This window comes from Sphingobacterium sp. UBA5996 (genome assembly GCF_002429765.1).
Classification (GTDB): domain Bacteria; phylum Bacteroidota; class Bacteroidia; order Sphingobacteriales; family Sphingobacteriaceae; genus Sphingobacterium.
The window spans coordinates 57,672-115,342 of record NZ_DJAS01000001.1 but is presented as its reverse complement, the minus strand read 5'-3'; the positions used below and the strand labels follow the sequence as shown (position 1 = coordinate 115,342).

Below are 57,671 nucleotides of genomic sequence, written 5' to 3'. Positions count from 1 at the left end.
TGAGGTAACCATGCATTTTGCCACTACCCGAATACAGGTTGGCCAACGCCAGATTCGGATCGGCCAGTTGCCTGTTTCCATTTTTACCATAGGAAACGCGCAACTTACCATAATCCATTACATCGCCCCATTTAAAGAATTTTTCTTTGGTAAAGTTCCAGGCTAAGGCCACGGAAGGAAAAGTTGCATAGGGGTTGGAAGTACCGAAAGCCGAATAACCATCCCGTCGGATAGACGTCGTGAGCATATAGCGGTCATCGTAGGCATAAAATAAACGGGCCAATAAGGCATCTGCTGTCTGATGGGTATCGTAGCTATCAAAGCTGCTGTTTTCTTTCGAGCCATTTTTGGTATTGTGAAAGCCGAGGGCATCCGACGGTAAGATATTGCGTGCCTCAATGCGATCTTTCCAGGACTGCTGTTCTTCTGCTTCCTGCACCAAAGTTACCATCAGGCGATGCCTATCCGCAAAGGTCTGTTCCCAGCTGATGGTGTTATTGAGCGACCAGTCGAACCGTTTGGTTTGTTCGCGGTTTGCACCTCGATCGGCCGGATTGGATCCGGGTAGTTCGGCCGACATAAAGTAACGGTCATGGAAATACTGCAAGCGTGGCGACGCATTAAATGAATACGTAATATTAAAGGGCAGTTTAATTTTCGCATTGAAAATGGAGTTAACCACCGAATACCCTTTGTCCAGCTCAAGGTATTTCTTCTGAAAATCATAATTGTACCCCCGCTGGCTGAACTGTTCGCTGAGCGGATATTGCAGCGGATTGCCGTTGGCATCAGCGTAATCTGCGTACGGGCTGTTGCGCAGGATTTGATCCATATCGATATCAATATTTCCGTCCGAACGGTCCTGGAAATTTACGTTTGCCCCCAGCTCCAGCCAGTTGGTCACCTTTGCATTGATTTTCATATTGGCCCGCACAGCCTTGTAGGTATCGCTCACGACAGCGCCCTCATTTTTGAGGTAGCCCATAGACAGGTAATAGTTTACCCGGTCGCTTGCTCCGCTGATGCTAGCATTATAATCCTGATTAAGACCAGTACGAAAGGTATGATCGGCCCAGTCGACCGTTTTTCCATCCAGAAAGTTCTGCAGGGCATTCCCTTGCAGACCCAAACGGCGGCCCCAGATGCTCCGGTCAGACTCGCCACTTTCATTGGTCGACTGCGCGCGCCAAGCATCGAGCGACAACGAGCCCGGTAGCTGTCCAGGATTGAGATAAAAGCCATAAGGCACCGTGAGGTTACCGTTAGCATCCCGCGTCTGATAAGCCTCATATAAGCCCGTCGTGGGGTTAATGCCGTAGGTATTTTTGGTATACCAGTCTTCACGGTGCTGCAAGTAAGCATCGGGACTGAATCTTTTGCGGTATTCGCTCAACTGTGTTGCACCGGCATTCATCGTCATATTGATGGTCGGTTTGCCCTGCTTCCCTTTTTTTGTGCTGATGATAATTACGCCACTAGCCGCTTTTGAGCCGTAGATAGCTGCAGCGGAAGCATCCTTCAGGACATCAATCTGCTCAATGTCATCCGGATTGATTTCAGAAAGTTCACCATAGAAAATCATCCCATCAAGCACCAGCAGAGGGTTGTTGTGACCGCTGTTGCTATCGTATACCGACCGCTTACCCCTTACCTCAATGGAACCGCCCCCTTTTGCCGAAGCGTCATAGCCAATATTCAGTCCTGCCGAGCCACGCAGAATATCCTGTACGGTTTTGGGGTTTTCATTGGCGATGCGATCCGGATGGATTTGTGTAACCGAGCCCGTCAGGTCTTTTTTGCGCATGGTACCATACCCCACCACCACGACTTCATCCAGCTCGCCCGTGGTAGATGTCAGCTCCACATTGACGACCTTGGTTGCTGTTAGGTCAATTTCCTGGCTCTTGTATCCCAACCGCGTAAAAACTAACTTTTTGCTTCCGACAGGTATGGTAATGGTATAGGTTCCATCCGCCTTTGAGGCAGTACTTACGTTGCTACCAGCCACGTTGACGGTCACGGCAGCTAGCGGCTGGCCGGTATCATCTGTTATTTTACCTGTAATCTCACGATTTTGGATAGCTCCGTCCAAGGTCTTTAAAACGGGGACATTCGCCCTTAATATTGCAGCAGGACTCGTGAAAGCGAAAAGACACCACAGGCAGGAACAGGATATCCATTTGCTGGTGGCAAAACCATAAAATGGATTTTGTTTTAGTTTACAATTGTTTCCCATAAAGAAATACTCACTTTAGATGATTCAGTAATTTTATAATTGGCTCCCTTTATTCAAGGAATCTTAATTGTAAAAGTGAAGATTAGGAATTAGAAAAACAGGACGATATTGTATCAAAAAATTGCGACTTTGTCTCAATAACAGACATTTCGATCAAAAACGTGCTTGGCGCTATACTCCCCACCGTTAGCAATGCGTGAAAAAACATCTGACTTTGAAGTTATCAATATTTAACTACAACGTTTTCGTTCTTTAACTATAACGTTTTCGTATTTTTAGTATGACAAAATGCTTTCTCCAAAATCGATAATGCTGCGCCAGCACAAAACAATTGACGTGTATTTTAAATAAAACCCTAGTTTTCGTGGATTGATTTAAAATCATCAAGCGTGTAATTTTGGATTATACTAAAAGAAAAGAACGATGAAAAAGTTATTTTGCATAGCCGTACAGCTATTTACTTTATTGATTGTCAGCTCTTGCTCAAAGGATAGTGTGGACAATGGTAGCGGATCGAGCACTTACCCCGCTGCATTGAAGGGAACGATTTATTACGATTGGGCGACTGAAGGGGTGCTGAAGATGAGCTTACCCGATGGCATCGGTGGATCTTTCATACCAGATGATTCAAAGCTCAATAATTTTGATATTTCGCGCGATGGGAAATGGAAACTAACCGCAGTAAATGCCAGTACATTCGGCCAATACGATGTGAAGTTTACGATCAGTGATATGAACAGTGGAAACATCGTTGAAGAATTTATTTATAACAGTCCTGCTGGAAACTCCTACTGCAAAGGCTACCTATCCCCCGACAATAGCTTGATCATGGTTACGTCAAACGACTTTCAGGACGGGGTGACCATTTTAAAACGAAACGGCGAATTTGTCGCACGTATTGTAGACATCAATGGTGAACGGCTGGGTTTCAACGAATCCCGGCTATGGCTACCAGGAAATAACATTGTCTTGACACATGGAAAGTATATTATAAAGATCGCGCCCCCTTATAACTCCGGAGCATTGGTAAAGGAAATGAACTATCAGGACTGGGGCAAGCTGACGGTCAACCAGGCGGGAACCCAATTTGCACTCAACATTGGTAATCATATCTACACCATGGATGTAGACGGAAATAACCTAAAGCAGGTCACTTCAAGCAATTTTAAAGAATCGATGCCAGAATTCTCACCCGATGGAAAATACCTATTGATTGGCACCAACTATCGGTCCACGGGAACACTTGGATACCTATGGGACCTGAAAATTATTCCGAATGATGGTAAGCAACACGATGTTGGTTTAGAAACCAATAGTGCTTCCGAAGTTCTTCCTGTCATCTGGAAAGGAAAAGACAGAATTGAAAGCGCTGATGGACAGATGATTTGGCGGTAATAAGAATTATTTTGTATTTTGAGAAATCAATATTCTGTTTCGCGTGCATGCATAAAATTTTACTATTTGTCGCAGTGCTCTGTACACTGCCCCGCTTCAATGCCCTTGGCCAGCAAAAGAATCAACTTGAGCACTATAGCGATAGCCTATATCAACAACTGCTGCGTGTGGACGATCAGGCGAGCAAGGCCCAAGCTCTGTATGAATTGAGCTTTTTTTGGTGCGATTACGATAGTACCCAAGCGCTCAAGTATATCGCAGAAGCCGAACAGGTATTAGGGCCCATGCGAAAATCCAGCTACTATAGGGGGTTATCTTATTTCTACCGCGCTGCAGTCTACTTTGACTCAGCACCTTTACAGGCGAAACAGCTTTACTTACAGGCCGAAGATCAGCTTAAAAAGATCGATCAGAAAAATAATGTCTCCGCCCAAAAGCACCGTGCAAGGCTTTGGGGAAGTTATGGCGCATTACTTCAGCGCGAGGGAAAGTCGGATGAATATGTACATGTGCTGCTCAATAAAGTGATACCGATAGCGGAACAGCTTCAGGATAATATCCTGCTGGGCAATAATTACCAGAATGTTGCCATGGTGCTGATGAACCTCCAGGCATATGGCAAGGCCGAACAATACTATGAGAAGGCTTTTCATCTGCTACAGGGGAGAAAAGATTCCGATGAACAGCTTTTGACATTATACGTCAATGCTGCCCGTAATGCGTTGTTTCGGCAGGATGTTAGAGAAGCCAAAAAACGACTCGATAAGGCTGAGAAAATAAGCCTCCGTATTCCCAATTCATCCTATATACCCATTTACCACACTGTTACAGGAAGCTATTGGGCAGCAAAAAAGAACATGTCCAAGGCTAACATCCATTTTGAGCATGGTCTTGCTGCTGCTAAAAGACAGCAAAATAAGGATATGACGGCATCCATTATTTTTGATCAATTCACTGCCTTACAGGAAGCGGGACAATATCAGGCTGCGTTGGACAAGCTGTTGGCCGTACTTCCTTATGTACGAAACAAAGAGTCCCTCAGAAACAAGCAAATGGTGTATGATAACCTCGCGACCACTGCCGTTAAATTGGGACGATGGCGAGAAGCTACCCACTGGTACGAAGCGCACAAAAAACTATCCGATACCCTTTATCAGGATAAGGGCAATGCGCGAATCATGGAACTGGAAAAAATATATCAGACGGCAGAAAAAGAAAAGGAACTATTGCGCATAAAAACAGAGAACCAAGGGCATCAGCTCGCCCTTCAAAAGACGCGCATGTGGGTCGGTGTTCTTGCTTTCGCTATGCTTATTCTATCCTTTTTATCTTTCACCTGGTACACCGCCTTCCTCAACAAGAAAAAGTTGGCCACCCACAAAGAGATGCTCTTAGAGGAGGAAATTAAAAATCGTAAGCAACAAGAAAAATTGAATCTTTATAATGCGATGTTACAGGGACAGGAAAGAGAGCGAAGCCGCATCGCACGGGATCTGCACGACGGATTGGGCGGAATACTGGCGAGCACCAAACTAAAACTTTCGGCGGTTGCGGCAAATGCCAACCCTCAGCAAGAAGCTGCAAAAACGACGGATCTCCATGTAATCATTGAACAACTGGATCATTCCGTTGATGAACTCCGGCGGATAGCGCGCAATATGATGCCAGAGTCTTTGCTATACATGGGTCTGGAAGTCGCCCTCAGGGATCTTTGCAATGCCATGTCACATCCCGACCTTCAGGTCGATTTTCAGGCTTCAAATCTACGAGAACACTACCCGCAAGATTTTCTGATCGCGGCGTACCGGATTCTGCAGGAATTACTGACCAATGCCATAAAGCATAGCGGAGCTTCGCAGGTGTGGGTACAATGTAGTCAGGTGGCGGATAAATTCCACATGAACGTCGAGGACAACGGCAAGGGTTTTGATCCCCAGCATGCAACAATGACCAAGGAAGGGATTGGTATTTCCAACATTCGCAACCGGGTCGACATCTTAAATGGACAATTAGAGATTGATGCAGCAGTAGGAAACGGCGCATCATTCCATATTCAACTTAATATACATGGATAAGGTTATTTCAGTCATTATCGTAGACGATCATCCACTCGTACTGAATGGATTTGAATTTATTTTAAAGAACAGCGCAGACATCGTTTTACTGGGCACATTTACCTCCTCGGCTGATGCTTTAGCTTTTCTTCAAACCCAACCTGTCGATATTGTTTTGGTCGACATCAACATGCCCGGCATGAATGGTATCGATACCACTGCAATCATAAAAAAGGATTTTCCCAACACACAGGTTATTGCGATCAGCAACCTAAATGAAGGCAGCATCGCCCTTCGTATGCTGCAGGCGGGCGCCTTGGGTTATCTTCTCAAAAATGTATCTGCCGAAGACTTAATTCAAGGTATACATTCCGTTCATCAGGGTGAACAGGTGCTCAGCCGAGAAATGAACTTCATATTAAAAGGTAATCAGCAAGATTCTGTTCCAAAGATTACAGAAAGAGAGCGCGAGGTACTCAAATGGATGGCGCAAGGTTATACCACGCCCAAAATTGGCGAATTGATGTTTATCAGCCCATTGACTGTCGAAAGTCACCGTCGAAATCTGCTACAAAAATTTTCCGTCAGCAATTCGGCTTCCTTGATCCACAAGGCTACTGAAATGAAGTTTATCTAATAAGCAACGCGCTGTCTTTGGACAGCGCAACCATCAGTGGCACACCGGCACATAAATCAGGTCTACACCGCCTTCATAGACATTGAATACCGGTCGTGATTCCCATACAATGGTGCAGCCCTGTTGCCCATTGCCCTCCTGTCGGCCGCCCGATCTAAGAAGCTCAAAATGTGTATTTAAGATAGATTCTGCAGGTACACCGCCACCGGATTTAAGATATTTAATTTTGACGTCCAGCATCAGCTTGTCGTCAAAAAGTCGTCCCTTCCACGTGATCTCCTTAGCACTGGCGGTCAGCGATCCATTGACTTCTCCGTTGTCTGCGACGGATAACTCGCCCGATTCAGCGGTAAACCGCCACGAGCGCCCGGTTTGCTTCCCTGGAATAGCAAAAGAGAATCCCTCTTGGCCAGACAGTTCCATGACAAGTACCAAGGTGGAGCTATCGCCTTTTATTTTATCGATGCTGAAAGACCCTTTTCCCTTTACCGGTGCTAAGCGATCGTATCCATGTAAATACATGGTCGACTCGGTACTGCCCAGATAGGCCTGTCTATTCATGCGTTCATTGAACGTCTGCTGATACGAACCAGAATCTTGGGATTTACCACAGGCTATCGTTGTAAACAATAGCGGAAGGACTAACGCTTTTGTGCTGTATTTCATATCTAAATATTTCATAAAACTTTCGTTCGTTGTAAGCTGATGTGCGAAGAAAATTCTCTGCATTACTCAGCTCTATTACAAAATTAACCGTTAGTCCATTTGAAGACAATCCACGAAAACCATGAAAATTAAATCATGAATACGGGCACATCAATATGCAAGTTGGCTTGCAAAAGCTTTCTAAAATTTGGGACTTCGTTAGATAAACTTCTTAATGCTCATCATATAGCCCAGGTGGAGCCCTTCATGAAAATTATTCCATTCGAAGGCATCGTATATTGAAGTGACATGGAAGCCCGTCCCCGTGGTACGGGCGTTATAATGGAGAAATATTTTTTTGTTAAAATCCAGGATAGTCGGCTCAATCTGTTCAACAAGCAAACTTTTAAGCAGATCCGCTTCCTGTTGGGATACCGGTACTGTGGGTTTTGTACCCGACTGGTAATTCAAAAAAACTTCTTGTGGAATATGCCCTTTTACATCCGATCCGATATAAATTAATTTATGCTGTGTGGCAATGATGTGACCGATGTTCCAGATCAGGTTGTTGCCAAAGCCAGCAGGAATGCGATTGAGCTCTTCTAGGGAATAATGCTCAAAAAATTTGAGGTATGCCATACGGCTCGTTTTCCAGGCATTAAAGAGTGATTCCATGTTGTAAAGCTATTTGTCGTACATTTAAAAGATGATTGTAGCACATTTATACGAGATCAATCCGGCCAAACCGTGCGAGTTTATCTGCCCATTTCGAACTGTATGAGTTGTTCAGCTGATGCAGTTCGCCCATGGCGGATGTTCGCACAGGCGAAATATGACAGCGTTCGAAGACATCCTTCTTCACGCTCATAAAGTTTGTCTTTTTGTAAAGGTTATATTCAGCAAAGAGATCTTGATCCAATATACTTACTATTCGGGCAGATTTACCATAGAAATTGTTATCAATTCGGTTAACATCGAGACTGCTTTGATAGGGCAAGAACAGGCGATCAAAGAAGCCTTTGATTTTCGAGGGGATATACGAACGGTAAACGGGACAGAACAATACGATATGTTTAGCCCAATGGAGACGACGCAAAGCAAACTGCAGGTCGGCTTCCAAAGAAGTCGAATGCAACGAAGGAAGTCTGATATTGTAATTAAAGAGCAGATCTGCGATCCGTAGATCATGCACAATGCCGTCCGCCTGCTTTACACCTGTTCGATAAGCATCCATCAGGAAGTCAGTAGACGCTATTTTAAAAAGATCCCCATTGATTAATAAAACGTTCTTCATCTTTTGCTAACATAAGCAAAAAAAATGAATCGCAAACTGATCTCACCCAATAAATCTGCTAATCCAGCAAAGACCAGGTTCGCTTGGTCTGCACCTCCTGCACAACCTTTTGCTCAGCAACGACTATATTTTCCCGTCGTTGACCAATATATTCCAACGTCGCCAATTTACCCCATAACGAAACCATTACCTGCATAAAATCAGCCACACATTCCATCGCTTCTGCAATTTCCAGATGATCGTAACGCAATTCAATAAGGTTTGATAAACGTTCCTCAAAATTTCCGGGTGTCACATCTTTCCACTCATAGAAATATTTTAGCATTTCCTCCCGTTCAGCAGATTCGATCAGCCGTACAGCATTAAAAAATACATGCGCAAAATCCGAAAAATATTTTAAAAGATAAATGGGTGCCTTTTGCGGAAGGATAGATCGGTATTCAAAAAATGAAGTTGCCATATACGCTAAGATACGTTCAGTAATAAAGCGGATATTAAGCCCCAGCTCGGTGATCTTAGGTTTATTCACCGTTTTATCCATGATGCGATATGCGGCTGACTGAAACTCATTCAATGCTCGGTAAAAGCGGTTGTGAAAATCCATCAATTGCGGATGGCTTTCGATATAAACGCAAGGCATAACGTATTGCGAAACCAATAAAGTTTCCTGTCCGTCGTTTACAAGCTTGCCGATAGGCAGAAAAGAACCACTCACCTGCCGTTGCTGTACTGCGGACTTCGTCACAATGTCGATCGTATATTCTTTTTTTACAAACGGGTAACGAAGGGGTGATTCCTCCGGATTAGGTTCGCCAAAAGCCGATTTTCTAAATGAATGTACATATAAAACTACATAATGCTCTCCGATAGCAATTTTCGATACATCCATAAAGGCGCTAAAATTTGCCTCTACCGCACCTTGCTGATAGGCTATATTGATTCGGCTCCCATCGCTGGTGACCGCATTGCAGAACCGAACTTCAACCTCCAGATAATTCGTGTTTTTTTTCAGCAGCGAAATATCAAAAGAACGATCGTACCCCGCAAAGGCCGGCAACAATCCAAAATTCGCATGATGAAGCCCCACTGATATGCCGTCGCGGACGAGATCTTGGGTATATAGATCCGTATGAACAAAATCACCACTGGAGAGTTTCATCCCATCCACCCAATTGATGCCTTCGTAATTTAATGGTTTTTGCATAAGCTTAATGTTATCCTATCGTTTCTGAAACACGCTTGGCGTGAATAGTCATTTTTTCTGTAATCTGATTGCCTGAAATGTCTGCATTTGGGTCTATATATACATTTCTTCTGAAAATAGACCTTTTCACAACAAATATCCAACGCTGGTATTCCCCCTGATCATCCACGTAGCGTACCGGGGCACTTGGAAATTTGGCATTATAATCTTCAATAAATTTTTGGAACCACAGTCCGAAGTTCATCTTCTCTGGCGCTTTCACCTTCACGCGCAACGGCTCCACGTCTTTGCTATCCTTATAGAGTTCCAGTTCCAATACCAATAGCTTATCAAAATCCAAATGATCCAGACTGATTTCTTCTGGAAACCGTGGGTATTCCCATACCCGATGAATTTCCATAGGGATAGATAACAGCGCAATGTAGGTCCACCAAAAGAACATAGGAACCATAAAAATGGAGATACTGGTGGCTGCCCACCATCCCAATCGGAATGGGCTCATCCAATCGAAAAACAGTTTATATATATATATTGCCAGCAACAGCATGACAAACATGACGAAAAACACAAATACCTTTTTGTTCTCCAACGTGTTGAGATCCCATTTACTCAGCAGATACACCCAAAGCACCCCTAGTCCCAACGCATACATCATGGTCATAAAATAGCCCCACGGCATATAGCCAAAGCCCAAAAACCCGAAAAAACCGGGCAATGCCAGAGCTACTCCTCCTAGAAGGATCGAAATAATTAACTTCTTATTGCTAAGAAGAGAATTCTTCTTATTCCAGACCGACAATACAATTGTCGAAATAAATACTAATAAAGGCGCAAGTATGTACCTCAAAAAAACTGTTTGTACTTCCATTTCAGCTGTTGCAGTATTCACAAACTAATATACTATCTTTAAATAAACAATTTATAATTAAAATCCCCGGTCAGAGTGAAAACAATCTACTGGGTTAAAACAATCTATTGGGCTTATATGTTCAAGGAAAAATGATTTCTATGAAAAAAAAGGACGGTTTATTCACCAGCAATAGCATGACATCAGATATCAAGGCCAGCCAAAAGGCGGCGGATCTTATTCAGCACGGCGTAGATCCAGATCATATTATCTTTACTTGTGATGGTTCAAGCCGTCGCCCCTTCTCTACAGAAATTCAATCTGTCAACCCTTATATCTCCGAGACGAGCAATGAAGAATTTGTACGCATCCATATGAACCGTGAGGGCTTTTATGATATGCTCCCCGAAGGCCTCTTTCATACCCTACATGCTGGCAGTGAAATTCTTGACGAAGATGTTATGATCCAAGATGTTAGAAACAAGCGTCGCCAGGAGCAAAATGCCCGTAAGTTTTTCGCCCCATTTGAAAACGAATTGTTCTATTTACGGACGCAACTGGATCAATATGAAAGCCGTCTTGATATGCAAACAACTTATCAGGATATGAGCAACCTACTGCTCTCCAATTTTCCCGAACTACACCGCCTGAGCCCCCGCCAACGTGTTATCTGGATGCACTTTATTCCTGAAATCCACAACCACAAAAACGATATCGCTTATGCCCAACAACTGTTGCGCAACCTGCTCAACATTCCCATTGAAATCCATCGTGCAACACATGACCGCAAAATCGACTGGCAAGAAATCGGGCTTCCACCCAGTACATTGGGCTATTGCCAGCTCGGAGTCGACAGTTTGACCACGATGAACTTTGAACGCAATGAGAGCTATCTTAACATCACGATAGGACCGTCCTATCCCCAACTTTTAAAGAACTATCTCCCCAACGCCAAAGACGAATATATCATTCATCTGGTGCTGGACAACCTTTTCCCGGCTCATCTAAACCGACACTTGCGCTATGACCTTCTTCCAGAGGTGAAACATAGCTATTTAAGCGATGAGCAGGGTAACAACCCCACTGTATTGGGACACACCTCATACCTGTAGTCTACTTCACTCTAGTCCACATATCTGTAGTCTACTTAATAGTAGTATACGCGACAGACCAGCCTACTTGCTATACAACAACTTATAGCGTCTTCAGTAGCAGACGATAGTGCACTTCCATGCTGCTGCGCACCTGTAGCTTACTCATCACCTGTTCCAATAACTCATTCCACTCGGAGTCTTCCAGATCAAAGCTTCCATCAGGCTCCACGTAGATATCAGTGGTTTTCTGAAACCCTTTTCTTGGATCGGCATCCATCATTACTCCAGACTTAATTTCAATACGTTTAACCACCTGTCCGAGTTCCAGTTTAATGAAATTGATAATATCATTCTTACTAACGATGCGATCTCCGGTGGTCACATTGTATTTAAAAGCTTGCAAACTATCCCTTCGGTTGAGACGCGAACGTCCGCCTCTACTTGTGGTAAGAAAGACAAGCTGTTCATAATTTTTTACCGCACCCAGCTGGATCTGCAAAGGCGTACCGACAGCAATGCCGTTCGCTAGCTCTGCTTGGGTCATCCACATCTTCGTAAAAAGGAGGTCGCCATCATTTTTTGGATTCATTACAATGTACTGCTTGAAATCATTTTTTCGGAGTTGTAAGGCCTTTCCCTTCTGCTGTATCATCGCTAAGTTTTTGTCCAACTCACGCAATATAGCATTCAAGAAATCAGCATTATAAGACACAAAAGCAGCCTTCTCATCCCGTATCAGTTCAAACAGGTAATCCAGCAAATCTTTGGCAGTACGATTATCAAGTCTTTCGACTCCACCCTGTCGCACGGTGTAAAAGCCTGCTTCGGCGTGTACACCGGATCTGTTGTAAGGCACTTCACTATATTTTTCCCCCTCCTGATCCAATACCTCTTCCACCGTCAGTAGTTGTTCAAGCTGCGCGGTTTCGATACCAACAATGTTTTTAAGGGCTTTCACCCGATGCTTACCTTCGACCAAGCGCTTATTGACAACAGGAAATGCATTTATTTGTACATGTAGTTCATCAAGCAGCTGCACCGGCATGGAAGTCGGCATGTCAATACGAATCCAATCCAGATCCTGCTCGAGGCGATCCGTCATCTGCTGTTCAAAATGCGCTACAATTTCCTCCGGTAGCGAACTAGTTTTCCCAAAACAAGCCGCATCCGGCTCATCGTCCAAGGTCAGAAAATGCTGCTGATAATAGCCCTCTATGTCCTGGCTTAAGTTAAAGAGGTAATTTTTACGGTCAAACAGTTCGTCCACTAAGCGATCCGAGCGCTTTAAAAACCTATTTTGATGGTGTTTTATGGGAATTCCATTCAGGTGCCATTTTCCAAGGTTTAGAACTTTGTAGATCTCCCGGTTGACCTGATAATTGCCCCAGTCGAAATAGAAATTTAAACCCGCAAAGGATTTCCTACGGTCGTACTCCAAACATTTTATACCCAGAAAGACAGAATGCCCAGTATTGATATGCAGCGATTTTCCTAGCGAACGTTTTACATTGGGCTGTATTTCAAACAGCTGCCTGGGGGTAGCCATATAACGGATCTTTCCATGAAATAGATGCACTTCTTCCAAACTGGAAAAATTCATTTCCACCATTTTTTCCTCTTTTGAAGCGCCGACAGAAACAATTTTTTTCTTCATGTTCATATGCAGGTAAGGACTTATACGCACCTCATCTTCAATGGGTTGGTACAGCAAGATCGCATGAGCTGGCAGTGGCGCTACCAGATAGTCCGGTGCCAAGAGACGACCGATCTTATCAAAGATCCGATTCTCAAAATCGCGCACATCATTCGACACCTGAAAGATCTCACTGCTCAGCACTTCCATCAATAAAAGGACCACCGGATCAAAGTCAAAGACCTTTTGGATTCCCCAAAGCTCCTGGGCCTTCTTAATGATCCTATTGCGAATCTCTTCCTTACTGGAGTAAAAAATATCGTTCATCTGCTCTTTGCTCACTACTTAGCTAATGGACTTAAAAATAATGAAGTACTGAATGCATAGCGCTCCCCAGTCTCCACCATCTTACCCTCCACATAAATCATTACTTTCTTTTTGATCTCCGCGACCTTCCGCTTGGGAAAGAATGTTTCCACTTCAGAAATATTAACCTTGACCACCACCTGTGCGATGCGCCACTCATAACGCGTAATGGAATCGAGCAGTGATTTTCTAAACTTTTCTTCCCATAGACTCTCGCTGACGATCAATTCAAAATCCAGGTCCCAAATGGCACATCCAAAATCGGCGTTAAAGCGGTGCTCTCCCTTTCGAGTAAATATGATCAGCTCCAGATAGTTTGAAATGGATTTACCCAGATCCGACTCTTTCAACCGGTGATTCTCCACAGGGAGGTTTAACTGTAAGGGTTTATCCAGGTAAAATTCCATATAAACTCATTTATTGCTGATTGTACTCACTGGCCCATGTCGTGCTTTCATCTTCCCCTTTGTAGCCATCCAATTTGACCATAAAACTTTTGGCTGGAAAGAATGGAGTAATATGGATATCAAGATGAATTTTATCTTTTTGCTGATCATCGCGTTCAAATCGCATGATTTTAAAGCGCTCAATCAGTCTATCTGGCCCTTGAATACTGTCCAAAAACTTTACAATCTGCGCACGCAAATCTTTTTCCGTCTTGGTCGTCCAGTTTTCAAACGCTCTGCGGTTCAGAAAATCAAAGAGGACTTTGGTCACATAATCAAATACACGCACCACAGAGTAAGTCTGCAAGCCAATATTATCACCATTAAATAACGTTTTGGCGGAGAATGCCATCACCTTTCCATATTCATTCACCATTGGAACCAATCCAATACGCTCGAGATGCGAAATTTCACTTTTCTTAAGGTCAAACTTTACCCCATCAACCTCATTGATTGTACCGTGTTTCTTTCCTGCTGTTACCTGCGACATCAATGTATAATACATTTTTCCCGCCAGGGCGGCAGAGCCCGGTACAGTAAGATCTTCCTCCTCGCCTACAGTGGTATTTTTCTCCCGTCCAATCAACCAGTTGGTCGTCATGATGACGTTGGATTTATACGCTTCCGCGCTGGTGTAATTACCAGATGTGAAGAGGTCAATCACGTCATCCGGCTGTTCGAGATCTGCAAAATCGGTAACGAGCATCGCTTTATTCGCATTGGCAATTTTCGCCCAGCGATCCAATACCTTGTTAGATCCTAGATAGCCTGGCAACACCAATAGCGAATAGTTGTCGCGAAGGTCGAGCCTATCATAATTCTGTTTGAACTCTTCAGACACATATTCGATAAAACGCGGGTTGTCCAGGTCTGTCAGCTGGTCCATACTGGCATTCATGAGGACCACATTGTCCACTTTATCAGCTTCTGTGTTCTTATAGAACAGGTGGACAGAGCGATAAGCCTGCTCCAGCTCACGGGTTGCTTCCAAAGCCGTTCCCAAATTGCGGTTCAATGTCTCTTCGGCTACCTTCAGCTTTTCAGCGCTTTTATCTACCATAGAAGCAACTGAATCCGAATTTTCCAACAGATCTACCCAAAGTTCCATCTTCTTTTTAAGTTGTTCACGTTCCTTCTTTTTTTGGTCATCGCTCAAAAAAATCTGCTTGCGTGCTTTACGTTCCGGATTTAAATTTTGGATACCATCCACCGACGCTTCCAATAGATCAAAGCCCCCCACACGCACCAGCTTATCCAAACTTTCTTGCAAGCTTTCGGTAGCTGAACGATCCTTTACCTCTTTATATCCGGCAGCGCTACCCGCTTGTGCCGCTTTTTCTTCTTGTGTATTTGCCATAGGTCCTATTTATTAGCTTCTAATTCAGCGATAAAATTTTTCAGCACATTGATGAATGCAGCCTTTGTTTCGGCATTTTCAATGGCAGATTTCAAAGTCTTATTCGATTTCAGCTGTTTAATCACACTTGCAGAAAGATCTTTTTGAACACTTAGATTAGACAAAAAATCACTTTGCATCGTTAGATTCTTGGCTGAAAAATCCCCCAGATTTTGAAATTTCAGCTCTTCATGAACGCTGCTACCGTCTTCATCCTCAAAGGATACGCCCACACTCGGCTTGAAATGCGCAAATACATCCTCCACTTTCTTTAGTCCTTCTACTTTCTCTGGACGCAAAGGCTCATTATCGGTCAATTTCTGAATAAACATCGTTTTATTGAACGAGATGTCCACAATGGATTCCGAAGTCTCAACTTTCCTTTCGTTTCCACCAATTTCGTACTCAAACATATATCTAAAAATTAAGTTTATACTCTAATTAATTTGTCCTATTCTAACTACAATATACTAAAATATTAACAGAATACCGCCAGCCAACGCGTTAGCACACTGTATTAAAACAACATACAGCTATTTCTGTTTTATTTGCCATGTGAGAATTTCCTGACTTGCATCCCAGCCGACCGTCAATATATCCCCTTTATTCAACTCGCCTGCAATAAGCATTTTTGAAATCGGACGCCGCAGTTCATTGCGAATACCTGCGGCAAGCTGCCTTGCACCGTATTTGGGCGTAAAGCCCTTCATCGCAATAGCTTGTTTGGTTTCGGCAGTTACGAGCAGATCAACCCCCTGCTTGTCGAGCAGCTGAATGAGCTGTTGGAGTTGAATATCAAAGATTTTAACGACATTATCTTTAGATATTGGCGCAAAAGGCACAATTTCAGCAATACGCGCCAAAAACTCAGGCCTGAAATGGGCGGTCATGATTTCCATCAACTGATTATGCGTTGGGAAGCCCTTACCCGCATCGATTTGTCCAGCAATCCACTCACTCCCAATGTTAGAGGTAAATAAAATCAGGGAATTGCTAAAATCACCAACTTTTCCTAAGCGGTCGTGCATCATGCCTTCGTCCAGGATCTGTAAGAATGTATCAAATACCGAAGGATGTGCTTTTTCGATTTCGTCAAAAAGCAAAACCGAATAAGGTTGCTGTCTGATTTTGTTGACCAGCAACCCACCTTCCTCATACCCTACATAACCCGGCGGAGCTCCATAGAGCAATGCCGCACTATGTTCCTCTTTAAATTCTGACATATCAAAACGGATCATTGCTTTCTCATCATTGAAAAGAAACTCGGCTATAGATTTTGCAAGTTCTGTTTTCCCGGTACCTGTAGGTCCCAAAAGGAAGAAAGAGCCAATGGGCTGGCCTTTTTTATTCAAACCACTTCTCGACTCCAGTATGGCCTCCGACACTGCTTTGATAGCCTGATCTTGCCCTACGACACGCTTCTGTAGGTAACTTTCAATCTGCAGCAGCTTTTCTTTTTCTCCGGCCTGTAGTTTTCCCATCGGAATTCCAGTTTTATGCGCCATCACCGCAACAATATCCTGCTTGGTGAGCGTATCGGACAACTGTTGCGCATGCATTTTCAATTGTGGTATAATGTGTACAAGAAAGTCAGCATAGTGTTGAGCAGACTCCAAGTCTTCATAACGTTCCTCTTCATTTAACATCCCCAAGAGAATGGGGCTCAACCTATTAAACAGCGCATCTGTAAGCCACTTATATGCATCAAACTGCTCCCGCTCACTTTTCTGTTGCAGTTCAGTTCTGAGATGCTGAAATTCTTCGTCTATCTGCTCAAGGATGCTGAGCGAACCACTTTTCGCAAGCTTTAGTGCCGCCATACTGCGGTCCATAAGATCAAATGCCGAATCAGGCAGATGACGGTCCTTTAAGTATCTTTTTGCTAGCGAGACTGTTACGGGAAGTGCGGCGCTATCTACCTTCAATTCATGGTGCTGTTCGTACCTATCCAACACCTTTTCAATCATTTTAATGGCTTTCTCTTCCGTTGGCTCGGCAATTTGCAGCAATTCAAAACGTCTACTGAAGGCCTGTTCGGGTTCAATAATCTTTCGATACTCTTCTAGCGTGGTGGCTCCGATTACGGTAATCTCACCACGGGCCAATTCAGGTTTCAGCAAATTTCCCGCCCCAGAACCGATGGGTCCCTTGCTATCTAAAAGCGTATGTATTTCATCAATAAATAAGATCGCCTTATCGAATCGCTTAATTTCTGCGATAATTCTCTTCAGTCGGTCTTCTATTTCACCCTTGTAACTTGCCCCTGCGATGAGGGCACCAAGATCAAGTTCAAAAAGTTGTGCTGCCTTGAGCTGTTCCGGCACATGGCCATTTACGATATCGATGGCAAAGCCGTCCACAAGCGCTGTTTTACCCACGCCTGCTTCCCCAGCAATAATTACGTTGGGTTTGTTGCGTCGGCAGAGGATTTCGAGCATCATGCGTATCTCGCGATCGCGACCCACAATCGGATCCGATTTCCCTTCGCGCACCAGCTGCAGACGATCGATACAATACTGATGCAACGCATTATGCAAGCCGCTTGGCTCGCCGCTCTGCGTGCTACTGCTTCCAGCAGCACCCGATACCGCCTGTGTTAGCTGATTTTGATCAATATATAGATCATATATCTCCTTTTCTTTGATCGGAAAAGATTTCAACTGATTGACATCAAACGCAATACCCGCTTTGGAGATGGCGGCCAATGCACATATAGGTGTGATAAGATCTAGTCCCAGTTTAATGCGCACCAGGTCGGCTTCGTCCAATAACCGCACCACTGCTTCATTCCCTCTGATTTCCTCGGCAGGTGGCACGTTGCTGGATCGCTCCAGTTCGTCCATACGCACTTCGGCCCATTCGGAGATGTACTGGTCGTCTTTGTCAATCGATTGTACAAATTGTCTTAAGCCGACATCTTTGTGCATTAAAGCTTTTAACAGATGCGCTGGGCCGAACTTGTTTTGATGGTATTCTTCCGCCAAGGCCTGTGCAATATGAATTGCTAATTTTACAGATTCACTAAAATTACTAATCGTCATTAATTTGCCGTTTGAATGGTGTTCATATTAAAAAAGCTGCCACGTACCCGGTAATATTGCTCGCCGTTGGAGAAAAATTTACCTTGATTTTGAGCATAAGTACGCGTCATGGACATCACCTTCTGTAAATAGACGATATACTCTTCGAATGACGGTAGCGACATCTCCTTCTTGTTCTTTAATGCTTCCACTTTCATGTCGGTAAATGTATTGTGGAGCAACGGAATTCCCAACATCACGGAGAAGTACTTTCCTAATGTCCATTTGTCTACATCACGGGCAGAATACATTGGCCATTTTTTCTTATATTCGTCGATATAGTTATCATATAGTTTTTTTCGGAAAGAATTGTCATCCTTCACTAAGTTATCTCCACTCATAACCGACAGCATACTGCTGAATTCGTTGAACTCGCCTGCGTTCAGGATCAAATCAAAATCGAGCCCTTTGGTAAGCTGATATTGTAAATCCGGACTGAATTTCAGGGTAGACGCAAATTTGAATGCATTGTGCGGCATCCCTTCACCCACATCCCTATTGAATTTTCCTCCTAATAATTTGGCCACGGTCGGATTAACATTAGCATTTTCAATACCTGTCAGTCTAAAAGCACTATCTAAGCTATGGATATGCGAGCGTATATCCTGCCGGGTTTCGTCCATAAAACGATAGAATGCTACATTGAAACTTTTATTATTTAATGCCGAACCTCTTGTAGGGAACACCACGCCACCCTGAATAAGGCTATTTTTCGGAAAATCAAGGTAGTAGGAAATCGAATCTGTCAAGTTAAAATCATAAGACTGATTACCGAAAGCTTCTCCACGTACCAATTGAAATTTTCGCCTTTCAGCCGCATAATAGGCTTCACTGGAGACCAGCTTTCGAGATTGAACAATAAAATCGTTAAACGTTGTTGGTGTGCTATTGTAAGCTTGTAAGATCACCATTCGACCCTCTACATCGGCTACACGGCGTGCTATTGAAGACAGTTGACTGTTGTTTGCACCACCCAAATTACCTGTAGCACCAACAATCACGAAAAGATTTGTTTGTTGCGCCACATCCTTAACCAAGTTAGTGGCCTGTGCGATCCCCTCAAAAAGGGGCTGCTCCGCATTTCCACGATCACATTCACTGGTTATTTTGGATTGGTCACGTAAAAATCCTACCAGCTTGCGAAAATCATCGGTCAGCTCCAACGAGGCGCTTCGTCCACCACATGACGATGGGTTGCGGAACACCACACTTCCGTATTTTACATTTTGCTTATTAAAGACCTGTTCGACACTATTTTCAAACCCCTGAATGGTATTGGTAAGACTGGCAAAATGGTTACGCATCGCGTTTCCACCATCGATTACAAAAATAATATTGACTTTCGACCTGTTTTTGATCAGGTTGATCAATCCAGGATAAGTCAGTTCAGCCCCATTAATGGTGAGCACCTTATTATTCGATTTATTAAACACATCAACCGCATAATGCGTAGCGATGCCCGAATCATCAACGGTACGCACAGGCAAACCGAGCATGGTGATATTCGCTGTATCTATCAATGGGTCCACCATAAAAGGTTCGAATCCATCGATACGATTTTTATTGATCTTTGCCACCACGGTATCGGCCTGCGGTGATTCAAATGTATAGGGCGCAAAATACAGGCGATGACCCCAATTTTGTACGACCGATGCTGACACCCAGCCTTTGATATATTTTGATGCCTCACGCGGAACAAACTGATCCGTCGATCCAATCAGAAACTGCTTGCCGTCATCCGACTTCTTGAAGATATACACGTAATTATGCAGGGCCACCTTAGATTTCCCATTTTTAAGATCAGGTCCGTCAAAAACAAAAATAGAATCTTTTTTATCGAAATAATACTGTCCATTCAGTAAAGGCTCTACATCATTGATAATGGTTAGCGCTTTATTGGGGAATCGGGTTGCTACATCGACAAAAGAACGCTGCCAAAGCAACAACTTATCCTTTGCTATCCAACCCACACTTTCCACACGTTTTTTATCTTTCAGCTTAAGGCCGCGTACCATATTATCGCTAAACCGCAGGAGTTTAAGATAGCCGTCCTTTTCTTCCGACACATAAAAAGGCTGCATAAACGAAAGTTTTTCCATCATGAGCGTACCACCCGGCGAAGTGCTGGTATGATTATCATTTCTATCCGAAAAAACAATCCAAGGGAGGTTAGACTTATCGAAAGATTCTTTGGTCGATGTCGAAGCATTAGGTTCGAGGTATGGAATAGGCAGTCCCACCACAGATCCGCCAAATGAGGTCGCAGACTGTGCGAGGAGGTCATTTGCGCTAAGGGCACTCCACAGCAGGCCCAGGCATAAGGTACAAAACCGAAAAGAGTTAACTAAGTTCATACAGCGCTTGGCTTTATTTTGATTGTTTAACTTTAATTAAAGTAGGACATTCTTTTGTGGCGTTTGGCGTCGAAGCGCTTTCCACTGTGACTTCATTGATGGTAACCCCTTTTGAAAAAGTAAGTCCCATGAGATACGCGTAAATATCCATCTGTTTTTTCTTACCATCCATTTCGACGTTCACTTTCACTTTTTCGTCCCCACAGAGGTATTTCGATAAGATGTAACTATATTTTGAGTTAAAATCGGCTCCATTAGCGATATCCTGAATTTTTTCTTTCAGATCGTTTAAGGCATCCTGCGCTCCTTTGCCCGGCGTGACCAGCTGATTAATGTCTGCTGCCGGGTCAACAATACGGATGTTGTGTGTAGCAAATTTTGAACTTTTATCCGAGCGCAGCCGCACCTGATAAACACCGGGCTTCGTATAGGTATATAAAGCCGATTTACCGATTGCATCCACCTTTCCGGTTTCACCAAACCACCATTCGAATATTTCACCAGGGCCATTTGCTTCCAAACGGATCTCTTCGAGCACGATACCGTTTGTAGAACCGCTGATAAACAATGTGGTATCCTGTGCTATCGAATGGACCACACTGTCTTTCACAGAAACGAAGAACTGTTCACGCAGATTCTCATTCACGGTGAGTCTGACCACATAAGACCCAACCTTATTAAAGCGGTAAGTACCTTGCTGTTTTGTCGACTTATCGCCGTTTCCAAATTCCCAAAGCCATTTTTTAGCGCCATTGGTGTTGTCGGCATAAATCAGATCTTCATTTAGGTAGATTTCAGTTTTATTAATTTTGGCGCTAATCTTCTCTTCCGATCGCGTATAGACCTTGAAAAAATAAATCAACCCTGCTAAAAGAGCGACGACCAAAAAGATAATGATAAACAAGTAAATACGAGGGTTGCTTTTTGAGACATTCCGTTCGTCGCCCTCTTCGATAAAATTCCTATCCATTTAGTTACAATTGATTAATTAAAAAATGATTTTCAAAATTTGCAATTAGCGTGAATTCATCATATTGATCGTTTGCTGCAATTGTTTCCGGTTCACAATGCAGTCGTCGAGGTTTTTGGAAATGCGCTCAATATCATTGAGATTACCTTTCAACTCCCGCCTGTCGACGTAATAATTCTCGTAAAACAATGCACCTTGCGCAAAAATACTATATCGACTATCGAAACTATTTTGTGCGTATAAAGCATTAATGTCCGAGAAGGTCTTTTTAATATCATTTTCAATAAAAACGGCCTGTACGGTCGGATCAAATCTTTTGATCTGCGCCGAAGCGCTATCAACATATTTCAAAGCCAAATTAGCCGATTCCTCAAACTTTTGATCGTCACGTATACGCAGGGCAAGATCTTCTTTAGAGATGGCAAATCGCGGACCGTCGCTGTAAAATAAAACGTACCCCAATAATGTCATTGCCAATACAAATGCGGCCAGCAGCAGCAAAAAATGTTCACGTCGTTCGACTAAGCTTAGTTTAATCATACCTTATCTCCCTACTATAGAACCTTGGTTTACAACTTTGTTAATTTGATTATTCATGGTAATACAACTCTGAAGCTGCATTCGTTTGCTTTCAATTACGTTTTTAGTGGAAAATAAAGAATCCTGTAGGCGCGATACCAATAGGATATCCTTATTCAATCTGCGATAAAGCTTTAAGCTTGCCCTACTGCTATCCACTTTCAGCCCATCGATGACCCTTCCGATATGTCCCGACCCTTTTGCAATTTCATTCTGGAGCACCCGCTTTCGTGCTACCGCAGACATATCGACATCGCCTTGCCCAATATCTTTGAAATATTGATTGATCTGCGCAAATTGTCTATTGATATCCGTGCGGGCGTTCATTAAATTTTCCACTTCTTCATATTGCTCTTTTAAGATCACGTATTCTTTTTCAGAAGCTTTTAAATAGAGGAATAAGCTGGATAATGCTATCAGTAGTAGAAAGGTGAATGAAATGATAAATTTGCGGTATGCCGCATTTATCTCTTTTTGGTTTATAGGCTTCATAGATCACAATTTATTCTAAAATCACATTACTTCACAATTTGGATAATTAATAAAACTATACGAGGATAAGGTAACCTTAATGACAAGACTATTCTTTCCACAGGGATATTCAAACTAGCACGATAGTTAAATTACCCCTGATCATAAAAAGCAAAAAACAGGCCACAAATCCTTAAACTATTGGGTTTAATCGGCTTATCGTGATAGTGCTAGGGTTTACTTTCCGTTTCATCAAGCGTGACGCTGTACGCATTCTATATGAGATAATGGAAAAAATACGCAATAAAACACTCATTTTCAACAATCTATTTATAATAAGATTTTACATTTGCTATCAGTTATCTTTATAACTCTCTGACCGGCAATTCCTCTTAATTCAATATTAAGTCTATATTAATTAGATAACGTATTAACTGCCTTAATAGTTTTCATTGCCTCTTTAGTAAAGTGTTTTAAAAGGGTTACGGCTAAATATTTTTCTTTACCAAATTTCAAATGAGTCTTTTCCTTTAGGGATGTATAAATACAGGCTTAAAAAACGCGCAAAGGTACCACCTGTATCTCCTTTATACTTACCCCAAATTGCAGAACCACCCCGGAGGCGTAAGTCCAAAGAACTATGCTCCAGGCAAACGAGCTTCCCATCTCCATAAAGTTTTAAGGTAAAATCCTTTATAGGCTCGACTTTAAAAGTAGGATTGTCAAAATAAAACATATCTTCATTCCCACCTTCACGGACATCATTTTCATCCTGATATAAGCTTACAATCTGCCTCACATCACTATTAAAAACTAGTGCACTATATACATCTTTATTTTTATTTGCTATCAAATCCCTAAAATAGTTATAAGCTTCAAGTGTTTTCTCTTCAAGCACATCTTTCGGTAATTTGCTTAAATCCGTTGCGTTAGCTAGCGCAGGGACTTCATACGGTACTGAAGCGTCGAAAGTAACTGTATACTCATAGTACGGTAAACCTGCTCCTATAAAGGTCTTACCATCTTCTTTTTTTAAATTAGCATGTTCTAGTAACTGAACTTGATGATCGAAACCAGCAACTGTATCCATATTATCTCTCGAGAAAAGTGTCAAATTAAATCGGGTAAACGGTGTCAATTCTTGAAACCCTTCGCCATGTTCACGTTCCGTCTGCGGGTAAAGACGATAAGTTATTTTCTGTTTTCCGGATTTAGCTATATAATTATTCAAAGTTATGGGCGACATAATACCACCATCCTGAAAATATTGAAATGCGGGGATATCATTCACAAGGATCTCGAAAAAACACTGCTCGTGATCGATGTAAATATAATACAACGGTTCCTTTGCATAACGTTTTACGAACTTCAATTGAGACTCTACTGCATTTGCTGCATTAACTGTTTTTCCAACGGTGCTAGTAATAGGAGGATTATTCATTCTGTTAATATTATTTTGACATGATACAATTGAAACCGCTAATAATAAAAAGATGATATTTCTCATAAATCATAATAATTGAATTTTCGGCATTTTAAATGTGTGCTCACCAAATAGATTAAATTCCGTATCGATTAAACTAATTTTCTTAGCTTCATCATCCCAAGTTCTATTTTGAGTTCTATCTTTCTTAAAATCTAACTGTACTTTTCCTTTAATGCCCGAAAAGTAAATCGTGTCTTGATAATAAAGCCCTTCACGATCCCCAGCACTCCAGGTGCGTGTATGGTTAAAATGAGATTCCATGCTTGCAGAAAGAAAAGCATCAATACGCGTAGCGAAATTCCCAAAATAACGCTGGGCAGAAAAAGGATCTATAGGTACGCAGCCTACTAAGTGAACTCTACCTTTTGCTTCTAATCTCGCGCTCATTTTAATGGAAGATTCGCCGATAGACTTACCGGCACTGTTATTAAAACCAGAAACGAGCTGATTTTTCACCTCGACCTTGCCATCATATTGCTCGTAGCTAGCAGGTGCGGACACTTTTAGCTGGTATTCCTGTTTAATTTCTCCTGAAAAGAAAATACTGATTTTAGCGTCTACACCTGCCTCATCTAATAATGTCTGAAATCCTTCACCTATACCATCCGTTAGTTTACCAGCTAATTTATTTCGAGCAGTTTTTTTCAAATTATCTTTTAACAAATCATCGCGATTTATTTTTTCTTTTTCTAAAGAATCGGCTAGATCTTTATCATTTTGTATAAAGGAGTTTGCCAATAAATCTTTTAATTCCAATTTCTTAGCAAACTTTATTCCGATCACAGGGTCTGCTTTGATATTAAACTGTGTGACAAAATGAACAATTTTGTTCACTTTTTCGAGGTATGAGCCATAGGTAAATGCAACTTTCGGAAATATAAAATCAAATCCGAGGTCGGTGACTTTCTTTCCAGCATCTTGCACCTTCTTAATTCCCTTAGCCAATTTTTTAAGCTTTGGAAGTTTTGTCGCTGCAGATTCCCCCATTGTCAATACCGCTATAATGATTTCGACAATCATAACCAAAATGGTGAGTGTCAATATCCCTTTTTCAACCAGATCCTGATTACCTTGTGCATAGCTTTCTTCTTTTCCAAATTTACCTCCGCTAAAATTCCATTTTTTTCCATAGCCTAAACCGTACATCTCAGCCTCGGACTTAAAGTACTCGATCACCAATTTCAAAAGTTCACCATGCAGAGGTCCCATCATTGGAAAATACGCCAGCACCTTAAGATAGAGATCGATATACGGCTGTGCCTTTTCCATCAACCCCGCTATACCACGAACAATCGGCGTATCCACTGCGGTCCCGCGGCAGTTCAAAGGATATTTCCCGGTATAATCATACACTGCGTGTATAATCCATACCGCGTCCGTAAATGCATTTACGACAACAGTAGTCTGCGATTTGTCTGGGAAATAAGCACAGGAATTGATGCGTAATTCATACCGATTTGGAGTCAATGCGATCTGAGTCGGAAACATACCTGCTTCAAACGAAAACACTTTTATATTCAGCTTTTCACCGGAGATACTGATATCCTTAACCGCTTCGCGGCTTTGATTAACGTTGACTAATTCAAGGTATTTGGCTTTATTCTTATCATGCTTTTTATCGCCTTTAAATAAGCATCCCGCCGTATCGAAGCCTTTTATATAAATAGACAGATCGGTCTGCTGTTCGATATTAGGGAGAATGGTATTATAAAAAATACGTTTGAGATTTTTCAGATCAAAGGAAATCGCCGTCTTACGATTAATTTGATGGATCGGGCGGTCTTCATTCGTCAAATACTGAAACTGTTTGGCTTTTGATTCACCATATGAACCTACTGTCAGACGATTGCTTACTCCATTGGTATACAGGTAGCTCAAGATTCGGTTAGCACGCTTATCGGTTAAGTTTTGATTATATTCATGGGTATTACGTATATCAGCAAAGGATTCAACCTTGGCGGATATCTGGGGATTATTTTTTAAGAATTTTACAATATTATTCAATATAGCCTTTGATTCCTGCGGCACTTCATACTGATCCGTTCCGTAAAAAAGGTCAAATGAAAAGCGATAATTCTTTTCCGCTACAGCGAAGGTCTTAGGGTCTTTCTCGTTAAATAAAATCGTTACCTTTTCGCGATCATGAACACTGATTGTCTGAAATTTACAGTGGTCATTCTTCTGCGGCTTGGCTTCATTCTCATTTACTGTGACGACTTTATTGGTCGTTGGCATCACGGGTTCTAGCCAAACGCCGACCTGGTTGAGAATATACAGATGTACTGCATGGCGTATATCTTCTTTAGGTGTGGTATCTTTGATATATCCCTTCTGCCCTTTAACCCTGATCATAATGTAAAAGCGCTCTTTGGGTTTCTTAAATCCCATTTTTGTTTTCCATCGCATGGTTTCCGAAGCAGCAATCTCCAGATTTAATTCGCCATTTTTTACAGTTCGTGTGTACGTACCTACGAGCTGATCATCGGTCGCTGAAAACAGGTTTGCCTCACAATTATAAATCTCCACGATACATTCATAATCATTGACACCTTCCAAAACAAGATTGAGCAGTAGTGGACGGTTGAATTGTGTGGGGTTGCCATTATGAATCTGTAGGTTGTTGTTCGGTGTATTTTCTTTCCAATAGGATTTCACCACGCGATAAGGCGCGTAAGCGCGAACAAATACCCCAGTAATTTCCTTATCTTTAAAGCCGGTTAAACTGGCTTCCAAATAAAACCGCGTACCCCCTGCCAAGCTCTTTGGAATTGATAAACTATAGTCGTTGAATTTTTTCTTTTGCTTAAAGTAATCCACACCTCTATTTTCCGATTGCCTGATCCAGAATACTTCACCTTTTTTTTCGGCTTCGGATGTTCCCGGAAACCATTCCGCTACCTGAAACTTGACAGCTGTAGCGGCAGGTATCACAATGACCGAACTGTTCTTGCTTATTAGCGGAGTTCCGGGGAGTACATCAATTCTTTTTACACCTTTCTTTGCCATAAATACGAATTAAGCATCAATAACCTCTTCTTGACTTGTTGTAGAAAGCTCATCAGGTATATCCATTGGATTTAACTGACTCTGTACATTTTCGTCTGCATTTTTTTTGTTCTCATCAGACGGTTCGGCCTTCTGTCCATGTTGCACAATGGATATACAATCTTTTCCACCTATAGGGCAAGTCCCTTTGGAATCTTCCAAAAGTATCTTTCCTCCATTTTTTAAAATAATATCTTGGTAATAATTGGACCATTCGGATACCACTGCATTGCAAGGTTTGTTATTAAGCTTGGAACAAGATCCAAACATATTCTTTTCAAACGTGGCACCTAGATCTACCGTACTCGCGATACTCTTTTTTGTGGCATTTTTATCGTTTACAAATTCCTTGGAATTCTTCAATACTTTTAATTTATCAGGGCTGGTACCGAATTTACACATACATTCGGCACCTTGTACGACTACATGTTTTTCTGCCATAGTTAATCAAATAATTTCTTTAAAAAACTCGCTTGTCTTTCCTTTTCAGGTTCCGCCGCCTGAGATTGATTTGCTATAGTCCAATTATTTTTTGAAAAAAGAGCTGGATTGTCCAATTCAAAATATTTTATTTCTACAGTCATATCTTTATCGCGCTCTCTAAACTGCCACTGCCCTTTGTAAGCCACTATATGATTATGAAAAGGGTTTAATCTGATGAGCGCTTCATAATTACCTTTGTATTTCTGAATTGTTAAACCTTCGTCTTCTTTTAGCTCGCCTTGGTGGATTAACTCAATTGCTCCTTGATCGGTTGTGTGTTCGACAATAGTCTGTTGGGTAAAAAATCCCGGATTTGCGAAGCTTGCAGGCAATGGAAATTTAAAATAATCCCACCGTGTTTTGTCTTCGCCATAGTTTTTAAAAATCGGAAGAAAATAGCTTTGCATAAACCAGTCCCGATAGAGCACAGCAAAAGTAAAACGGTCGAGATCGAATAAGACAGCTTCAGTTTTGACAATATACTTGTCAAAAAATTCACCTTCAAAATAACTCGATAGATTCTTTTTCGTCGCTGTCCAGCGTTTAACTATCGCTGGGTGATTTTCTATAGCTATCGCTTCCCCAAGAGCGTTCACCCTTAGCTGAAGTGGGTAAATCACCTTTCCGGTTTCGTGTGCCAATTTGTCCATCACCAAATCGGGTTCCTTTTCATTGATCCATATATCCTCAGAACGGTTGATCTCAACGACACGATCGCCCGTAGAATGGTCTTCCAAACGCGTAATTACCGTTTCAAATTTAATTTCGTTTTTTTCATCTCCCTCCGAGAAATCTATTTGCACGCCATATTTTCGCCAACTATTGATCGGCCATTGTAGGTTCAGTTGCTGGAATTTGATTTGCTTCAATATTGGAATACTGTTCTGCTCATTATTAGCTTCCAGCAAAGGCGATTGGTAACCAACGCCCTGGGAATCATCATCAACCAACAAACTGAATCTCTTTGTCATATTTCGCCCTCCTTGTTTCCACGACCATGCACCCTTTTATTACTCGCCAATATCAAATTTCCTTCACGCGCTTCCGCATTGAGCTTATCAGCAAGCTTCTGTACCTTCCCAGTAACCTGTAAGCTATATTTTGCTTGCACATTTATTTTAATATTCGTTGCTTGTTTTAAAATTGCCATATTACCTCCTGTCCCGGATTTCAAAAAATGATATAACGTTTCTATTTTAACTCCACCCGTTGCCAGTTGTTATTTGGATCCATTCCGATACCCTCTCTACGCGCCGATCGATGAAAATAACCATAACGCAGAGCTTTTAGTTCATTCAAATTAGCACTTGTTAACTGTTTGCCACCGTACGGATAAGCTGCGCCGTTAAAGACATAAGCACTCAATTTGGACTTTGTGCTCTGCAGTACCGCATGTCCGCTGATCGAATATTTAGCCTCCATTTTGCCGCGGTCCAACGCTGCATTGTTGTCTTTACCAAACTGTCCCATAAAATGTAGCGGTATAAAGCTATATTCTTTGTGAACCATACGTTTCTCACCCCGCAATGCCCAGTACCAGCCATCGGTAATAGTCAATTCACCGGGCTTATACCAACCGTCGGCAATCAATCTATCGCGCAGTCGCTCCAATGTACCTCTTAACATGGCCGTCTCAATTTCCTGTTTGATTTCTGGCCCACTGAGGTAGCTTCCACCGATATCGGAGTGCACTCCTGGCAGATCCTTTTCAATTCCTTTCGGCGTACGCGTAAGCGAGAAGTTCTCCCGCATCTCATCGCGGGCCGTAAAATGCACCACATGTTGTGCCTTTCCGAGCGTATTCAGATTGAGTTCTGCGATATCGTTAGAAAAGCGCGGTATGGGAAGTTCAGAATAGGAAGCAACCGTATCAAAAATGCCAAGGAAATTAACAATCACATGAGCAGGGTTTAAATTAATCCCTTTAAGCTTCAAGGCATAGCCAAGGTGCCCTCCTGCAGGCATTTCCTCGCGGGCAGGCATATTATCACCGTCGTAATAAGCCGTTATTCCCTCGGCCTCTACCTTTCGGCCCTTATAGGCTGCCTTGCCGATCTCGTAGACAAAATTGCGGGCTGCCGCCGCACCGCGGCTAAAGCCGTACACATTAAAAATAATCTGCCGAAGCACTTTACCCGCATTTTCTTCGAACACTCTTTTGATGATATCAGCGGACTGTTCACAACCTTTACGCACCTTAAAACGGATACCCGTAAAACCCGAACCAAACGCATAGCCCATAGTCGAATCCTTTTGGCGGTCGGTGGTTCCTATTCCCTCAATATAGAGGCGGTTGGTATTGGTACAATTCTCCCAAAGCCGCGCTACATTAGACCAGTCATTCTGGTAGCTGGATTCATCGTCTGACTTTCCAAATTTGGCGAAGGAACTATGCCCCGTCCGGCGCGCATCCGTATTGTTTTTGTTATTTTTTGTGCCGTCAAAAAATATATCAATCGTCACGCTGTATTGCTTAGGCGTATTCCTTGGCGGTGGATTATATTCCTTAAATTCAACGTTTGCCATACGATCTAATTATCGACCCGGACCAATGCCGGTTCGTAGCCTACAATTTTTATCTTTTTAGAAGATGAGCGCAAATAGGTATTCAATACATTAGCCGAAGGATCTATCTCAAACAGCAAGTCGATCTTTTCCGTTGGCTCAAATTCCTCAAATGCTTTTTTGAGGATCTCATACTTAAATTTTACGTCAGCCACCCCATACTGCTTATCCCCATCTGCCCATTTCACATACACATGCTCCGGAATGGCTTTCGGCAGATTCGTATTCGCACTGTCGGTGTTCAAAGGCATATCCCTTTCTCCATTGAAGCACTGATAAAAAAAATAATCTTTAGGGCCTATTTTAATGCCCTCTATAGCAAATTTCCATGCATATTTTTTATTGTACTCCATATACAGCTGTGGCTTTGGCCAACCCTGGCCTTCCAAAGTAGCATACAGTTCGTCACCATATAATTTTTGAGGTTGATAGGCTGCGTCGCGATATTCCTTCCGAAAGAAGTGTTCGAAATCCTCATGTGCCGTTTCTGGCGTTATGGTGGTGTCATGCGCCTGAAAGGTAGCTAACAGTACCTGCCGCTGTCCATCCGCCCAAAGAGCCAGTCTCCCTTCTGGAGCAAGGCCAACAATCAAAGTTTTAAAATCATCTTTTTTTTGTGTGCGGACATCTATCGCTCCTTCTTCCCAGATGGTGGTAATCTGCTGTTTATCCAGTTTCCACTTTCCAGTATAGAATTTTTCCTCCTGAATAGCATACCAAGTCATCTGCAGTTCGTCGGGAAGCGCTACGGGCTCATCCGGTGATCCCATTCCCTTAGACTGTACGCTCCAGCCTTGCTGTATTATTCCATAGATCGGACCAAAACGGTAGGTATAATCTTCACTAATCAAAGCCCCATCATATATTTCCACCGGGTATTCCTTGGGCGCAACAAGGGCCCCACTCCATATGTATTTTTTTTCGCTCATTTTTGATTCCTGACAACTCGAAAAGATACTCATCAGCATAAACAGGAGTAAAAAGATCTTATCTATGTCGTTCCTTTTAATCATGCGCTAAAAAAGTTTAGATTTCTCGACACTGTTTATTTCAATTGTTTTTCCGCTCTGCAAGGTCATGTTTTCCTTATTGCTAAAGATGGTCATTTCCGATGCCAGCTCGTTCGATGTTTCGGATTGTCGGTTAAAATCTTTGCTGGCAATCTCGGTACGGTTGTCCGAATCTTCACTAATATCTCCAGTAGCGGTGAGCGAATAATTATTGCCTGCGGTAGTCGCGATATCTTTAGACACAGAAACGGTCTGGTTGTTGCCAACAGACGTACTTTGATCTTTACCTACCTGTACATCCATATTTTCGGTGACATTAATCTGCATATTTTTACAGTTTAACGTCATATTTTCCAGTGCTGTAATCGTCACATTGCTGCCCTGGCTATCGATATGAACAATATTTCCTTTGATATCCGTTATTTTTATACCCTGTGTAGACTGACTATCGTCAAATTCAATCAGATGACCCGACCGCGTGGTAATGCTCTTAAGGTGGTTCTGAATCTGCGGCGTACTATCTGCCGTACTTTGGTTGTATAAGCTCCCCATTACCACAGGCCGCGCTACGCTGCCCTCTTCAAAAGCCACAATGACGTGATCACCAATTTCGGGGATCGAAAGGAAACCCCGATTGACACCCCGGTCGCCCGTACCTGCATTCGGCGTGATGATGCGCAACCATTCGGTTTCGTCATTATTAGCACATTGCCACTTGAAACGCACCCTTATCCTTCCCTGACCACTGGGGTCGTTGTTGTCCACGACATCTGCCATCTGCATATCTGGCTGTGGCCGTATATATTCGCGCACCGGTATACGTTCTGTACTCGCTAAAATGCCATTAAACCGATTGGTATAGCGGCCCACATCATCAAAGTGGTGTTCCACTTCGGTAATCAGGAATTTACCGAGGGTATCGGTTACAAAGCTCAGGTCCTGACGCAGGCTTGTCTCAATTTCTATGTGCGCACCAAGACGGATAGCCGGTGAATCACTGTCGCACGACACCTGGAGCAGCTGCCCTACATTGGCCTCTTCCTGATGTTGCACGATACGCTGCAGTTCACCCTGTGTATCCACACGGATGTCCAGGGGTTGACTAAACACTTTACTAAAGGTTTCGGAAGCCCGCTGCATGGCAAAAACCTGATCCGGATGACCATCCGATTTCACGTTGCTGGTACTTTCCAGCAACTGATCATGTTGAGGCAAGTAGCTAAAGCGGCGGTGGTTGACCGGGCGGATCTGGATACCGTAATCGAGCCGGCTCACTTCGCGTCCATAGGTCACCTTTCCAGCGGGTAAGTCCGATGGTTTGCCAAAATGAAGGCGCTCACCATCGTAATAAAACCATTCGAGGTACTCGGCAGATAGGCGGTTGAGAAATTCAAAATCGCTTTCCCGGTATTGGATCAGGTAATCAATCGGTTCAGATCTACTGGGGTTTACATGCATATGTAGATCGTTCTGTACGACATCCTGGGTAGCCAACTTGACAATATCGCCGAGTGATTTTCCATAATAAGACCCCAGGTCTTTGCCACGATCGATCAATATGGTCGGGCTGTAGCCTTTAATTTGCAACACCCCTTGGTAACCATGGTTTTGCGTCAAGGAGACTTCGGTAATGATGCCCGAAAAATTTTGCATGTTTCCCTGCGCGTAGCCAAAAGAAATCGCCAGTGTACGCCCTACATAAGCGCGGCTATCCTGTAAATTAATCAATCCCGGAATACCGAGCTTACCGTGCTCTATTCGGAGTTCAAACTCGTGGTGGGCATTAAAACGCTGACGAATATTGAACGAAAGGAAATGCGACACTTCCTTTCCGTCAATATGCATCTCAATCAATAATTTTGGCTTATCAAAATACATAAATTAGCTGTTCATAGAGTTTACAAAAAAGACGGTCTTTCTTGCGATAGACCGTCTTTCCAAATTTCATGGTCTATTGCAGCTTTTTAAGCTTTAGGCCAATCATTTTCCAGTGATGCATTTTGCATTTCCAGCACCCGCGATGACAATACCAGAGATAGTGTCATGGGTTTATCGTTGGTGACCGAAATTCCTTCATTATATTGGATGATATACGCGTCCTGAAATTTGAGTTCTTTCATGGTCGCATCTTCCTCACTCTTTTTAAACGTGATCTTGCCGTTCACAGTTTTATACTGATTGTTTACCATCGCTTCAATGACCGAGGTATCTTCGGTCGATTCGACCTCAACCGTAATTGTACCGCCATATACAGACGATGACGGACGTCCTTTAGAGTCCACATCACGGTGCAGGGAAAACCTGCACTGGATCACATCGTATTCCTTACTTCCTAATGTTAATCTTGTTTTAAATGACATAATCGTAATTTTTAATGGTTTAAAATTTAAGTTTACTTACCAAAGCGTGCCTTATCAATACACCTACGGATGTTTGTAAGGGTTACGCTTTTGGCCAGTCTTGTTCGCTCGTTGCTTCACCAATGCTGATGGAACGTGCAGAAATCACAAATTTGTAGGTCATTGCGTGTGATCCTACTATGTTGATTCCTTCCTCGTAGCGAATAATGTAACCATCTTCAAATCTGATTTCTTTCATTTTGGCATCTTCGTCCGGTTTTTTGATCAACAATGTACCTGCAATAGGCTTATATTGGTTGTTGACCATAGCTTCGATGACGGAAGTATCTTCTGTAGATTCTACTTCGACATTGATTGTACCACCATAAACTGAAGATGAAGGACGTCCCTTTGAATCGACGTCGCGGGTAAAGGAGTAGTCAGCATTCAGCACGTCATATTCGTTGCCTGAAAACTGAAGTCTTGCTTTGAAAGCCATAACTTTTGGTTTTAAGTTTAAAATAAATGTTGCGGTCTCACCATGACCGTATGTATCTAATTTACATCAAACTAAATACCAATTGAAAGATTTTCGAATTAATAAATTGTTAAATACCGCAAAATAATACCGCCAACAGTGTTTTAAAAGCAAAAAAAACGTATAAATACTGAAATTATTTTTTGTTCACAAAACAGACTAAGTGTAACAAAAGCAATACACAGCGGATAATGTCGTTTCAAAGCCGACACCCAATTAAATCGTTCTCATCTTTGATGAATTGCTCAATGCGGTAATCGATGTCGCTAGTTCTGCTTCCGTTTCTGGTAACTGAATTTTCAACGAATGCTCAACACGTGCCTGAATATTCTCTACGAACGGCCTGAAGCGCGCATTGTAATTTGCAAAAGCAATTTGATAATCGGTATTGCCTTGTAGTTCTTTAGCCAATAAGGTTGCCCCCTGCATTGCCAAACTTGTCCCCATACCTGTAAAGAAGCTAGGCGCATAGGCCGCATCACCTATCAGAGCAACCCGCCCTTTGGTCCAGGAAGGCATTTTGATCTGACACGCTTCATCAAAATAGAGTTCATCGGTTTGGAGCATGGCTTCCATTATTTGCGGAATTTTCCAATTCCTGTTTTCGCCAAAGTATTCATTTAAAATTTCCTTTGGTTGTTGCCGATCTCGGTAATTCCAATCTAACTTTGGCGCACGAAATAAAAGTATTGCATTCGCAGCATGCTTAAACTGGTAGATGACGGCCTGTTTGCCAAGCTCGCGGTAGACAATGCCAGTAGACTTGTGTCTTCCTGTTTGAATTTGATCAACGTTTGCAAATGCAAAATAGACGCCCAGAAACTTCTTAAAGTCCGCTTCCGGTCCGAACACAAGTTTTCTCACGATCGAATGGGTTCCATCTGCGCCAAAGACAAAATCGTAAGACTGCGGCCTTCCTTTTTCAAACGATACATCTACCCTGTCATCGTGTTGCACCAGTGCGGATATACTGTCGCCAAAAACAATGTTCACCTCCTTTTCGGGAATAATTTCATACATGATCTTCACCAGATCTCCGCGATGAATCTCGATATCGCCTAGGTATTCAGACAAGGAGTTGATGGAGAAAGTGGCCAACGTTTGGTCGTTTGCATCCACTACTTCATCCGTATGCACGAATTCATTTTGTTTGATCTGATCAAAAATAGCCATCTCACGCGCAATGTCCAATGCCTCACCACGCACATCAATAGGCGAACCTCCTGTCCGCAGATCTTTCCCCAATTCCACCATAGTTACGGAGTAACCAAATTTATTCAACCAGTAGGCTAATGTTAAACCTGAAAAACTGGCACCTGAAATCAATACTTTTTTTTTCATCTTACACTATATTCAATGAGTTAACTTGATTTATAACACAAATTTAGTTGTAGCTTTACAAGTAAAATATTCGAAAAAAAACTATTAATGTTCGAAAAAAATAACTCATATGGATACTCCTGTCGAAAATGACGCTACTCGGTTTGCCAATAAGCTGGGTGTGATTTTCAAAAATGTCTTACAGCATTTCGATGTGGTCTTTTTTAAAGGCATTACCTTTCTGCCCGATATGGCGATGCATATTGGATCATTCGATGTAAAAAATGATTTTACCCGTATGACAAGCCAGTCTGACATAAGCGACGGCATAGGATTTATATTTTACAATATAGTTGAATACGATATCGAGCGCAAAGATGCGAAGACAAGAGCGCGAAACAAGGCTGAGCCGCCCTATGTGCGTATCTTTCCGTATAACATAGGCCAGACATTACATTTAAAAAAAGGTACACGCCTGTCTTATGTTTCCATCAGTGTGAGCGCGGCTTACCTGAAAACATTTTTACAGGAAGAAGAGTCAACCTTTAAATTTGTGTTTGAAAGTGCAAACAATTTTTGGATCGAAGAACTGATGACCGATGATATCTTGCAGACCATCAATGAGCTGGTAAAAAAACAAGAACCGTCGAGCATGAAAAGCTTTTACTACAAGATGAAAGCGATGGAACTGCTCTTTTACCTGTTCGAAAGCTTAAAAAAGCGTGGCAGGGTGCCTGATCAGAAACTCAGTAAGTTTGATATTGATGCGGTTTATAAAGTTAGGAACAAAATTGTTTCGTCTTTAAGCGATTCAAGCAGCATTGCCGAATTAAAACAGATAGCGGGTATTAACGAACTAAAGCTTCGAAAAATCTTTAAACAGATATTTGGCATGGGCATTTACGATTACTATCAGCTCATGCGCATGAAAGAAGCCGCGCGGCTTATACGCGAAGAAAAGCTGACCGTCACCGAAGCCGGCTATCAGATGGGCTTTGAAAACCTCGGTCATTTCAGTAAAGTATTTGAAAAGCATATAGGCAAAAAACCAAAAAAATATATGCAGAGTTTATAAACAGGCCTTTCATGCATCACCGCCTTAAAACCATAACCTTCCCTACATCCTTTCTGGTACCAGTCATCCTTTTAGCTATCTTCCCAAGATATTCAGTTGGCGATAATTCTGCTCTTTATTTTCCGTTATAATCCCCAGATGGTTGGCTAATCTGCATTTTAATCCCCTTTTTTTGCACTATCAAAAAAAATAACCGCCAAAAGTTGCTATCCTTTTGGCGGCTTCTACATTCCGTGCAGCGTGATCTTTATGCATCGAAAAGTTCAGCGTACAGCCTAATAGTTCGGTTAATTGGCTTAATCTATTTATCCTCCAATTCTTTTAGGTATTCGATCATGGCATCTAGGCTCTGCAGCAGCTTTTCGCCCTCAAACCCCACCTTTCGAAAACGGATATTTCCTTTTTTGTCTAAGATCAATGTTGTCGGAATTGACGTTATATCCAGCTTACCACTAAGCTTTTTATCTTGGTTGTAATAAAATGGAAAGTCAAACTGGGGATTGGCCTGTGCCCATTTGTAGGCATCTTCCCAACTATTACCACTGCCCGAGTTGAGTACCACAAACTTTACCAGCGGATCATCCGCATATTTCTTATACACTTGATGCAAATAAGGAAAAGAAGCAATGCAAGGTTTACACCACGTTGCCCAAAAGTCAATGATGACAATTTTATCCTTCAGCCCCGACTCAAGCAATGGTTTTTTGTCCATATCAACGATACTGAAGTCCGCTGGAAATGGCGCACTGCCGATGATTTTCTGGAACTCCTGATCATATTCCTGTTTCCACTGCTTGTCTAGCCTGCTATAATAGGCTCGTCGTGTTACAGGGTTGTTGACGCCGATTTTCTCGATCGCGCTGTCGAGAAGCTCACGCGTTGTCGCATCGAAAGGTGCATAACGATAGGCCGCCTCCAATATGGGTAAAGCATTTTCTGGCTCATTCCATCGCTGATATTGAACGGCCACTGCCCGAAGCAGCGGCGCCGACTGAAGTGTCGGAATACTTTTGGTAAACCATTTCCGGGCAGTCTCCTGTTGGTTTAACTGCGCGCTGATTAGTCCCTGGTTAGCTATGATTTCTGCTTTTATCGCAGCAAGCTTATCCGCCCTGGCCGGATCATGGGCAACCAGATAACCCGTTTCGGGGAAATAACGTATTAAGCTCACGGGATAAGATCCAACACTGTCGAGCAGATACAAGTTGAGTTTGGCGGCATCTTGGAGCATCAGCTTATGATCCAATAGCAGTTGTACGTACTGATTGTAAGCGCGCCATTTGTAGGGATCTTGTTCCCAACGGGTAATCAGCGGGAAATATTTCTTGGCTTGTACGCTGTCGCCATGCCGTACATAGTAGCTAAAAAGATACTCATACGCGCTGCCATAAGCCGCCTCGTTTTCGGTCGTCTTGCGGGAAAGAAGCTGCCCTATCTGCGCCACTACCTTGGCGGAGTCTTGCTCACGGAACAGCTGATTGAGCCGGTAAGATATCCCGATTTTCTTGTATGGAAACTCATTGATCACAACCTGACGGATCGAATCCACTTTTTGGTTTTGACCCAGTATCAGATAGCCCATCGTCACCTTGTTGAGGTTTCCTTCAACAAGTGGATTGCTTCTAAATTTTTGCTCCACCACTGCCAAGCCTTTTTTTAACAGCTGCGCCTGTTGGTCGGGACTAGCGTTTTTCATCTGTAGCACAATCAGGCGGAGCTGTGCCTCATAATTGTCGGGATATAAGCTCAGCTCCTTCTTGAGGTAATATTCCTGTGTAGCAAGGATATGATCCGACGTCTTATCTTGGACCGGTACGCTATACGATTTACCCAGGTAATTACCGGAAATCAACTGACCATCCTTGTAAATATAGATCTCATATTGACTGCTATCGCTTGCCCGCTGTACAAATTTCTTTTCTTTATCGGCGATGGTAAAACAGGAAAAGTTGGCGTAGGGCGGCAGTTTAAAGCGTACCCACCACTTCCCATTTTCCTTTTGCATCGGCAAACGGTTCGGATATTCATAAAAATTGGAATAGTTGAAGTCCACGAAAAATGGTCCGGCATTCTTAATTGCTGCAGATTGACTGGGGTCAAAGCTTATCGTCACCGTATCTCCAGCTGCTGCTTTCTGCGGAATAATCGTTACCTGTGCCTGCGCGATGATGGTTACCTGCAGTAAAATAAGCCACAAGGCATGTTTATATAGTCTAATCATTCTGTTGGAGGTTAGGATTGGTTACCAGGATAGCACTAGCGATGGGTATTTTGGTATCGCTTTCGCTAAAGTCTGTTTTAATTTTTGAGAGTACAGGCAGCGCCCTGTTTGTTCGCACCAAGTCAAACCAACGGTGCCCCCATTCGCCGAGCAGTTCCAGCTGGCGCTCTTTTTCAAGTGCCAGGGCGATGCCGCCTTTGTCCAGGGTTTGTGGCAATGCAGCAAGGCCTGCACGTTCGCGGATCTGGTTAAGGTCTTGCAGTGCTGCCTGCAATTTGTTTTGATTGAGCCGCGCCTCGGCACGGATCAGGTACTGTTCGGCAAGGCGTAACACCGTATTATACTCCGTAATCGGAGTGCCTGTCCGCACTTTGTACTTGTATGGCATATAAAGGGTCTTATTATTGACCACATAAGGTTTTAACCACATGGTTTTGCGTAAGTCGTTTGCCTCATAGGCCGCCACCGTACTATCGTATACCTGATAGTAGCTTCGTGCAGTAGCTACTGTCGGAACAATGCTAAAGCCCTCCCAGGTGTTGACCCCGGCAGTAGAAAGATTTACCGTCTGCAGTTGCCAAATTGCTTCTTTGCTTGTTTTCAAAAAAACGGTATTGAGATCGCGCGACAGTTCATATCGGTTATCCGCGATAACTTGGTCTGCCATCGCTTCGGCATTCGCCCAGTCTTCCTGATAAAGGTATACCCGGGCCAATAGTGCATCCACCGCTTTTCTATTCGGCCGCGTACGCTCATTGCCCTGGTAGTTATCTGAAATATCGGAAGCAGCTTTCTTTAGGTCGTCCACCATAAAGGCGTAAAGCGCTTCCCGCGAAGCTGGGCCCTTTTGATTGTTGGCTTCCAAGTCTTTGGTATCTGTGATCAAAGGCACTTTAGTGAAGAGGTTGCTCAGGTAAAAGTAATTGAATACCCTTGTAAAACGGGCCTCGGCCGATAGCTGCGCCTTTACTGTACTACTGAGCGCCGAGGCTTCAACACCCTCGATAATCTTATTGCTGTGATTGATATAGCTATAAGGTTGCGACCAAAGTCGGTCGAGATAAGACGTGGCCGGACTTAGTTTATTGTATTTGTACTCGTCGTAGCTTGTAAAAGCTGAGTTGTAATCGTCGGCCAGACTGGACAGTACAATGCTCATCAGTCCACTGGCGAACTGGTTATTGTAGTTGTTGATACTGGTATAGAGTCCGCCCACGGTTGCTGTGGCCGTCTTTTCGTCACTGAAAGCCGACGCTGCTGCCACTTCCGTCTTGGGTGGGTCCACGGCCAGAAATTTATTGCAGGAGACGTTAAGCAGTGGTGTCGCAAAAAGGCTGTAGATGATATATTTGTTCATGGTATAAGTCTTTAGTGTTATGATCATTAAAAAGTGAGCTGAACCGCAAAGGTATAGGTACGCATGGATGGTGTGGCGCTGTTCCGCACCGAACCAAAGGGATTGACATCCGAAACATAAGTGCGGTCAAAACCAGGCATCTCGGGATCCATACCTCTGAAGCTTGTCCAGGTAAAGAGGTTCTGCGCATTGAACTGTATCACAGCGCGGCTCATATTGATCTTCTTTGCCCATTTGGAGATATCGTAACTGAGTGATACATTTTTTAAGCGGATGAACGACGCATCGTCCCATACTGCCGATGAATAGCGGTAGTAATTTCGGTAAGCCAGATTGGCTTCGTTGGCGCTATTGGCTGTGGCGCGTGGTACATCCGTCACATCTCCAGGCTGCTGCCAACGGTTTAACACATATTCATCCAGGTTGCCCAATCCGCCAATGGTTGTTGCCTGTGGCCCATAACCAATGGACGGCCCCTCCTGTTTGACAAACTGAAAGAGGAATCCAAGGCTGATGTCGCCATAACTCAGATTATTGCCCATACCACCATAGTACCTTGGCAGCAGGGATCCCAGCGTCACATAATCGTTGAAATCCGTAATTTTCCCGTCACCATCCACATCCCGGAATTGAGCGACCCCGGTTTGCGGATCCACTCCCGTAAACTCAAATCCACGGACGATACGTGTAGACTCGCCAATGACGTATCGTCGTGCATCGCTGCTACTTGCAAGAGCGGGATATTCCAGCAGGGTATTGTAAGGGAAAGTGATATTGAAATTGGTTTTCCAGCTGAACTTTTCCTTCTGGATATTCACGCTGCTCAGCTCTAACTCAAAGCCCTTATTTTCAATCAGTGCGGGTGTATTACCAAAATAAGAACTATAGCCGGTCTGCGGTGCGAGCACGATATTGATCAGCTGATTATCCGATCTATTGTTGTAATAATTGGCCGTAAGGAATATACGATCTCTGATGAAACCCAAGTCGAGACCCAGTTCTTTCTTTTTAATTTCTTCCCATCCAAAATTGGGATTAAACACCCGGGTTGGATAAAGCCCCGTGATGCCCTGGTAGGCGAAGCCCGTTCCCCAGGTATCCAGGTATTGGTAATCGCCGATCTGGTCATTGCCCGTCACTCCCCAGCTCGCACGAAGCTTCCCGAAGCTCAAGATAGACTGATCTTGGAGAAATTTTTCGCTGCTGAACACCCAGGCTGCACCGATCGACCCAAAATTACCGTACTTATTGTTGGGCCCAAAGCGGGAAGAGCCATCCCTTCGGTAGCTGAAATTCAATAGATATTTGTCGGCATAGGCATAATTGATCCGGCCAAATGCAGACTGGTAACGGTAATCGGCATACTGATTGTTGCGATTCACAAGGATACCTGCAGCGCCGATATTGTTTAGCTGCGAATCACTCGGGTAACTGCTGCCATCGAAATATTTCCCTTCGCTGACCCTTTGCTGCCAGGTTCCCCCCAAAAGTAGTTTAAAATCATGTTTACCAAAGGTTTTGCTGTAGTTTAATTGCGGTTCAATGATATAGGACTGATAATCCGAATTGCCGTAAGAGGCCATTGAACCCGTGCTCGTCAATGGATTAAATCCCGCATTGGGCAGCAGGCGTGTCTGGTCCATGCTTTTGAGGTTGTAGCCCACATTGACTTTTGCGACCAGTTCGGGTAAGATCGCATATTCGGCAGACAGGTTGGCCAGCAGGGATTTTGATTTCGAAACACTCGAGCGCTCCATATAGGCGGCGGGATTCTGTAAACTCTGTTGGAACCAATAATAGCCGCCCTTTTCATCATATAAAGGATAGTTGGGCGCCAGGTTATAAAACTGCGCTATATCGGTCGGTACGGTATTATTACGGTCCAGGTTAAGGTTGAAACTGCTGTTGAGTTTAAAGCGCTGGTCTTTGGACTGTGTCGCGAGATTGAGCAGTGCTCCGCCACGCTGATAATTCTGGTTGCCGGGCAAAGGATCGCCCTGACGATTAAAATTGGTACTAACTAGATATTGGGTATATTCATCTCCGCCGGAAAATGAGAGCTGATACGTTGAGAAAGGAGCACGCGCACCATAGAACTCTTTTTGCCAGTCACTGGATGCGGACTGATCCCAAGTCAATAGATCTGGCGCATTATCTGCCGTCGCTGTCCAATTGTCGTTTTTAAAGCCTTCCCTACGGATGTCCAAATACTGCTGGGTATTGAGCATCTTGAGGTTTCGAATCGCCTTACCTGTACCCACATTGGCATTAAAGTCTATTTTAAGTCCGCTTTTATTTCCCTTTTTCGTTGTGATCAAAATCACGCCGTTACCCCCTCTGGATCCATAAATGGCTGTTGCATCGGCATCCTTCAAGACATCAATCCGTTCAATATCCCTGGGGTTAATCAGGCTAAGTGGGCTTTGATTGCCATTGGCCGAGGCAAACTGATTCATGCTTTCGTCCGAAAATGGAATGCCATCAATAATGTAGAGCGGACTGCTGCCATTGCTGAGCGAATTGACTCCACGCAGTTGTACCTGAAAAGAGCTGCCCGGCAATCCCGAATTGGATGCGATATTGAGTCCTGCAACACGACCTTGCAGCGCCCCCAGGGGATCCAATACCGGCTGGGTCTCGATTTCCTTAGCGGTGACACTGGATACCGAACCGGTATTTTTGCGCACCGAAGATGTACCGTAACCGATCACAACCACTTCATCCAGATTGCCCGGATCCACCTCTAGGCTTATTTCCACATGTGCGTTATTACCCACCCGGACTTCCCTGCTGCGGTAGCCCACATAACTTAAAAGGAGTATATCATCCTGCTGCAGGCCATTTAAACTAAAACGACCGTTAGCATCGGTCATCGTACTAGCTACCTTATTTTTAACGCGTACACTAACCCCTTCAAGCGCTGCACCGGATCCATTGCTGACCCGACCGGAAATGGTCATCTGGACCGCCTTTGCAGCCCCCTTCCCCTGGAGCACGATGGTATTTTTGACAATTTGGTAGCGTATGCCTTTAGCTGAGAACGCCTGCCTGAGGAGTTCAGGAATATTGGCGTTGTTTAAATTGACATCTACTGGTAGATCCGGATTGATCTCATTGGGATCATACACAAAGCGATAATCGCTGCGTTGCTCAATGGATTTGACGAGCTGTTTAAATCGGACATGGTCAATCGACTTGTCTGCCTGCTGGCTCAAGGCATAGCCATTCACATGCATCAGCATCAATAGCAGGGTTTTTACGGACTTTTTCATAAGGTATTTAGATTGAAAATTCGTTTGTTACGTTTTTGGTTAGGGAATAAGCAAGAGTTCGTTTTTTTCGATGGTATAATTTATACCGGCGAAGCGTAAAATCTTCAGCACTTCTTCAAAGGATTCTTTTTTGCTGATTTTTCCACTAAGGACTTTATTTTTATAGGCAGGCGACAGGCTATAGGTGAAATTGTACCAGCGCGCCAGATCCGCTAAAATGTCAGGCAACGGTGTCTGGTCAAATTCAAAGTACCCGTCTTTCCAGTTGGCTATATCGGGCTGGCTGTTTTCCGCCAGCCGCTGGAAGGCTCCATTCAGCACATTCAGCTGGATCCGCTGTCCGGGCAGCAGAATCTCGTCCAGGCCAGCATTGCTGACCCGTATTTTCCCTTCGTCAAGCTGGGTCGTTAAAAGCGCGTTGTCCTTTGGATACAACTTCACGTTGAAAGCTGTCCCCAGGGCTTCGATACGGGTGTTCCCCACCTGCACAATAAAAGGTTTCGCTTTATTTTTGGCCACCTTAAAATAAGCCTCACCTTCCAGAAATACCGAACGTTTATGTTCATTATACCCCGGTTCAATTTTGAGCTTGCTGTCGGCATTTAACCACACCAGCGTACCATCCGGAAGTTCCATTTTAAATTCCTGTCCCCTTTTGGTTTGAAGCGCCACGTTGCTATCCTTATGCCGATCGAGCCACTCGGGGCTAAACGGCTTTTCCTTACTCAGGCTCACCACCTCATTTCCGATCAAAAGATCGGCCTGAAATTGACCAATACTAAAGGGCAATGGCTTCGGAGCTTGCTGCCTCGGGGAAAAGAAGTATATCGCCGCACCGGCCATCAAAAAAAACACCATACTGGCTGCCACTTTCAAATAAGCGCTGCGCTGGCGTTTAGCCCGCCATTCGGGACCAAAAATATGCTGTTGGAAAAATTGGTCTTCGGCAGCCAGATCCAGTTCGGGAATGTCTTTTGCATTATTTTGCCGGCTGAGCTGATTGTACCAACTTTCGACAAGTGCATTTTCTTCAGTGCTGCACATACCCTGTTGGTACCTCTCCAGTAATTGTTTTGTTAATCGTGGTTTCATAGGTACTATCCTGTATACTATTTAGAAGACAGGATAGCGGCAACTTAGTGGTAGAAAAAAATAAAAATTGTGCGTATTTTTTTTCTCAGAACCGTCAAAGCATTGTAAATCTGCTTTTTAACAGTCTGTTCAGAAATATCAAGTTCTGCTGCGATCTCGCGATAACTCCGTTGTTCAAAACGGCTTTTCCTGAAGATCAGTGCCATTTTACGCGGCAGCCTTTCAATCGCTTTGTCGATCTGCTCCGCTAATTCTTTCTCCCGCAACAGTTCGTCGGGCATCACTTCAAATGTTGGGACAGCATGTTGCAGGTAGTTATCATATTTACGTCCCACATCTTGGTTTGCAATGCGGTTGATCACCAGATTACGGGCAGAGCGATAAAGATAAGCGTGATACGAGTGTACGATTTCCAGACGCTCCATGCGATCCCAGAGATTGGTAAAAATTTCCTGTACAATATCACGGGCCTCGTCCTGGTCATCCAACATGCGGAAAACATGCACGTACAGCTTGCCCCAATTTTCTTCATAAAGTTGGGTAAACAATTGTCTGACATGCGTTACGTTCATCCTCGATGGTTTAGCTATTGTTGATTAGTCAAAATTAGGCTTTATTTTTAGGAAAGTCAATTGATGATGGATTTCTTACAAAACCAGTAGAATAATGCAAGGGCAGGATTGCTTTGCGCGGCAAGGTCCCCTACACCACCACGAACTGGATAATCGCCTCATGGAATGAGCCCGCAGCACGTAAGGATACCCTTTGACGTTCTAAATACGTTGTCTACGTATAAGTCCCCTATCGGTAAAATATGCAAACGAATGCAGCAGCACATCCCTTCCCTAAGTAAGTGTCTTTGGACGGGCGCTGTTTTTATGATCATTAATGAATTGAATATTATGCTTACAATGAATTATCGAGGGCCCTATCGCGTACGTGCCGATAAAAATGCCCCCATGCCAGAGATCATCCATCCGCAGGATGCCATCGTGCGGGTCTTGCGTTCCTGTATCTGCGGATCTGACTTGCATCTTTACCATGGTCTTGTACCAGACACCCGGGTGGGTTCTACCTTTGGACACGAGTTTATAGGTGAAGTGGTCGAGTTAGGCGCTGGAATAGAAAATTTAAAAGTTGGCGACCGGGTGATGGTTCCTTTTAATATTGCCTGTGGTAAATGTGCCTTCTGTCGGCAGGAACTGTATGGTAACTGCCATGAATCCAATCCTGAAGCGACTGCGGTGGGCGGTATCTTCGGCTATTCCCATACCGCTGGCGGCTATGCCGGTGGCCAAGCCGAATATGTTCGGGTGCCCTACGCCGATGTGGGGCCTGTGGTTATTCCCGACTGGATGGACCCCGACGACGCCGTTTTGCTGACCGATGTTGTACCTACGGGTTATCAGGCGGCCGAAATGGCGGGAATTCAACCCGGAGATACGGTGGTGGTCTTTGGTGCTGGTCCAATTGGTATTATGGCAGCCAAGTGTTCCTGGCTGTTCGGGGCAGCACGCGTGATTATAATCGACCATGTCGACTATCGGCTCGAATTTGCCGAACGCTACGCCCAGTGTGAAGCAGTCAATTTTCGTTCCATTGGCGATCCCGTTGTTTTTATCAAGACAATCACCGATTCACTGGGCGCTGATGTGTGCATCGATGCGGTAGGCTGTGAGGCGGCAGGTAACACCATGAATAGTCTTTTGGGACGATACTTAATGTTACAGGGCGGATCGACCACGGCATTGCATTGGGCGATTAATAGCGTAAAAAAAGGTGGTATCGTGTCTATTGTGGGCGTTTATGGCCCAACCAACAGTTTAGTGCCTATTGGCAATGTGTTAAATAAAGGAATCACCATACGGGCCAACCAAGCTTCGGTGAAGCGGCTGCTACCCAAACTGATCCAGCATGTAAAGGATGGCGTTATCAATCCCAAAGAGCTGATTACACATCGGGTTCCGCTCGAAGAAGTCGGTGATGCATATCACCTCTTCTCTTCCAAATTGGATCATTGTATCAAAACTGTGTTAATTCCACCATCGGCTTCGATTTAAGATATTTTATTATGATAACAGATCAAACTACACCCGAAGATTTTATCAACGATAGACAATCGGATTACGGACATATCAAGGGCTGGGCAATCGATTTTGACCCCAAAAACGACCCCACCTATCCCATCAAAAAACGAAACAACCAAGAACATCAGGGCTATTCGTGGCAGCGACCGCCATTGCAGGAAGAAACGGTTGAGATACTGCATTCTGTTGAACGCCCCAACCTAACAGCAGTTTATGGAACCGGCAATCCGCCCAAAGGGCTGAGTGGCGCCATTCGGCGCTTTGCCTTTAAGTATAGCGAATCCAGCTACGGCCGCTGGCTCCCGCTGGTACTCGCAGATCGTGTCGATATGCTAGAAGGTGTTGTCGAAGACATCACGAAAGGCCATCTTCCCAATATCGCCAAAGAGCTCGGACTGGGTGCCGAATGGAAGTATAATAAAAAAGCTTTCATAGGCAAAACTGTTGTGGCTGGGATATTGATTGGATTAGTAGCGTTTCAATGCTGTTCGAAAAGAGAAAATAAACGATAAACTAAGAATACCGAATCCATTCTGTTGCTTATGGAAAGCAACAGAATGGATCTTGCGTATTTGGAGGTCATTCCCACAATGACACCGCCTAAAAAGTTGAATTTTCGCAAAAAATTCATACTTATTTTATTAAAAAGTTATATTTGTGTTATTAATTGATGAAGTTTGGCAAAAAACACAGGGCTGATCTTCTGTTATTCACCTTAGAAAAACGTACTACACACAACATGCAGGACAACGATTACGCCATACTATCCGATGGAATCTTGGTTGATCTGATACGCCAGGATGACGAGAAAGCCTTCTCTGTCATTTACCAGCGCTATAGTATGCCTTTGTACGTCCATGCAAACAGATTTATTCGCGATCGCGAGGAGGCAAGAGATATCCTTCAAAAAGTATTTGTCAAGATCTGGTCGATACGTAACAGGCTGCCGACCGACATCAAGCTTTCTGCCTATCTCTATCAAATCGTTAAAAATGAATTGATCAACCATATTTCGCACAGCAAAGTGGTGGATAAATACCTAGAAAGTATGTCTTCTTATGCATCCACCTACGTAGCAGATACCGATCATGTGATACGCGAGAAACAATTGCAGGACATCATCGAGCGAGAGATCCAAAATCTTCCAGAAAAAATGCGTGAAGTATTTCAATTAAGCCGTAAGCAGTACCTCAGCCACAAGGAGATTGCCGAAAAACTAGGCATCAGCGAAAAGACAGTAAAGAATCAACTATCGAATGCACTTCATTTGTTGCGCCAGAAATTGCCCTTACTTCTGTTTATCCTTGCTTTTTTTCCGGACCAATCTCAGTAGCCCCATTTTTTTTAAAAAAAAATCATTTTGATCTGGGACCTGTTGCCGAGCTAACTGTTATACTCCCAAACAACAACACAATCATACGTGAGAGAACCGTTAAAAGTAGATCGTGATCTACTAAAAAGATATGCATCAGATCGATGTTCGGACAGCGAAAAAGCCTTTGTGGATGATTGGTATATCAGCCATGCAGAACAGCTTCCTGATTTTGATCTAACAGCTCAAGAATTGCAGGCGGATCTTTCCGATATCTGGAACCGCGTCGAGAGCGACATCCATCTACCACATCGATCCAGATCCAATTGGAAGAAATGGTTTGCAGCAGCGGCATCTATTGCTGTGATTGGTTTTTCTTCCTATTATTTGATTAGACATGATTCTTCCTCCTCAACCCAGGATATTAGCAGTGGAATAGGTACTACAGAAGTTGTTACAGGCTCGTCCATTAATCAACAGCATCTTCCCATTCCGCCAGCAAGCAGTGGCGCTTCCTTGATTTTGTCGAACGGCGAACAAATCGAGCTAAATAAAAGCAATGGGTCTTACAATCGAAAAGACCACGAAATTCTCATCGACTGGAGCGATAACGAACAACTTGTTTACCAGAACGATGATTCCAAAAATAACAGCCAAGCCATACTAAGCAATACACTTGTGGTACCAAAGGGCAATACTTACAAAATTCGGCTTGGGGATGGCACGCAAGTCACACTCAACGCGGATAGTAAATTAACTTTTCCGATACGGTTTACAGGTGCCAAACGCGAAGTGACCCTAGAGGGCGAAGCGTACTTCGAAGTGAGCAAACGGCAAATTAGTGCGGGCGATAAAATGATCAAGCAGGAATTTATTGTCCACGCCGGACAAAATGCCATTCAGGTTTTAGGTACAAAGTTCAATGTCAAAGCTTATCGTGAAGACAAACAGCAAAGTTTTACCCTGGAAGAAGGAGCTATTGCCTTAAACAACCCTACCAATCCAGCCCCTATCCTATTAAAACCCGGTCAAAAAATCATACAGACAGGCAACGAATTTACACTGCTAGAAGTCGACCTCACGAAAGATCTTTCTTGGAAAAACGGCGATTTTTACTTTGATTCGGCTACGTTACAAGAGATCATGGCCCAGATATCAAGATGGTACAATATCGACGTAGCGTACCTTGGCCCGATCAACAACCAACGGTATATCAGCAGTATATCGCGCAAGAAAACTTTACAGGAAGTACTTGAAATATTAGAAACTACCACCGGTATAAAATTTGAAATCCGCACGGTAGACAAAGAAAGGAGGTTGATGGTAATACCCTAACGAAAGAAAAACCACGATTTCAAAATAAATCTAGAGGCGTTGCACCGCCCCTAGAACTGATTTTTGAATTCACGCCTAGCATTATTACGAAATTATGAACTGCATGACATGTCTCCTTGTCAAGAGGGACATCCATGTCCAAAAATCAACAAACAAATGTATCAATATTTTTTTGCTAATGAAAAGTATCAGGTAAATCAACCGACCCACAGACCGCCTATCTTTTCCAACTTTATAATCAAATTGCTTATGCGATTTCAATTATTTTGCATGTTGTTTTTGGTTTTGTTTTTACAAACAGCCACGGCCCTGCATGGCCAAAACAAAATCAACCTAAATGTCAAACGTGCCAGCCTTGAGCAGATCCTGCAACAGGTACGTGCACAGACAGGGTACGATTATGTGATCCGTCCCGAACACAACAAATCGTTCTCAGCACTCACAATCCACTTAAGTGACCTTGAACTTACCGAGGCGCTTGCGCTCTGCTTTCAAGGGCAATCACTGGGCTTTACTGTTCGCAACAATACCATTATTGTCACCGATCAGCAGCAGCAACGTACCATTAATGGCATCGTTACCGATACCCAACAAAGGCCACTTGCCGGAGCAACTGTACGGATCAAGGGTACCAATAACCAGACGCGAACAAATGGAAAGGGAATATTTGTATTATCGAATGTTGCCAGCGATGCCATACTTGAAATCAGCTACTTGGGCTATGAATTAAGACAGATAGACCTCAGCGGTACTCCTGCAAGTAATCTGGGACCGCTATTTGTGCTCAAACAACAGATTGCTGCGCTCGATGAAGTATCTGTTATGGCAAATACAGGGTATCAAAAGCTCGACCCCAGCAAAGCCACAGGCTCTCTGGTCGTTATAGACGACAAAAAAATACAGGAAAGTCCAGCTTTGAGCCTGATCGAACGATTGGAAGGGCAAATTCCTGGCGTTCAATTCGACACGCGTACCAACAGCATCCTTGTACGCTCGCCAAATACCTTTTCCAGTACGTCCAGTACACCGCTGATCGTTATCGACGGATTTCCAGCTATGGAACAACAATTGAGCAGCAATCCTACAGGATCAGGCAACCGCCTTTCGGCCACCACTACTAGTGCCGGTATACTCAACAACTTCAATCCCGACGATATCGCCAGCATTACCGTGCTAAAAGATGCCGCTGCAGCCTCTATCTGGGGATCAAGAGCTGCTAATGGAGTGATTGTCATCGAAACAAAGGCCGGCAAAATGGGAAAAAATAGCATCAACTTTTCATCTACACTCGGAACCTCTGCTCCGCCAAACCTGCATAATTTACGGAACATGAATGCTGCAGAGTATATCGACTTTGAAAAAGAGCTCTTCGATAATAATTTTTATTACGATCCTGCCTCTGGCTGGCGTGCACCAAATCGCTCCGACGCCATCATGACGATGTTCCGCGCCAAACGCGGCGAAATCAGTACCGACGAAGAAAGTAGCATCCTTAGTCAGCTCGGACAAATGGACAACCGTCAGCAGATCCGCGATCAGCTGTTACAGGCCGCGCAAAGCCAACAATATAACCTATCGTTTAACGGTGCTGTGCAGGGAGCGCGCTATTATGCGTCGGCCGTGTATTCAAAGGACAGACCGATCTACCGGGAGAACAATGCCAATAACATGTCCTTGACTTTCAATATCGAAAACAATTATTTTAACAACAAGCTAAAAGTATCCTTAGGACTCAACCATATCATTCAGAAAAGCAAGGTGAACAACGCTGCAATTCTTGCCATCAGCCCGGGTACTTTTGGACTCACTCCCTACAATATGTTATTGGACGACAATGGAAATAGCATCAGCCGCTATTTTGCTTTTACTCCGCAGGTTGCCCAACAGCGTTTTGAAAGCCAAGGGTACTTACCATGGTCGTATAACCACCTGGATGAACTGAACCTCAGCAGCGACAGATACGACAATAACTTGACGCGCTTCACCGGTCAATTGACTTACCATCCCTTGAGCTGGCTGAATGCATCGTTATCGGGATCCTATCAAAAAGGCCTCCGTAATATGGAAAGCCTCCGCGATGGCGACAGCTATGAAATGCGCAACCTGATCAATAACGGTACCACACTCAGCAGCACGGGCAAACTGACCTATGGGGTTCCTTTGGGCGGCAAATACCTCACTTCTAACAGCAAAACAGACGATTACTCCCTACGCTTCCAATTGGATGGAACCAAAAAATTTAACGATATCCACCAGATAGACCTATTTGCCGGTAGCGAGATCCGCCAGAGCCAGATGATGGGCTATCTACAAACACGTTATGGTTTTGATAAAGATACCTATCAGTCTACTGTCATCAATCCGACGGTGCCTTACAAGGATATCTACGGCGCCAATAAGACATTAAATATACAGGATGCCCCCATCAATATCGACCGCATACGCTACCTGAGCTACTACGCCAACGCAGGATATACACTGCTTGAGAAGTACTTTTTAACCAGTAGCCTACGTTTTGACGATGCGACGATTATCGGTATCGACCGTTCGAAACGCGCTAAACCCTTTTGGTCTACCGGCTTGCGCTGGGACCTACACCGGGAAAACTTTATGCGTGCGCTGCCCTGGATAAATGCACTTAGCTGGCGTGGAAGCATTGGTACAGGAGGATCTGTACCGCGTGACGGTACCTCATACACCTTGTATTCTGCTTCCATAACCGATTTCTATACCCAGCTTCCTACTGGATCAATCAGCATTCCGGCCAACCAGCTGCTGGGTTGGGAAACGACACGGACGTTTAATACCGGACTGGATTTCACTGCCCTAAAAAGCCGTTTGACGGTTAACCTTGATTATTACATAAAAAGATCTTACGGTATTGTTGCTTCCGTACCATACAATGCAACCTACGGATGGTCAAGCCTGTCTTTCAACACCGCCAATATGAAAAGTCAGGGTATTGACCTGAGCATTCAGGGGCAGATCGTTCAAGGACCAAACTGGAGGTGGAACAGTGCTTTCAACCTAGCTTATAGCAACAACGAAGTGACCGACGACCGTTTTCCAAATACGTTGAAGACCCCAGGTGAGACCTCCACACCAATTGAAGGCTATCCTATTGATCAAATCTTTGCTTACCATTGGGCAGGGCTCGACAACAAAGGCCGCTCCCAAATTCGTGACGGCCAGGGCAAGGTCTTCGATTCAGAAGCCTCTACCGATGACTTTAAACCCACTGACCTACGGTATATGGGACGCATGAATGCACCTTATTTTGGTGGCTGGACAAACACCGTTTCGTACAAGAACTTTAGTTTTACAGCGCGCATGACAATGAAATTTGGTCACAAAGTGCGTTGGAAAGAAGTCAATTCCGCTCAATATCCGAGCAATACAGCAGGTTTTGATGGCTATCTGGCCAACAGCAAGGCTTTGGTAGACCGCTGGCGTAAGCCCGGAGATGAGGCCCATACCGATATACCTGGCGTCATCAATACCAACCTCAATAGCATACAACGGTTTGAATACGCCGACATCAATGTCATCGATGCCAGTCACATCCGCCTACAAATGCTAGCACTAAACTATAGCTTTCCGGCTAGCCTGTTAGGCAACAACAAGGCCATCAAATCGTTGAGCATAGGCGCTACGGCGACCAATCTCGGCCTTTTGTGGAAGAAGACAGACCGCGATATCGATCCAGATTATATGTTTGATGGTAGCTATGCCAGTATGCCGCCCGTCACGAGCTATGTATTTCGCATCAATATGGGATTTTAAGAATTATGAACATGAAACACAAGATTATCACCTTCGGCCTTGCCGCCATATTTGTTTCCAGCCTGGCATCCTGCCGTAAATTCGTGGAGATAGACCTGGTCGGCAAACGTGAACTTAAATACACACAGGACTATCAAAACCTACTGAATAACAGCACATCGGTAGAGCGATCGTATTACTGGCCGGTCCTGGCCAGCGACGATATCTATGGATCGGACGAGGCTTATCTGAATACGCTTTCTCTGACCGACGCCAATGCCTATAGCTGGAAAAGCGACATTGTTGGCGACAACAATGAAGATCCGGACTGGGCAGACCAGTACAAACAAATTTATCTGTTCAATCAAGTTGCAACAGAGATTATGGACAGTCAGGGCGGAACAGACGCCCAAAAGAGAAATATTTTGGGCCAGGCTAAGGTACATCGCGCGCTCAATTATTTTAACCTGGTCAACAGCTACGCGAAGCAGTACGATGCCTCAACAGCCCATACTGATCTTGGCATTCCGCTATTGACAAGTCCCGATCTATATGCCAAGCTAGACCGTAAACCCGTGGAAACAGTGTATAGGCAGATTATTGACGATCTCACTTCGGCCATTCCTGACCTTCCCGAGCAGGCGAACTTTAATATGCTCGCCTCGCGCTCGGCCGCGGAAGCCATCCTGGCACGCGTTTATCTACAGATGCGCGACTATGGCAAAGCACTGCACTATGCAGAGCTTGTACTGGCCAAGCCAGCGTATAAACTGATCGATCTCAAACAGTACAAAGCTACACCAAATAGCTATCCGAATATCCTGAATGATACGGAAGAGATTTTTATAAAAAGCTTGCGTAATTCATTCCCCACCCTGTCCTTAAATCCCGAGTTACTGGCGCTGTTTGAACCTGGCGACCTTCGTGCTACCCTCTTTACGGTCGACGGTAGCGTATTTACCTGGAGCCCTTTCAAGGGCAAAGCGTATAATAAACACCGCATTATCTCGGCCAATGGCAAAGTGACCAGTGGCCCAACGCTTCCCGAGCTGATGCTCATCAAAGCAGAGGCCCTGGCCCGCAACAATGACCGTTTTACAGAAGCGGTAGCTGTATTAAACACCCTTCGAAGCAAGCGCTTTGAAGAGAGCGCATACAAGCCACTGCAGGCGATGGATCAACAGGCTATCCTCAAGATCGTCATCAACGAGCGGCGAAAAGAACTGATGGTAAAGGGTTTACGCTGGTTTGACCAGAAGCGCCTTGCCGCCGAACCCGGGTTTATCAATACACAGACCCGTACGTACAAAGGTGAGTCATTTACCCTGGCTCCCAACAGCAATCGGTATGTCCTGCCTATTGCATCCAAATACATTGTTTTAAATCCTGAAATCATTCAGAATCCGAGGTAACAACAACATCATATATGATCCCCACTGCTAGCGGACGTACAACGTATTTCCGCAGGCAACAGACACAGTGTGCATGGCAACATAAACACCGTGTCGGGGGATTACTTATACCAAAATCAACGATAACATGAGCACAGCAAACGACACTCCCATTGTTCAGGTGGTAGATCTTTCCCATCGATACAACGTCCAATGGGCTATCCGTGACATTAATTTTGAAGTTCAAAAAAATGGCATCTACGGCCTATTAGGAGCCAATGGAGCGGGAAAATCTACCACCATGAATATCATGTGCGGCGTAGTAAATCAGTCGCACGGTGAAGTTTTTATCCGCGGCATCAGCATGGCACAGCATCCGGTAGAAGCAAAGAAACATATTGGTTTTCTACCACAACAGCCACCGTTGCTTCCCGAGTTGACCGTAGAGGAATATCTCATCCACACGGCAAATTTACGTCTAATGGCACCCGAAAAAATACCAGCTGCCATCGAACGTGTGCTGTCTAAATGCAGCATTGCCCATTTTCGCCATCGGCTGCTCAAAAACCTGTCTGGCGGCTACCAGCAGCGGGTAGGAATAGCCCAGGCGATCATTCATGAGCCTGATTTCGTGGTGCTGGATGAACCAACCAATGGTCTTGACCCCAACCAGATCCTCGACATCCGGCACCTCATCCGAGAGATCGCAACAGAACGCACCGTTGTGCTATCCACACATATCCTGCAAGAGGTACAGGCGTTGTGCGATCATATCTGGATGATCCACGAGGGCCGCATGATATTCTCCGGTTCACTTGAAGAATTTGACAACCAAGTTGCCCCCAATAGTGTTGTTGTCAGCCTAATATCTCCGCCATCCATGGAGGAATTTCAGCAGCTCCCGGGTTTTGTTGACATGGAGCCTTTAGGCAACATTAAGTTTCGCATACGCTCCACCAACACCCAGGAACTCGTCGAAGCCTTGGTTGAAAAAAGCGTCCAGGAAAAATGGAATCTGATCGAGATCTATTCCGAGAAAAGTTCGCTCGAGACCGTATTTGCCGAAATGACTCGAAAAAGAAGAAAAGTATAATTCAATCCAACCATGAAAACAACATTAAAAATAGCAAAAACAGAACTGCAGGTACTCTTTTACTCACCTGTTGCCTGGCTTGTCTTGATGATCTTTACCTTTCAGATAGGCTACTTATTTTCTGCTTCCTATGCCGGGATGGTGCAGTTGCAGTCCATGAAAATCGACCTTATCAATACCACTGAAAGCCTATTTTCATCGGCCTGGGGTGGTATATATCCCAAAGTACAGTCTTATCTCTACCTCTACATGCCCTTATTGACCATGAGCATCATGAGTCGCGAATACAGCAGTGGTTCCATCAAATTACTGTACTCCTCACCCATTACCAACAGCCAGATTATTCTCGGCAAATATATTGCACTGCTGCTTTTTGGTCTTGTCCTCACTTTGTCGGTATCCATCCTCGTTATTTTTACCATGGGTACGGTAGTGCATGCAGACATCGGCCCAATGCTGACAGGCTTGCTCGGACTTTTTCTATTGTTGTCTGCCTATGCTGCTGTCGGTCTTTTTATGTCTTCATTGACCAGCTATAATATTGTGGCTGCTATCGGAACACTCTGTGTATTTGCCATGATGAACTTTGCACGTGGCCTTTGGCAGGACATCCCCTTTGTGCGCGAAATTACCTACTGGCTGGCCATCAACGGCCGTGCCGACACTTTTATCGCAGGTTTGATCACAACAGAAGACATCCTTTACTTTATACTTGTTAACGTTCTTTTTGTCAGCTACTCTATCTTCCGCCTTCAGGCTATCCGAAAGAAACAGTCGGCCGGTAAAAACCTACTGAAATTTGGCGGCATCACCCTGGCCGTGTTCTTCATCGGATACCTGACCACACTCCCCTTTATCAAGCTATACTACGACAGCACCTACCGAAAAAGCAATACGCTACGCCCCAGTAGCCAAGCAATCATGGACAAACTAACCGGTGGATTTAAGATCACCACTTACGTCAATATGCTCGATGGCAACAGTTTTATCGGCTTACCCTCGTCGTATAAAACCGATGTGGGCTCGTTTGAGAAATACATCCGTTTCAAGCCCGAAATAGAAATGGAATACGTGTATTACTACCATCAGACTGACAATCCCATTCTCGACCGACAGTTTCCAAAGCTCAATGCCGAACAGCGCCTGGACACCCTGCGGAAATTCAACAAATGGAATTTTGAGATCCTGCCCTATGAAGCCATCAAAAAACGGGTAGACCTCTCTTCGGAAAACTATCGGTTTGTCCGCGTACTGGAACGTGATAATGGGCGGAAAACCTTTTTACGTGTTTATGATGACATGCAACGCGTACCGATGGAATCAGAAATCAGCGCAGCCATCAAACGTTTGGTGATGGATGAACTACCAGTGGTCGGCTTTGTATCGGGTCATGGCGAGCGCAACAGCAACTCTACCCAAGATCGTGGTTACAAAACCATTACCCAGGAAAAGGCATTCCGTTATTCGATGATCAATCAAGGATTTGATTTTAAAGAGCTTGACCTGTCGAAGCCGGTTCCGGAAAATATCAACATCTTGATTATAGCCGAACCGCGGCAGGCCTATAACGAACAGGAGTTATCCAACCTACATGCTTACATTGCCAGCGGCCGCAATATGATGCTTGCCGGAGAGCCGGGGCAGGAAGCTATTTTTAACCGCATCGCCGCACCATTGGGCGTTAGCTTGGAACCTGGTGTGCTCGTCAAAAAGCAAGAAGCCTTGCAACCAGACCTGCTGACACTCAAACCAACCCAGGCCGGTGAGGACTTTTCCTATTACCTCAAACCGATGGCCCGTCGCGAAGAAGTTGTCACCCTGTTAGGTACAGCCGGTATCCTGGTGTCACCACAGTCTCCTTTCCAATCCAAGGTACTTTTTGCTTCGGATACGACCGGTACGTGGAATGAGCTTGACAACCTCAATTTCATTGATAGCAGACCCGTTCTCAATATTGCCGCAGGTGAGCGCGAAGGGAGCCGCCCCACAGTGGTGGCACTCTCCCGAAAAGTCGGTAAAAAAGAACAGAAGATACTTGTTACGGGAGACGCCGACTGGATTAGCAACAGTGAGCTTTTCATCAAAAGAAATCAGGTCAATGCATCCAACTTTTCTCTCGTCAGCGCAGCTTTCTCCTGGCTTAGTGATGGCGAAGTACCCGTGGATATGCGTCTGCCCGATTCAATT

General features: G+C 44.0%; 44 protein-coding genes (2 of these 44 cut by a window edge). 13 read left to right on the top strand and 31 right to left on the bottom strand.

The genetic code is table 11. The annotated features are described in order from the left end of the window. Positions 1–2,236, bottom strand: partial view of a SusC/RagA family TonB-linked outer membrane protein gene (locus B3E00_RS00455; protein WP_293936212.1) — the 5' portion only. Its footprint begins 1,100 nt before the window's first position; the window shows 2,236 of its 3,336 coding nt (coding positions 1–2,236); it begins with the start codon at positions 2,234–2,236; its stop codon lies beyond the left edge, outside the window. Between the two features lie 423 nt (positions 2,237–2,659). On the opposite strand from B3E00_RS00455, the gene B3E00_RS00450 reads away from it, so the two are divergent. Genes B3E00_RS00450 through B3E00_RS00440 form a run of 3 tightly spaced genes read left to right on the top strand, consistent with a single transcriptional unit; the run spans position 2,660 to position 6,322 of the window. Then, entirely contained in the window at positions 2,660–3,631 is a 972-nt protein-coding gene (locus tag B3E00_RS00450; RefSeq protein ID WP_209579819.1) for a TolB family protein, read from the top strand. A 47-nt stretch (positions 3,632–3,678) separates the two neighbouring features. Beyond that, the gene (locus B3E00_RS00445; protein WP_293936209.1) at positions 3,679–5,706 is read left to right on the top strand and encodes a tetratricopeptide repeat-containing sensor histidine kinase; all 2,028 of its coding nucleotides are present in this window, start codon (positions 3,679–3,681) and stop codon (positions 5,704–5,706) included. Beyond that, the gene (locus B3E00_RS00440; protein WP_293936206.1) at positions 5,699–6,322 is read left to right on the top strand and encodes a response regulator transcription factor; all 624 of its coding nucleotides are present in this window, start codon (positions 5,699–5,701) and stop codon (positions 6,320–6,322) included. The genes B3E00_RS00445 and B3E00_RS00440 overlap by 8 nt, the downstream gene beginning before the upstream one ends. A 33-nt stretch (positions 6,323–6,355) precedes the next feature. Here the strand turns inward: B3E00_RS00440 and B3E00_RS00435 are convergent, their stop codons facing one another. The 5 genes from B3E00_RS00435 to B3E00_RS00415 all read right to left on the bottom strand — a co-directional run bounded on the left by B3E00_RS00435 (position 6,356) and on the right by B3E00_RS00415 (position 10,354). Next, on the bottom strand, positions 6,356–7,051 hold the full coding sequence (locus B3E00_RS00435; RefSeq protein WP_209579813.1) for a hypothetical protein: 696 nt from the start codon (positions 7,049–7,051) through the stop codon (positions 6,356–6,358). Between the two features lie 135 nt (positions 7,052–7,186). Further along, positions 7,187–7,642 (bottom strand): DinB family protein, encoded by a 456-nt coding sequence (locus tag B3E00_RS00430; RefSeq protein ID WP_209579811.1) that lies wholly within the window; start codon positions 7,640–7,642, stop codon positions 7,187–7,189. Positions 7,643–7,688: 46 nt separating this feature from the next. Next, positions 7,689–8,261 (bottom strand): NAD(P)H-dependent oxidoreductase, encoded by a 573-nt coding sequence (locus B3E00_RS00425; RefSeq protein ID WP_293936202.1) that lies wholly within the window; start codon positions 8,259–8,261, stop codon positions 7,689–7,691. 58 nt (positions 8,262–8,319) lie between these two features. Continuing rightward, positions 8,320–9,465 (bottom strand): hypothetical protein, encoded by a 1,146-nt coding sequence (locus B3E00_RS00420; RefSeq protein WP_293936199.1) that lies wholly within the window; start codon positions 9,463–9,465, stop codon positions 8,320–8,322. Positions 9,466–9,475: 10 nt separating this feature from the next. Further along, positions 9,476–10,354, bottom strand: coding sequence for a TssN family type VI secretion system protein (locus B3E00_RS00415; protein WP_293936196.1), 879 nt, complete (start codon positions 10,352–10,354; stop codon positions 9,476–9,478). 332 nt (positions 10,355–10,686) lie between these two features. Between B3E00_RS00415 and B3E00_RS00410 the strand changes: the two genes are divergently transcribed. Continuing rightward, the gene (locus B3E00_RS00410; protein ID WP_293936195.1) at positions 10,687–11,424 is read left to right on the top strand and encodes a hypothetical protein; all 738 of its coding nucleotides are present in this window, start codon (positions 10,687–10,689) and stop codon (positions 11,422–11,424) included. A gap of 82 nt (positions 11,425–11,506) precedes the next feature. On the opposite strand, the gene B3E00_RS00405 is transcribed toward B3E00_RS00410, so the two are convergent. The 20 genes from B3E00_RS00405 to B3E00_RS00310 all read right to left on the bottom strand — a co-directional run bounded on the left by B3E00_RS00405 (position 11,507) and on the right by B3E00_RS00310 (position 35,508). Continuing rightward, positions 11,507–13,366: a hypothetical protein gene (locus B3E00_RS00405; protein ID WP_293936193.1), complete on the bottom strand. Its 1,860-nt coding sequence runs from the start codon at positions 13,364–13,366 to the stop codon at positions 11,507–11,509. Positions 13,367–13,380: 14 nt separating this feature from the next. Further along, a complete protein-coding gene (locus tag B3E00_RS00400; RefSeq protein WP_209579790.1) occupies positions 13,381–13,812 on the bottom strand; it encodes a GPW/gp25 family protein in 432 nt (143 codons plus the stop codon). A 10-nt stretch (positions 13,813–13,822) separates the two neighbouring features. Then, positions 13,823–15,208 carry a DUF5458 family protein gene (locus B3E00_RS00395; protein WP_293936191.1) on the bottom strand — a complete coding sequence of 462 codons (1,386 nt, stop codon included), beginning with the start codon at positions 15,206–15,208 and terminating at the stop codon, positions 13,823–13,825. Between the two features lie 5 nt (positions 15,209–15,213). Beyond that, positions 15,214–15,660: a hypothetical protein gene (locus B3E00_RS00390; protein WP_293936189.1), complete on the bottom strand. Its 447-nt coding sequence runs from the start codon at positions 15,658–15,660 to the stop codon at positions 15,214–15,216. Between the two features lie 120 nt (positions 15,661–15,780). Continuing rightward, positions 15,781–18,288, bottom strand: coding sequence for an ATP-dependent Clp protease ATP-binding subunit (locus tag B3E00_RS00385; protein ID WP_293936187.1), 2,508 nt, complete (start codon positions 18,286–18,288; stop codon positions 15,781–15,783). After that, positions 18,288–20,681: a type VI secretion system protein TssR domain-containing protein gene (gene tssR, locus B3E00_RS00380; protein ID WP_293936186.1), complete on the bottom strand. Its 2,394-nt coding sequence runs from the start codon at positions 20,679–20,681 to the stop codon at positions 18,288–18,290. The genes B3E00_RS00385 and tssR overlap by 1 nt, the downstream gene beginning before the upstream one ends. A 13-nt stretch (positions 20,682–20,694) precedes the next feature. Beyond that, positions 20,695–21,651 (bottom strand): PKD domain-containing protein, encoded by a 957-nt coding sequence (locus B3E00_RS00375; RefSeq protein ID WP_293936184.1) that lies wholly within the window; start codon positions 21,649–21,651, stop codon positions 20,695–20,697. Positions 21,652–21,696: 45 nt separating this feature from the next. Further along, positions 21,697–22,191, bottom strand: a complete 495-nt coding sequence (gene tssO / locus B3E00_RS00370) for a type VI secretion system TssO (protein ID WP_209579778.1) — start codon at positions 22,189–22,191, stop codon at positions 21,697–21,699. 3 nt (positions 22,192–22,194) lie between these two features. Next, a complete protein-coding gene (locus B3E00_RS00365; RefSeq protein WP_293936182.1) occupies positions 22,195–22,722 on the bottom strand; it encodes a hypothetical protein in 528 nt (175 codons plus the stop codon). A 481-nt stretch (positions 22,723–23,203) separates the two neighbouring features. Then, a complete protein-coding gene (locus B3E00_RS00360; RefSeq protein ID WP_209579774.1) occupies positions 23,204–24,142 on the bottom strand; it encodes a hypothetical protein in 939 nt (312 codons plus the stop codon). 69 nt (positions 24,143–24,211) lie between these two features. Further along, on the bottom strand, positions 24,212–27,193 hold the full coding sequence (locus tag B3E00_RS00355) for an OmpA family protein (protein WP_209579771.1): 2,982 nt from the start codon (positions 27,191–27,193) through the stop codon (positions 24,212–24,214). A 9-nt stretch (positions 27,194–27,202) separates the two neighbouring features. Beyond that, complete coding sequence (locus B3E00_RS00350) at positions 27,203–27,673, bottom strand: DUF4280 domain-containing protein (protein ID WP_209579769.1); 471 nt, start codon at positions 27,671–27,673, stop codon at positions 27,203–27,205. Positions 27,674–27,675: 2 nt separating this feature from the next. Next, a complete protein-coding gene (locus B3E00_RS00345; RefSeq protein ID WP_293936180.1) occupies positions 27,676–28,686 on the bottom strand; it encodes a hypothetical protein in 1,011 nt (336 codons plus the stop codon). Beyond that, complete coding sequence (locus B3E00_RS00340; RefSeq protein WP_209579765.1) at positions 28,683–28,865, bottom strand: hypothetical protein; 183 nt, start codon at positions 28,863–28,865, stop codon at positions 28,683–28,685. Before B3E00_RS00340 ends, B3E00_RS00345 begins: the two co-directional genes overlap by 4 nt. Before the next feature lie 41 nt (positions 28,866–28,906). Then, positions 28,907–30,241 carry a T6SS phospholipase effector Tle1-like catalytic domain-containing protein gene (locus tag B3E00_RS00335; RefSeq protein ID WP_293936175.1) on the bottom strand — a complete coding sequence of 445 codons (1,335 nt, stop codon included), beginning with the start codon at positions 30,239–30,241 and terminating at the stop codon, positions 28,907–28,909. A gap of 5 nt (positions 30,242–30,246) precedes the next feature. After that, positions 30,247–31,293 carry a DUF2931 family protein gene (locus B3E00_RS00330; RefSeq protein ID WP_293936174.1) on the bottom strand — a complete coding sequence of 349 codons (1,047 nt, stop codon included), beginning with the start codon at positions 31,291–31,293 and terminating at the stop codon, positions 30,247–30,249. A 3-nt stretch (positions 31,294–31,296) separates the two neighbouring features. Further along, on the bottom strand, positions 31,297–33,168 hold the full coding sequence (locus B3E00_RS00325; RefSeq protein ID WP_293936173.1) for a type VI secretion system Vgr family protein: 1,872 nt from the start codon (positions 33,166–33,168) through the stop codon (positions 31,297–31,299). An 86-nt stretch (positions 33,169–33,254) separates the two neighbouring features. Continuing rightward, complete coding sequence (gene tssD, locus B3E00_RS00320) at positions 33,255–33,650, bottom strand: type VI secretion system tube protein TssD (protein ID WP_209579760.1); 396 nt, start codon at positions 33,648–33,650, stop codon at positions 33,255–33,257. 82 nt (positions 33,651–33,732) lie between these two features. Continuing rightward, positions 33,733–34,128, bottom strand: a complete 396-nt coding sequence (gene tssD, locus B3E00_RS00315) for a type VI secretion system tube protein TssD (protein ID WP_120257239.1) — start codon at positions 34,126–34,128, stop codon at positions 33,733–33,735. Between the two features lie 255 nt (positions 34,129–34,383). Further along, complete coding sequence (locus tag B3E00_RS00310) at positions 34,384–35,508, bottom strand: FAD-dependent monooxygenase (RefSeq protein ID WP_293936172.1); 1,125 nt, start codon at positions 35,506–35,508, stop codon at positions 34,384–34,386. 109 nt (positions 35,509–35,617) lie between these two features. Here B3E00_RS00310 and B3E00_RS00305 point away from each other — a divergent pair, with 109 nt between their 5' ends. Further along, a complete protein-coding gene (locus B3E00_RS00305) occupies positions 35,618–36,562 on the top strand; it encodes a helix-turn-helix domain-containing protein (RefSeq protein ID WP_293936171.1) in 945 nt (314 codons plus the stop codon). Between the two features lie 301 nt (positions 36,563–36,863). Here B3E00_RS00305 and B3E00_RS00300 read toward each other — a convergent pair whose 3' ends face one another. Genes B3E00_RS00300 through B3E00_RS00280 form a run of 5 tightly spaced genes read right to left on the bottom strand, consistent with a single transcriptional unit; the run spans position 36,864 to position 45,076 of the window. Beyond that, positions 36,864–38,783 (bottom strand): TlpA family protein disulfide reductase, encoded by a 1,920-nt coding sequence (locus tag B3E00_RS00300; protein WP_293936169.1) that lies wholly within the window; start codon positions 38,781–38,783, stop codon positions 36,864–36,866. Next, the gene (locus tag B3E00_RS00295) at positions 38,776–40,140 is read right to left on the bottom strand and encodes a RagB/SusD family nutrient uptake outer membrane protein (RefSeq protein WP_293936167.1); all 1,365 of its coding nucleotides are present in this window, start codon (positions 40,138–40,140) and stop codon (positions 38,776–38,778) included. The genes B3E00_RS00300 and B3E00_RS00295 overlap by 8 nt, the downstream gene beginning before the upstream one ends. 26 nt (positions 40,141–40,166) lie before the next feature. Then, positions 40,167–43,412 (bottom strand): TonB-dependent receptor, encoded by a 3,246-nt coding sequence (locus B3E00_RS00290; protein WP_293936165.1) that lies wholly within the window; start codon positions 43,410–43,412, stop codon positions 40,167–40,169. A 39-nt stretch (positions 43,413–43,451) separates the two neighbouring features. Further along, positions 43,452–44,504 (bottom strand): FecR family protein, encoded by a 1,053-nt coding sequence (locus B3E00_RS00285; protein ID WP_293936163.1) that lies wholly within the window; start codon positions 44,502–44,504, stop codon positions 43,452–43,454. Positions 44,505–44,548: 44 nt separating this feature from the next. Further along, positions 44,549–45,076: an RNA polymerase sigma-70 factor gene (locus B3E00_RS00280; protein WP_209579733.1), complete on the bottom strand. Its 528-nt coding sequence runs from the start codon at positions 45,074–45,076 to the stop codon at positions 44,549–44,551. A 252-nt stretch (positions 45,077–45,328) separates the two neighbouring features. Between B3E00_RS00280 and B3E00_RS00275 the strand changes: the two genes are divergently transcribed. The 8 genes from B3E00_RS00275 to B3E00_RS00240 form a co-directional block, all read left to right on the top strand. After that, positions 45,329–46,564, top strand: a complete 1,236-nt coding sequence (locus tag B3E00_RS00275; protein ID WP_293936161.1) for a zinc-dependent alcohol dehydrogenase — start codon at positions 45,329–45,331, stop codon at positions 46,562–46,564. An 11-nt stretch (positions 46,565–46,575) separates the two neighbouring features. Beyond that, positions 46,576–47,103, top strand: a complete 528-nt coding sequence (locus B3E00_RS00270) for a hypothetical protein (RefSeq protein WP_209579724.1) — start codon at positions 46,576–46,578, stop codon at positions 47,101–47,103. Between the two features lie 158 nt (positions 47,104–47,261). Further along, the gene (locus tag B3E00_RS00265) at positions 47,262–47,924 is read left to right on the top strand and encodes an RNA polymerase sigma-70 factor (RefSeq protein WP_209579722.1); all 663 of its coding nucleotides are present in this window, start codon (positions 47,262–47,264) and stop codon (positions 47,922–47,924) included. A gap of 87 nt (positions 47,925–48,011) precedes the next feature. Then, complete coding sequence (locus B3E00_RS00260; protein ID WP_293936155.1) at positions 48,012–49,238, top strand: FecR family protein; 1,227 nt, start codon at positions 48,012–48,014, stop codon at positions 49,236–49,238. A gap of 249 nt (positions 49,239–49,487) precedes the next feature. Further along, positions 49,488–53,021 carry a SusC/RagA family TonB-linked outer membrane protein gene (locus B3E00_RS00255; protein WP_293936153.1) on the top strand — a complete coding sequence of 1,178 codons (3,534 nt, stop codon included), beginning with the start codon at positions 49,488–49,490 and terminating at the stop codon, positions 53,019–53,021. A gap of 11 nt (positions 53,022–53,032) precedes the next feature. Then, positions 53,033–54,412 carry a RagB/SusD family nutrient uptake outer membrane protein gene (locus B3E00_RS00250; RefSeq protein ID WP_293936152.1) on the top strand — a complete coding sequence of 460 codons (1,380 nt, stop codon included), beginning with the start codon at positions 53,033–53,035 and terminating at the stop codon, positions 54,410–54,412. A gap of 127 nt (positions 54,413–54,539) precedes the next feature. Beyond that, entirely contained in the window at positions 54,540–55,484 is a 945-nt protein-coding gene (locus tag B3E00_RS00245) for an ABC transporter ATP-binding protein (RefSeq protein WP_209579718.1), read from the top strand. A 12-nt stretch (positions 55,485–55,496) separates the two neighbouring features. After that, positions 55,497–57,671: the 5' portion of a Gldg family protein gene (locus B3E00_RS00240; RefSeq protein ID WP_293888674.1), read on the top strand. The gene runs 123 nt beyond the window's last position; 2,175 of the gene's 2,298 nt are visible here — the first part of the coding sequence; it begins with the start codon at positions 55,497–55,499; the stop codon falls past the right edge of the window.

Excerpts from the sequence above, each read along its gene's own strand:
- B3E00_RS00450 (WP_209579819.1), top strand. The coding sequence starts at position 2,660 with ATGAAAAAGTTATTTTGCATAGCCGTACAGCTATTTACTTTATTGATT.
- B3E00_RS00445 (WP_293936209.1), top strand. The coding sequence starts at position 3,679 with ATGCATAAAATTTTACTATTTGTCGCAGTGCTCTGTACACTGCCCCGC.
- B3E00_RS00440 (WP_293936206.1), top strand. The coding sequence starts at position 5,699 with ATGGATAAGGTTATTTCAGTCATTATCGTAGACGATCATCCACTCGTA.
- B3E00_RS00435 (WP_209579813.1), bottom strand. The coding sequence starts at position 7,051 with ATGCAGAGAATTTTCTTCGCACATCAGCTTACAACGAACGAAAGTTTT.
- B3E00_RS00430 (WP_209579811.1), bottom strand. The coding sequence starts at position 7,642 with ATGGAATCACTCTTTAATGCCTGGAAAACGAGCCGTATGGCATACCTC.
- B3E00_RS00425 (WP_293936202.1), bottom strand. The coding sequence starts at position 8,261 with ATGAAGAACGTTTTATTAATCAATGGGGATCTTTTTAAAATAGCGTCT.
- B3E00_RS00420 (WP_293936199.1), bottom strand. The coding sequence starts at position 9,465 with ATGCAAAAACCATTAAATTACGAAGGCATCAATTGGGTGGATGGGATG.
- B3E00_RS00410 (WP_293936195.1), top strand. The coding sequence starts at position 10,687 with ATGAACCGTGAGGGCTTTTATGATATGCTCCCCGAAGGCCTCTTTCAT.
- B3E00_RS00405 (WP_293936193.1), bottom strand. The coding sequence starts at position 13,366 with ATGAACGATATTTTTTACTCCAGTAAGGAAGAGATTCGCAATAGGATC.
- B3E00_RS00400 (WP_209579790.1), bottom strand. The coding sequence starts at position 13,812 with ATGGAATTTTACCTGGATAAACCCTTACAGTTAAACCTCCCTGTGGAG.
- B3E00_RS00395 (WP_293936191.1), bottom strand. The coding sequence starts at position 15,208 with ATGGCAAATACACAAGAAGAAAAAGCGGCACAAGCGGGTAGCGCTGCC.
- B3E00_RS00390 (WP_293936189.1), bottom strand. The coding sequence starts at position 15,660 with ATGTTTGAGTACGAAATTGGTGGAAACGAAAGGAAAGTTGAGACTTCG.
- B3E00_RS00385 (WP_293936187.1), bottom strand. The coding sequence starts at position 18,288 with ATGACGATTAGTAATTTTAGTGAATCTGTAAAATTAGCAATTCATATT.
- tssR (WP_293936186.1), bottom strand. The coding sequence starts at position 20,681 with ATGAACTTAGTTAACTCTTTTCGGTTTTGTACCTTATGCCTGGGCCTG.
- B3E00_RS00375 (WP_293936184.1), bottom strand. The coding sequence starts at position 21,651 with ATGGATAGGAATTTTATCGAAGAGGGCGACGAACGGAATGTCTCAAAA.
- tssO (WP_209579778.1), bottom strand. The coding sequence starts at position 22,191 with ATGATTAAACTAAGCTTAGTCGAACGACGTGAACATTTTTTGCTGCTG.
- B3E00_RS00365 (WP_293936182.1), bottom strand. The coding sequence starts at position 22,722 with ATGAAGCCTATAAACCAAAAAGAGATAAATGCGGCATACCGCAAATTT.
- B3E00_RS00360 (WP_209579774.1), bottom strand. The coding sequence starts at position 24,142 with ATGAATAATCCTCCTATTACTAGCACCGTTGGAAAAACAGTTAATGCA.
- B3E00_RS00355 (WP_209579771.1), bottom strand. The coding sequence starts at position 27,193 with ATGGCAAAGAAAGGTGTAAAAAGAATTGATGTACTCCCCGGAACTCCG.
- B3E00_RS00350 (WP_209579769.1), bottom strand. The coding sequence starts at position 27,673 with ATGGCAGAAAAACATGTAGTCGTACAAGGTGCCGAATGTATGTGTAAA.
- B3E00_RS00345 (WP_293936180.1), bottom strand. The coding sequence starts at position 28,686 with ATGACAAAGAGATTCAGTTTGTTGGTTGATGATGATTCCCAGGGCGTT.
- B3E00_RS00340 (WP_209579765.1), bottom strand. The coding sequence starts at position 28,865 with ATGGCAATTTTAAAACAAGCAACGAATATTAAAATAAATGTGCAAGCA.
- B3E00_RS00335 (WP_293936175.1), bottom strand. The coding sequence starts at position 30,241 with ATGGCAAACGTTGAATTTAAGGAATATAATCCACCGCCAAGGAATACG.
- B3E00_RS00330 (WP_293936174.1), bottom strand. The coding sequence starts at position 31,293 with ATGATTAAAAGGAACGACATAGATAAGATCTTTTTACTCCTGTTTATG.
- B3E00_RS00325 (WP_293936173.1), bottom strand. The coding sequence starts at position 33,168 with ATGTATTTTGATAAGCCAAAATTATTGATTGAGATGCATATTGACGGA.
- tssD (WP_209579760.1), bottom strand. The coding sequence starts at position 33,650 with ATGTCATTTAAAACAAGATTAACATTAGGAAGTAAGGAATACGATGTG.
- tssD (WP_120257239.1), bottom strand. The coding sequence starts at position 34,128 with ATGGCTTTCAAAGCAAGACTTCAGTTTTCAGGCAACGAATATGACGTG.
- B3E00_RS00310 (WP_293936172.1), bottom strand. The coding sequence starts at position 35,508 with ATGAAAAAAAAAGTATTGATTTCAGGTGCCAGTTTTTCAGGTTTAACA.
- B3E00_RS00305 (WP_293936171.1), top strand. The coding sequence starts at position 35,618 with ATGGATACTCCTGTCGAAAATGACGCTACTCGGTTTGCCAATAAGCTG.
- B3E00_RS00300 (WP_293936169.1), bottom strand. The coding sequence starts at position 38,783 with ATGATTAGACTATATAAACATGCCTTGTGGCTTATTTTACTGCAGGTA.
- B3E00_RS00295 (WP_293936167.1), bottom strand. The coding sequence starts at position 40,140 with ATGAACAAATATATCATCTACAGCCTTTTTGCGACACCACTGCTTAAC.
- B3E00_RS00290 (WP_293936165.1), bottom strand. The coding sequence starts at position 43,412 with ATGAAAAAGTCCGTAAAAACCCTGCTATTGATGCTGATGCATGTGAAT.
- B3E00_RS00285 (WP_293936163.1), bottom strand. The coding sequence starts at position 44,504 with ATGAAACCACGATTAACAAAACAATTACTGGAGAGGTACCAACAGGGT.
- B3E00_RS00280 (WP_209579733.1), bottom strand. The coding sequence starts at position 45,076 with ATGAACGTAACGCATGTCAGACAATTGTTTACCCAACTTTATGAAGAA.
- B3E00_RS00275 (WP_293936161.1), top strand. The coding sequence starts at position 45,329 with ATGCAGCAGCACATCCCTTCCCTAAGTAAGTGTCTTTGGACGGGCGCT.
- B3E00_RS00270 (WP_209579724.1), top strand. The coding sequence starts at position 46,576 with ATGATAACAGATCAAACTACACCCGAAGATTTTATCAACGATAGACAA.
- B3E00_RS00265 (WP_209579722.1), top strand. The coding sequence starts at position 47,262 with ATGAAGTTTGGCAAAAAACACAGGGCTGATCTTCTGTTATTCACCTTA.
- B3E00_RS00255 (WP_293936153.1), top strand. The coding sequence starts at position 49,488 with ATGCGATTTCAATTATTTTGCATGTTGTTTTTGGTTTTGTTTTTACAA.
- B3E00_RS00250 (WP_293936152.1), top strand. The coding sequence starts at position 53,033 with ATGAAACACAAGATTATCACCTTCGGCCTTGCCGCCATATTTGTTTCC.
- B3E00_RS00245 (WP_209579718.1), top strand. The coding sequence starts at position 54,540 with ATGAGCACAGCAAACGACACTCCCATTGTTCAGGTGGTAGATCTTTCC.